52 protein-coding genes, 1 tRNA gene and 1 rRNA gene are annotated in these 57,671 nt (G+C 45.3%); 40 read left to right on the forward strand and 14 right to left on the reverse strand.

Annotated features, from left to right (window positions below):
* The 3 genes from CRO25_RS25795 to gyrA form a co-directional block, all read right to left on the reverse strand.
* Nucleotides 1–96 (reverse strand): 16S ribosomal RNA (locus CRO25_RS25795); the annotation flags it as partial.
* A gap of 442 nt (nt 97–538) precedes the next feature.
* Entirely contained in the window at nt 539–1,657 is a 1,119-nt protein-coding gene (locus CRO25_RS25805) for an HD-GYP domain-containing protein (protein WP_079696974.1), read from the reverse strand.
* A gap of 217 nt (nt 1,658–1,874) precedes the next feature.
* Nucleotides 1,875–4,430, reverse strand: a complete 2,556-nt coding sequence (gene gyrA, locus CRO25_RS25810; protein ID WP_079696975.1) for a DNA gyrase subunit A — start codon at nt 4,428–4,430, stop codon at nt 1,875–1,877.
* A 426-nt stretch (nt 4,431–4,856) separates the two neighbouring features.
* Here gyrA and CRO25_RS25815 point away from each other — a divergent pair, with 426 nt between their 5' ends.
* Nucleotides 4,857–5,783: a YheC/YheD family protein gene (locus CRO25_RS25815; protein WP_063567396.1), complete on the forward strand. Its 927-nt coding sequence runs from the start codon at nt 4,857–4,859 to the stop codon at nt 5,781–5,783.
* Nucleotides 5,784–5,871: 88 nt separating this feature from the next.
* Here CRO25_RS25815 and gyrB read toward each other — a convergent pair whose 3' ends face one another.
* From gyrB to dnaA, 6 genes are all read right to left on the reverse strand, one after another.
* On the reverse strand, nt 5,872–7,782 hold the full coding sequence (gyrB, locus tag CRO25_RS25820) for a DNA topoisomerase (ATP-hydrolyzing) subunit B (protein ID WP_063567395.1): 1,911 nt from the start codon (nt 7,780–7,782) through the stop codon (nt 5,872–5,874).
* Nucleotides 7,783–7,928: 146 nt separating this feature from the next.
* Nucleotides 7,929–8,177 carry an extracellular matrix regulator RemB gene (gene remB, locus CRO25_RS25825; protein ID WP_017691405.1) on the reverse strand — a complete coding sequence of 83 codons (249 nt, stop codon included), beginning with the start codon at nt 8,175–8,177 and terminating at the stop codon, nt 7,929–7,931.
* A gap of 13 nt (nt 8,178–8,190) precedes the next feature.
* Nucleotides 8,191–9,303: a DNA replication/repair protein RecF gene (gene recF / locus CRO25_RS25830; protein WP_079696976.1), complete on the reverse strand. Its 1,113-nt coding sequence runs from the start codon at nt 9,301–9,303 to the stop codon at nt 8,191–8,193.
* A 57-nt stretch (nt 9,304–9,360) separates the two neighbouring features.
* Nucleotides 9,361–9,576, reverse strand: a complete 216-nt coding sequence (gene yaaA, locus CRO25_RS25835; protein WP_024629511.1) for a S4 domain-containing protein YaaA — start codon at nt 9,574–9,576, stop codon at nt 9,361–9,363.
* Nucleotides 9,577–9,592: 16 nt separating this feature from the next.
* Complete coding sequence (dnaN, locus tag CRO25_RS25840) at nt 9,593–10,735, reverse strand: DNA polymerase III subunit beta (protein WP_079696977.1); 1,143 nt, start codon at nt 10,733–10,735, stop codon at nt 9,593–9,595.
* Nucleotides 10,736–10,956: 221 nt separating this feature from the next.
* Nucleotides 10,957–12,303 carry a chromosomal replication initiator protein DnaA gene (gene dnaA / locus CRO25_RS25845; protein WP_024629513.1) on the reverse strand — a complete coding sequence of 449 codons (1,347 nt, stop codon included), beginning with the start codon at nt 12,301–12,303 and terminating at the stop codon, nt 10,957–10,959.
* Nucleotides 12,304–12,902: 599 nt separating this feature from the next.
* Here dnaA and CRO25_RS25850 point away from each other — a divergent pair.
* The gene (locus tag CRO25_RS25850) at nt 12,903–13,091 is read left to right on the forward strand and encodes a hypothetical protein (RefSeq protein ID WP_143806600.1); all 189 of its coding nucleotides are present in this window, start codon (nt 12,903–12,905) and stop codon (nt 13,089–13,091) included.
* Here CRO25_RS25850 and gntK read toward each other — a convergent pair.
* From gntK to CRO25_RS25865, 3 genes are all read right to left on the reverse strand, one after another.
* The gene (gene gntK, locus CRO25_RS25855) at nt 13,079–14,614 is read right to left on the reverse strand and encodes a gluconokinase (RefSeq protein WP_079697073.1); all 1,536 of its coding nucleotides are present in this window, start codon (nt 14,612–14,614) and stop codon (nt 13,079–13,081) included. The two genes, CRO25_RS25850 and gntK, sit on opposite strands and share 13 nt — an antisense overlap.
* A gap of 99 nt (nt 14,615–14,713) precedes the next feature.
* A complete protein-coding gene (locus tag CRO25_RS25860) occupies nt 14,714–16,075 on the reverse strand; it encodes a GntP family permease (RefSeq protein WP_064641435.1) in 1,362 nt (453 codons plus the stop codon).
* Between the two features lie 247 nt (nt 16,076–16,322).
* Nucleotides 16,323–16,997 (reverse strand): GntR family transcriptional regulator, encoded by a 675-nt coding sequence (locus tag CRO25_RS25865; protein ID WP_063567390.1) that lies wholly within the window; start codon nt 16,995–16,997, stop codon nt 16,323–16,325.
* Nucleotides 16,998–17,786: 789 nt separating this feature from the next.
* Here CRO25_RS25865 and rpmH point away from each other — a divergent pair.
* The 13 genes from rpmH (at nt 17,787) to CRO25_RS25925 (ending at nt 30,093) form a co-directional block, all read left to right on the forward strand.
* Nucleotides 17,787–17,921, forward strand: a complete 135-nt coding sequence (gene rpmH, locus CRO25_RS25870; protein ID WP_024629517.1) for a 50S ribosomal protein L34 — start codon at nt 17,787–17,789, stop codon at nt 17,919–17,921.
* A 316-nt stretch (nt 17,922–18,237) separates the two neighbouring features.
* A complete protein-coding gene (gene rnpA / locus CRO25_RS25875; protein WP_079696979.1) occupies nt 18,238–18,588 on the forward strand; it encodes a ribonuclease P protein component in 351 nt (116 codons plus the stop codon).
* 74 nt (nt 18,589–18,662) lie between these two features.
* The gene (locus tag CRO25_RS25880) at nt 18,663–19,547 is read left to right on the forward strand and encodes a YidC/Oxa1 family membrane protein insertase (RefSeq protein ID WP_079696980.1); all 885 of its coding nucleotides are present in this window, start codon (nt 18,663–18,665) and stop codon (nt 19,545–19,547) included.
* A complete protein-coding gene (jag, locus tag CRO25_RS25885) occupies nt 19,544–20,245 on the forward strand; it encodes an RNA-binding cell elongation regulator Jag/EloR (RefSeq protein ID WP_079696981.1) in 702 nt (233 codons plus the stop codon). Before CRO25_RS25880 ends, jag begins: the two co-directional genes overlap by 4 nt.
* Before the next feature lie 223 nt (nt 20,246–20,468).
* On the forward strand, nt 20,469–21,845 hold the full coding sequence (mnmE, locus tag CRO25_RS25890) for a tRNA uridine-5-carboxymethylaminomethyl(34) synthesis GTPase MnmE (protein WP_063567387.1): 1,377 nt from the start codon (nt 20,469–20,471) through the stop codon (nt 21,843–21,845).
* Nucleotides 21,846–22,069: 224 nt separating this feature from the next.
* Nucleotides 22,070–23,959, forward strand: coding sequence for a tRNA uridine-5-carboxymethylaminomethyl(34) synthesis enzyme MnmG (gene mnmG / locus CRO25_RS25895; protein ID WP_063567386.1), 1,890 nt, complete (start codon nt 22,070–22,072; stop codon nt 23,957–23,959).
* Nucleotides 23,959–24,681 (forward strand): 16S rRNA (guanine(527)-N(7))-methyltransferase RsmG, encoded by a 723-nt coding sequence (gene rsmG / locus CRO25_RS25900; protein WP_063567385.1) that lies wholly within the window; start codon nt 23,959–23,961, stop codon nt 24,679–24,681. Before mnmG ends, rsmG begins: the two co-directional genes overlap by 1 nt.
* A 759-nt stretch (nt 24,682–25,440) precedes the next feature.
* Nucleotides 25,441–26,259, forward strand: a complete 819-nt coding sequence (gene noc / locus CRO25_RS25905) for a nucleoid occlusion protein (protein WP_064641439.1) — start codon at nt 25,441–25,443, stop codon at nt 26,257–26,259.
* 185 nt (nt 26,260–26,444) lie between these two features.
* Nucleotides 26,445–27,206 carry a ParA family protein gene (locus CRO25_RS25910; protein ID WP_024629525.1) on the forward strand — a complete coding sequence of 254 codons (762 nt, stop codon included), beginning with the start codon at nt 26,445–26,447 and terminating at the stop codon, nt 27,204–27,206.
* On the forward strand, nt 27,199–28,044 hold the full coding sequence (locus tag CRO25_RS25915; protein ID WP_024629526.1) for a ParB/RepB/Spo0J family partition protein: 846 nt from the start codon (nt 27,199–27,201) through the stop codon (nt 28,042–28,044). The genes CRO25_RS25910 and CRO25_RS25915 overlap by 8 nt, the downstream gene beginning before the upstream one ends.
* A 152-nt stretch (nt 28,045–28,196) precedes the next feature.
* Nucleotides 28,197–29,357 carry an aminotransferase class V-fold PLP-dependent enzyme gene (locus CRO25_RS25920; RefSeq protein WP_079697074.1) on the forward strand — a complete coding sequence of 387 codons (1,161 nt, stop codon included), beginning with the start codon at nt 28,197–28,199 and terminating at the stop codon, nt 29,355–29,357.
* A 73-nt stretch (nt 29,358–29,430) separates the two neighbouring features.
* Nucleotides 29,431–29,583: a hypothetical protein gene (locus tag CRO25_RS33575; RefSeq protein WP_179132272.1), complete on the forward strand. Its 153-nt coding sequence runs from the start codon at nt 29,431–29,433 to the stop codon at nt 29,581–29,583.
* 9 nt (nt 29,584–29,592) lie between these two features.
* Nucleotides 29,593–30,093, forward strand: coding sequence for a DUF4446 family protein (locus CRO25_RS25925; protein ID WP_063567383.1), 501 nt, complete (start codon nt 29,593–29,595; stop codon nt 30,091–30,093).
* Here the strand turns inward: CRO25_RS25925 and yyaC are convergent.
* Nucleotides 30,068–30,673 (reverse strand): spore protease YyaC, encoded by a 606-nt coding sequence (yyaC, locus tag CRO25_RS25930; protein ID WP_079696982.1) that lies wholly within the window; start codon nt 30,671–30,673, stop codon nt 30,068–30,070. The two genes, CRO25_RS25925 and yyaC, sit on opposite strands and share 26 nt — an antisense overlap.
* A 116-nt stretch (nt 30,674–30,789) precedes the next feature.
* Between yyaC and CRO25_RS25935 the strand changes: the two genes are divergently transcribed.
* From CRO25_RS25935 to CRO25_RS25950, 4 genes are all read left to right on the forward strand, one after another.
* Nucleotides 30,790–31,053: a DUF3343 domain-containing protein gene (locus CRO25_RS25935; RefSeq protein WP_029880815.1), complete on the forward strand. Its 264-nt coding sequence runs from the start codon at nt 30,790–30,792 to the stop codon at nt 31,051–31,053.
* A 14-nt stretch (nt 31,054–31,067) separates the two neighbouring features.
* Nucleotides 31,068–32,006 (forward strand): mechanosensitive ion channel family protein, encoded by a 939-nt coding sequence (locus CRO25_RS25940; RefSeq protein ID WP_079696983.1) that lies wholly within the window; start codon nt 31,068–31,070, stop codon nt 32,004–32,006.
* Entirely contained in the window at nt 31,996–32,205 is a 210-nt protein-coding gene (locus tag CRO25_RS25945) for a DUF951 domain-containing protein (RefSeq protein WP_063567381.1), read from the forward strand. Before CRO25_RS25940 ends, CRO25_RS25945 begins: the two co-directional genes overlap by 11 nt.
* Nucleotides 32,206–32,317: 112 nt before the next feature.
* Nucleotides 32,318–32,408: transfer RNA gene (locus CRO25_RS25950), tRNA-Ser, on the forward strand.
* 417 nt (nt 32,409–32,825) lie between these two features.
* Here the strand turns inward: CRO25_RS25950 and CRO25_RS25955 are convergent.
* The gene (locus CRO25_RS25955; protein WP_063567380.1) at nt 32,826–33,020 is read right to left on the reverse strand and encodes a YjzC family protein; all 195 of its coding nucleotides are present in this window, start codon (nt 33,018–33,020) and stop codon (nt 32,826–32,828) included.
* A 201-nt stretch (nt 33,021–33,221) separates the two neighbouring features.
* Between CRO25_RS25955 and rpsF the strand changes: the two genes are divergently transcribed.
* The 21 genes from rpsF (at nt 33,222) to CRO25_RS26060 (ending at nt 57,120) form a co-directional block, all read left to right on the forward strand.
* Entirely contained in the window at nt 33,222–33,515 is a 294-nt protein-coding gene (rpsF, locus tag CRO25_RS25960; protein WP_024629534.1) for a 30S ribosomal protein S6, read from the forward strand.
* Between the two features lie 48 nt (nt 33,516–33,563).
* The gene (ssb, locus tag CRO25_RS25965) at nt 33,564–34,052 is read left to right on the forward strand and encodes a single-stranded DNA-binding protein (protein ID WP_063567379.1); all 489 of its coding nucleotides are present in this window, start codon (nt 33,564–33,566) and stop codon (nt 34,050–34,052) included.
* A gap of 56 nt (nt 34,053–34,108) precedes the next feature.
* Nucleotides 34,109–34,381 (forward strand): 30S ribosomal protein S18, encoded by a 273-nt coding sequence (rpsR, locus tag CRO25_RS25970; RefSeq protein ID WP_017691433.1) that lies wholly within the window; start codon nt 34,109–34,111, stop codon nt 34,379–34,381.
* Nucleotides 34,382–34,600: 219 nt separating this feature from the next.
* Nucleotides 34,601–35,194: a M15 family metallopeptidase gene (locus CRO25_RS25975; protein ID WP_079696984.1), complete on the forward strand. Its 594-nt coding sequence runs from the start codon at nt 34,601–34,603 to the stop codon at nt 35,192–35,194.
* Nucleotides 35,195–35,925: 731 nt separating this feature from the next.
* On the forward strand, nt 35,926–36,924 hold the full coding sequence (locus CRO25_RS25980) for an ABC transporter ATP-binding protein (protein WP_064641983.1): 999 nt from the start codon (nt 35,926–35,928) through the stop codon (nt 36,922–36,924).
* Between the two features lie 4 nt (nt 36,925–36,928).
* Nucleotides 36,929–37,861 carry an ABC transporter ATP-binding protein gene (locus CRO25_RS25985; protein ID WP_063567377.1) on the forward strand — a complete coding sequence of 311 codons (933 nt, stop codon included), beginning with the start codon at nt 36,929–36,931 and terminating at the stop codon, nt 37,859–37,861.
* A 7-nt stretch (nt 37,862–37,868) separates the two neighbouring features.
* Nucleotides 37,869–38,831, forward strand: a complete 963-nt coding sequence (gene opp4B / locus CRO25_RS25990; protein WP_063567376.1) for an oligopeptide ABC transporter permease — start codon at nt 37,869–37,871, stop codon at nt 38,829–38,831.
* Nucleotides 38,832–38,860: 29 nt separating this feature from the next.
* Nucleotides 38,861–39,766: an ABC transporter permease gene (locus CRO25_RS25995; RefSeq protein WP_063567375.1), complete on the forward strand. Its 906-nt coding sequence runs from the start codon at nt 38,861–38,863 to the stop codon at nt 39,764–39,766.
* Nucleotides 39,767–39,785: 19 nt separating this feature from the next.
* The gene (locus CRO25_RS26000) at nt 39,786–41,612 is read left to right on the forward strand and encodes an oligopeptide ABC transporter substrate-binding protein (protein ID WP_063567374.1); all 1,827 of its coding nucleotides are present in this window, start codon (nt 39,786–39,788) and stop codon (nt 41,610–41,612) included.
* 252 nt (nt 41,613–41,864) lie between these two features.
* Nucleotides 41,865–42,755 carry a D-alanyl-D-alanine carboxypeptidase family protein gene (locus CRO25_RS26005; protein WP_063567373.1) on the forward strand — a complete coding sequence of 297 codons (891 nt, stop codon included), beginning with the start codon at nt 41,865–41,867 and terminating at the stop codon, nt 42,753–42,755.
* Between the two features lie 121 nt (nt 42,756–42,876).
* Complete coding sequence (locus tag CRO25_RS26010) at nt 42,877–45,297, forward strand: alpha/beta fold hydrolase (protein ID WP_256863754.1); 2,421 nt, start codon at nt 42,877–42,879, stop codon at nt 45,295–45,297.
* 234 nt (nt 45,298–45,531) lie between these two features.
* Complete coding sequence (locus CRO25_RS26015; RefSeq protein WP_079696986.1) at nt 45,532–47,124, forward strand: MFS transporter; 1,593 nt, start codon at nt 45,532–45,534, stop codon at nt 47,122–47,124.
* A 320-nt stretch (nt 47,125–47,444) separates the two neighbouring features.
* Nucleotides 47,445–48,479 (forward strand): LCP family protein, encoded by a 1,035-nt coding sequence (locus tag CRO25_RS26020; RefSeq protein ID WP_063567370.1) that lies wholly within the window; start codon nt 47,445–47,447, stop codon nt 48,477–48,479.
* Nucleotides 48,480–48,664: 185 nt separating this feature from the next.
* Nucleotides 48,665–49,090: a CBS domain-containing protein gene (locus tag CRO25_RS26025; RefSeq protein WP_063567369.1), complete on the forward strand. Its 426-nt coding sequence runs from the start codon at nt 48,665–48,667 to the stop codon at nt 49,088–49,090.
* A gap of 264 nt (nt 49,091–49,354) precedes the next feature.
* Complete coding sequence (locus tag CRO25_RS26030; protein ID WP_024629547.1) at nt 49,355–49,657, forward strand: MazG-like family protein; 303 nt, start codon at nt 49,355–49,357, stop codon at nt 49,655–49,657.
* Nucleotides 49,654–50,574: a DUF2232 domain-containing protein gene (locus tag CRO25_RS26035; RefSeq protein WP_231952824.1), complete on the forward strand. Its 921-nt coding sequence runs from the start codon at nt 49,654–49,656 to the stop codon at nt 50,572–50,574. The genes CRO25_RS26030 and CRO25_RS26035 overlap by 4 nt, the downstream gene beginning before the upstream one ends.
* A gap of 11 nt (nt 50,575–50,585) precedes the next feature.
* The gene (locus tag CRO25_RS26040; RefSeq protein ID WP_063567368.1) at nt 50,586–52,574 is read left to right on the forward strand and encodes a DHH family phosphoesterase; all 1,989 of its coding nucleotides are present in this window, start codon (nt 50,586–50,588) and stop codon (nt 52,572–52,574) included.
* A complete protein-coding gene (rplI, locus tag CRO25_RS26045; protein ID WP_024629550.1) occupies nt 52,571–53,014 on the forward strand; it encodes a 50S ribosomal protein L9 in 444 nt (147 codons plus the stop codon). The genes CRO25_RS26040 and rplI overlap by 4 nt, the downstream gene beginning before the upstream one ends.
* Nucleotide 53,015: 1 nt before the next feature.
* Nucleotides 53,016–54,377 carry a replicative DNA helicase gene (gene dnaB, locus CRO25_RS26050; protein WP_024629551.1) on the forward strand — a complete coding sequence of 454 codons (1,362 nt, stop codon included), beginning with the start codon at nt 53,016–53,018 and terminating at the stop codon, nt 54,375–54,377.
* A gap of 444 nt (nt 54,378–54,821) precedes the next feature.
* Nucleotides 54,822–56,108 (forward strand): adenylosuccinate synthase, encoded by a 1,287-nt coding sequence (locus tag CRO25_RS26055; RefSeq protein ID WP_079696987.1) that lies wholly within the window; start codon nt 54,822–54,824, stop codon nt 56,106–56,108.
* Nucleotides 56,109–56,334: 226 nt separating this feature from the next.
* A complete protein-coding gene (locus CRO25_RS26060) occupies nt 56,335–57,120 on the forward strand; it encodes a hypothetical protein (protein ID WP_072733924.1) in 786 nt (261 codons plus the stop codon).
* The last annotated feature ends 551 nt before the right edge of the window (nt 57,121–57,671 follow it).

Here is a 57,671-nt window from a genome sequence, read left to right on the forward strand (position 1 = left end):
ATCAGAGAAGCAAGCTTCTCTTCAAGTCCGCTCGACTTGCATGTATTAGGCATGCCGCCAGCGTTCGTCCTGAGCCAGGATCAAACTCTCCAATAAAGTATTGAAAAGAGCGATAAGCTCATTTTGAAACTGACGAGATTAAAAATCTCATTGTTTTGCTTTGAAATCATACAGTCCGAAGACGTGTACCGATTTCTCAGCGTCGATCTTGCAAGCAAGATCGTTACTCACTCGTTGTTCAGTTTTCAAAGATCAAACTTGTTTCATTGCCGTGTGTTGTTCACCTCAGCAACTTTTATATCTTATCACATCCGAACCAACTTTGCAAGCTCTTTTTTTAAGTTTCTTTCGAAGCTTATTTCATTTGCTTGCGGCACCGTGTTTCTCGTGTTTTCTTGGCCGGAATTAGAATATACCATGTACAGATTCGGAACGCAAGCTTTATTTTCAATAAAGTTATCTTTTACTTTAAGTTCTATAAAAAAGAGCCTCTCCATATTGGAAAGGCCCTGTTCTTCTATATGAATTGAAGATTGAACTAGCCAATGACTTCCTGAATATGTAGCTGCCTTTGCTGCATCAGATTGATGATTGTTCCTTCTACCGATACCATCGGCCGTGTAGGATGATCCCGATCAGAGAATATGATCTCACCAATTTGATTATTGCTAAGCTTCACTCGGATACCGTTATGGATCTGTGTGGAACGCTGAACGAATACATTTACGATGGCAGGATCCAATTTGCCAAAAGCCTCGCTCTGAATTTGTTCAAGTACCAGGTACGGTGACTGTGCCTTACGATAGATCTTCTCCAGAGTCATGGCGTGGAAGATATCAGCGATAGCTACAATCTTGGCATAGATATGAATCTGCGTGCCGCTGAGCTGTAGCGGGTAACCCGACCCATCCACTTTTTCATGATGCTGCAATGCTGCAAGTCTAGCTCCCTCATTGATGGCCTTCGCCTGTTTCAGTACCTGATAGCCATATTTCGTATGCTGTCGGATCTCTGCCTGCTCTGACGCAGTTAACGTAGAGGGTTTATGGAGGATCTGTGGGTCCACTTTGTTATTACCAATATCATGGAACAACCCTGCAAAAGCTACCTGCATCCAGTCTTTGGATGGAAGATCCATCCACTGGGCCAACTGATAAGATGTAATGGCACTCAAGACGGCATGATGATACACATAATCATGTTCTTGCATCACTCGTGGACTGAAGGTAAGCACATTATACTGTTTAAGATGAACAAACAATGCTTCCAGCTGTGTACGCAACTCATATACAGGTAATTCAGCCGCCAGGGAGGATAGAAAAGCATTTTTGGTCAGTCCTACCATCTTTTCATACTCTTCATGCAGAGACGGTAAGACAGGTGCTGAGACTGCGCTGCTGCCTTTCCCTGTCCGCTCTCCGTTCTTTTCATTAGCTACATGGACTGAAGAGGCCGACGAAGCCTTAGAACCTGAAGTGCTTGTCCCTGTTCTTTCTTGCTCGATGTCCACTTGATGAATCATAAAGGCTCTGAGTACTTCCACATCTTTGGGCAGAATGACTTTGCCCTTCTGAAACAGAACATTGCCACGAAGCGTTTGCACGTCATTTCCCAGTTTAAGTCCTGGTTTGACTTCAGACAGGGTGATTAATCCCATGTTTATTCCCCTCACTCATCGTTCTTCTATAATGATATCAAGACCATAGTCCCGGTTTTTCAAGTTAATTCCCATTATATTACTCAAAAATCAGGCTGTACATCCCAGATTTCGAGGAGAATGGTCCTGGAGCTGTGAAAATAACAAAGGGCCCCCATATGGGAGCCCTCCAATTTCATTGTAATCATGAAATGATTTTCGTTATAGAAAATTGATTCTATGCTTCAGAACCTGAATCATCGCCCTCAACTTCAGCATCGGAAACCGCGCCCTCATCAAGAGTTGACTCTAAACCTTCAGAATCAGCAGCTTCTGCACCTTCAAGCAATTCTTCGTCATCTGGTTCTTCCTCATTCTTGTCAATTCGGCTGACTGTAGCTACGGAATCTTCATCACGAATATGAATCAGCTTCACGCCTTGCGTGTATCGACCCATAGTGGATATGCCTTCCATACTCATCCGAATTAACGTACCGCTGGAAGTGATGATCATCAGATCTTCTTCCGTCTTAACCATTTTCAGGCTGACTACCGCACCGTTCTTATCTGTGACGTTAATAGTTTTAATCCCTTTACCGCCACGAGTTTGCATCCGATAATCGCTGACAGGGGTACGTTTACCATAACCTTTGGCTGTAACAATCAGAACATCCAGTTCCTGGTCAACAACGTCCATACCGATTACGACATCCTGCTCATCCAGTGTAATCCCTTTAACCCCGGTTGCACTCCGTCCCATGGAACGAACATTTCCTTCCGAGAATCGGATGGACATCCCGTGAGCTGTACCCATAATGATCTCTTGCTGTCCGTCTGTCAGCTTAACATCAATAAGGGCATCATCATCACGCAGGGAGATCCCGATCAGACCGCCTTTACGAATATTGGTGTAATCCTCAAGTGGTGTCTTCTTCACAACCCCTTGACGGGTAGCAAAGAACAGATACTTGTCACTTTCGAATTCCTGAACTGGAATCACGGCATTGACCGATTCACCCTGCTCGATCTGAATCAGATTGATAATCGGCGTTCCCCGTGCTGTACGTCCAAGCTCTGGAATCTCATAAGCTTTGAGACGGTACACTTTACCTTTGTCGGTAAAGAACATGAGGTAATTGTGAGAATTGGTCACAAACAGATGCTCAACAAAGTCGGTATCTTTGGTGTCCATTCCCACAACCCCACGTCCGCCACGCTTCTGACTGCGGTATGTAGATACCGGCAGACGTTTCACATAGCCTGTATGGGTAATGGTGATGATAACCTCTTCACGCGGAATCAGATCCTCGTCCAGAATGCTCTCTTCACCTACAGTGATTTCGGTACGGCGATCATCGTTGAAGCGATCACGGATTTCTTGCAGCTCCGTGCTGATAATTTCGAGCACCAGGTGCTCGTTGGCCAAAATTTCACGATATTCCTTAATTTTGACCATCAGTTCGTTGTACTCATTTTCGATGCGCTCGCGTTCCAGACCTGTCAGGCGTTGCAGACGCATATCGAGGATAGCTTGAGCCTGATCATGACTGAGTGAGAAACGCTCGATCAGACCTTCTCTGGCTGCATCTGTATTGCTGGATGAACGAATCAACGCAATAATTTCGTCGATATGATCCAGCGCGATACGCAAGCCTTCCAGAATGTGCGCGCGTGCTTCCGCTTTTTTCAGTTCGAACTGTGTACGTCTACGTATAACCTCAATCTGATGCTGCAAGTAGTGATACAACACTTCACGCAGATTCAGAATCTTAGGTTCTTTATTTACAATCGCGAGCATGTTAATCCCAAAGGTGGACTGCATCGCTGTATGCTTGTACAGGTTGTTCAGCACTACACCGGGGTTCACGTCTCTGCGAAGCTCAATCACAATCCGCATACCGTTACGGTCAGACTCATCACGGAGATCCGTAATACCATCAATCTTTTTATCACGTACCAACTCAGCAATTTTCTCAACGAGTCTTGCCTTGTTCACCTGATAAGGAAGTTCCGTAACAATAATCCGTGCTTTGTTGTTGTTTTCTTCGATGTTGGTTTTGGCCCGCATCGTTACTGAACCACGTCCGGTTTGATACGCCTGGCGAATTCCGGAGCGTCCCAAAATATAACCGGAAGTTGGGAAGTCTGGCCCTTGAATATAATCCATCAATTCCATGGAAGTGATATCCGGATTTTTGATCATGGCCTGTACGCCGTCGATTACCTCTCCCAGGTTATGAGGAGGAATGTTGGTCGCCATACCTACCGCAATCCCGCCAACACCATTGACAAGCAAGTTAGGGAAACGAGCTGGCAGAACGACAGGTTCACTTTCTTCACCGTCATAGTTCGGCTGGAAGTCAATCGTATCCTTGTTGATGTCTCTGAGCATTTCCATCGCAATCTTGGACAACCGGGCTTCCGTATAACGCATGGCTGCTGCCATATCGCCATCCACCGATCCAAAGTTACCATGTCCATCTACGTGCATGTAGCGCAGGGAGAAGTCCTGTGCCATCCGTACCATCGTTTCATATACGGCAGAGTCACCGTGTGGGTGATACTTACCGATAACTTCGCCGACGATTCTGGCTGATTTTTTATGTGGTTTATCGGGTGTCATGCCTAGCTCGGACATTGCGTACAGAATACGCCGGTGAACCGGCTTCAATCCGTCACGCACGTCAGGTAAGGCACGGCTCACAATAATGCTCATCGCATAATCCATAAACGATTCACGCATCTCGACGCCAATATCCCGATCTTTAACCTGCGAGTTCATTTCTTCCGCCATGCTGGACCTCCTTCTTGTCCTTCAACAAACATTCCATTCAATCATTCAAAAATTAATTATATGTGAAGAGCCTAACAAGGCTAAAACCGCACAAGGACGCTACTCTTTATTATATTACTTTCACAAAAGGTAAACAATTAAACGTCCGCTGGGCAATAGCCTTTCTTCCGGGAACTTTAGAGAGTCTGGGGGTTCGCCCTGCCTTCCTCCCCATTTACACATACAATGCTAGAAAAAGCGGCAATTGTACTGTGTATATTCAGGCTTAGACCGTTCCCGTTCTACGATCAAACTACATCTGTGCAACAAAACCGCACAAAACGCCATATTTCTCTATTATACCACTGAAATCATCTCTTGTCCTTTGATTTCTCCGCGTCTGCCACTCTTATAAACCCCATTAAAACACGAAAGGACTGATGGTTCTTGGGCATCCAGCGTGTCTCCAGCAAATGGACCAAGACAGCTGTGTTACAACGCAGCCGTAATGTGAATGGATATATACCGGTTACACGACAATATAATCGCCAGACCCTGGAACGGATGACTGAATTATTCGAGTCAAACTATATCAAACCGGATCGGGGAACCTACGGCAATGGCGTCATGCGGGTAAAAACCATCCGTATGAATCCACACCCGATTACCGATGCAAACACATCAGAAATCTCTGCTGATCCACTCTTCCCTTCCACAGCTGAAGTCGGTGCCGAGATCTCTGCTGAAGTCCCCCTGACAACGTATGAACTTCGATATGGGACGGAGGAGAAACACTTCCATTCCCTCGATGAGCTGGATCTGGCGCTCACTGAACGTATCCAGAAGCGCGACTACATCATTCAGCAAGGCATTCCGCTGATGAAACATGATGGGTTGCCTTTTGACCTGCGGGTACTGACGCAGAAAAATCTACAACGCAATTGGGAAACGACAGGTATCCTGGGGAGAGTTGCTGCACCGGGCAAGATCATTACCAACATTCATGGCGGCGGACGATTGGCCACCTTTAATGAGTTGGTACGCCCTCATTTTGACCAGGAGCGGTTCCAGCAACTACGCAGTGAGCTATATCGTTTAGGCATTCATACAGCGGTACAGCTACAGAAGTCATTTCCAAGACTCAAAGAGATTGGTATCGACATCGCACTAGACGAAGATGGACGGCCATGGATTATTGAAGTCAACACATTGCCGGGTATCTATGCTTTTGGCCTATTGCCTGATAAGGAAACGTACCGAAAGATCAAGCGTTATGCGAGAGCGTACGGCAGATTACCCTCCAAAAAAGGGAAAACATCTCGTACCTCTCCCAAAGCCCAGGCCTCCTCTACCAAAAGCCGCACACATCGGTAACAGGCACTCCAGAGTCCAACCTAAAATCTCTATGCTATAATCCCATAATGTAAAAGAGGCGCCCTCGCAGGCGCCTCTTCGAATATCGTTAGATGTCGAGGTTTTTCACGTATTTTGCATTTTCCTGAATAAAGTCACGACGAGGTTCAACATTATCCCCCATCAGGGTGTCGAACATGGCATCGGCCAGCATTGCATCGCCGATCGATACTTGAAGCATGGTCCGGCTCTCAGGGTCCATCGTCGTTTCCCATAATTGTCCGGCATTCATCTCACCGAGACCTTTATAACGCTGGACATTGAATTTCGCATTTTCACCGAGAGTTGCGATAATTTCATCGCGTTCCTTCTCGGAACCAGCATAACGAATCACTTTATTGCGCTCAATCTTGAACAATGGCGGTTGGGCAATGTATACATAACCAGCCTCAATGATTTTGCGCATATAGCGATAAAGGAATGTCAGAAGCAATGTCCGAATGTGAGCGCCATCGACGTCGGCATCCGTCATCAAAATGATTTTGTGATAACGTGCTTTGGCAATATCGAAATCATCACCAATTCCTGTACCCATTGCGGTAATGATCGCTCTGATCTCCGCATTACCCAAAATCCGGTCAAGACGTGCTTTTTCCACGTTCAGAATCTTACCACGCAGTGGCAAAATCGCTTGGAAATGACGATCTCGTCCTTGCTTCGCTGATCCACCGGCGGAGTCACCTTCGACGATGTACAATTCGCTGATTGAAGCATCCTTGGATGAACAGTCGGCCAATTTACCTGGCAAAGAGCTGACTTCGAGTGCACCTTTACGACGCGTCAGTTCACGTGCTTTACGAGCTGCTTCACGTGCACGGGCAGCTTGCAGTCCTTTTTCCAAAATGCGACGGGATACGGAAGGATTCTCTTCCAGGAACTCCTGCAGCTTCTCAGCAAACAGGGATTCGACAATTCCGCGCACTTCACTGTTACCCAGCTTCGTCTTGGTCTGTCCCTCAAATTGCGGTTCAGGGATCTTGACCGAGATGATCGCTGTCAGACCTTCACGTACATCATCCCCGGACAGATTACCTGTGCTGTCTTTGATTACGCCCGCTTTACGCGCATAATCATTGATAATCCGGGTAAGGGCACTCTTGAATCCGGATTCGTGCGTTCCGCCCTCATGTGTGTTGATGTTGTTGGCAAACGAGTAAATATTCTCGGTGTAGCTGTCATTGTATTGCAATGCAACTTCAACCTGAATGTTGTCTCTTGATCCTTCTACATAAATCGGGTTTTCATGCAGTGCTTCACGCTTCTGGTTCAGGAAGGAGACATACTCGATAATACCGCCCTCATACAGGAAAGAGTTGGTTACACCTGTACGTTCATCGGTTAAAGTCATACCAATTCCCTTGTTCAGGAACGCGAGCTCACGAATACGAGTCAGCAAAGTTTCATAGTCATAAACTCTTGTTTCCGTGAAAATCTCCGGATCCGGATGGAACGTAACCGTTGTTCCCGTTTCCTCCGTTGTACCGATCGTTTTCAGATCATACTGCGGAACACCCCGACGGTATTCCTGTTGATACACATGGCCGTCAACCTTAACTGTAACAACAACTTTCTCTGATAGAGCATTGACGACAGATACACCTACACCATGAAGACCACCGGATACTTTGTACCCGCCACCGCCAAATTTACCGCCTGCATGCAGAACAGTCATTACAACCTCAAGTGCAGGACGTTTCATTTTGGCATGTTCGCCGACAGGAATCCCCCGCCCGTTATCGACTACAGTGACGCTGTTATCTTCATGAATAGTAACTTCGATATGATCACAATAACCTGCGAGTGCTTCGTCAATACTATTGTCCACTACTTCCCAAACGAGATGATGCAGACCTTTGGCACTGGTGGAACCAATATACATCCCCGGTCGTTTACGTACGGCTTCCAGCCCTTCAAGTACCTGAATTTCATCTGCACCATATGACGGTTGATTCATAGACATGCCTTTCACCTACTTCTATAGATTCAATATCGTAAATATGCGTTAACTAAGAATGCATGCTGAAATGAACATATTCCCTTAATTCCAGTAAGCAATCTAAATAAAGACAAGCAGCAAAAGGTACAATAACTCGTACCGCCGATAGGCTAGAGATCAGGAAAAATGTGAGCTCGCTTCTTGAGCGTAGCTGAGGAAATAGGCGAGTAGTACACAATGTTTTTGGTCACAACAATGGACTTGGCTTCCTCTTCACCAATATGCTCCACTGTTTTTTCCTGCTCGGCATGCGTGACATACTGCTTGGAAATTTTTGAGGATTTTTCAATCGATATATCAAAAATAGCGACCAATTCGGAAGATCGGATAATCTTCTCACCGCCCAGATGAATGTACATAAGCCCTCACTCCTTAGCGTTCAACCTGTCCGGCATGAACGTGATAAATACTGGCATCTTTGAGCTTGTCAACGTTTAAGCTCTCGATTCCGGTAGCCGTAATAAAGGTTTGCACCTTGCTCTGGAACGTTTCGATCAGCTGCGTCTGACGAAAAGGATCCAGTTCAGACAGTACATCGTCCAGCAGCAGGACCGGATATTCTCCGATTTCTTCATGAATCAGTTCAATTTCCGCAAGTTTAAGGGACAACGCCGTTGTGCGCTGCTGCCCCTGCGAGCCATACGTTTGTACTTCCCGATCGTTAATGAAAAAGGACAGGTCATCCCGATGCGGCCCACTAAGCGTTGTGCCTCGGCGAATCTCCTGCTCTTTCATTTGTGATAATTTTATCATAAATTGGTCCATTAAGACAGCTTCATCTTCCTCAGCGGCTTCGCTGAAGGAAGGAAGATAGGCCAGACGCAGGACTTCTCCGCCTCCGGTGATGCCCTGATGAATTGTTTCAGCCCACTTTTGCAGTTTCTTTATGAATTGTTTCCTTTTTTTGACGATTTTAACACCATGCTCCACCAGTTGTTCATTCCACACCTCAAGCATGGTCTGGGCTGAAGCGCTCTGCCCCCATAATTGCTTGAGCAAATTGTTACGCTGGACGAGCACTTTTTGATATTGCTGCAGATGATACAGGTAGCCTGGAGCCACCTGTCCAATCTCCATGTCAAGAAACCGGCGGCGGACCCCCGGTGTGCCTTTGACAATCTCAAGATCTTCCGGTGCAAACATCACCACATTAAGCGCTCCGACAAAATCACTCAGCTTTCGCTGTTCCAGTCCGTTGATCTTTGCTTTTTTGCCTTGTTGCGACAAAGATAGCTCGAGCTTGACCGATCCGTACTTTTTGTCGACCTCTGCTGTAAGCCTGGCACGTTCTTCACCGAAACGAATCAGTTCCTTGTCGCGGGATGTACGGTGGCTCTTAGTGAGTGCAAGCACAAAAATGGCTTCTGCAAGATTGGTCTTGCCTTGGGCATTTTGCCCGATCAAAAGATTCACAGGACCAAAAGAATCTAGTCTCAGGTGTTCATAATTGCGGAATTGCTGCAGATCTATGCTGTTTACAAACACGCGGTATCCTCCCTTTTATCCCGTCCGTCAGGAGGCAGCAGGATCTAACTGGTCTTCTTATTGTGCGACAACTTCGAACGAACCTTCTCCATCCACCTCAACGATATCCCCAGGGTATAACTTGCGTCCCCGGCGTTCCTCAGGCTCTTTATTCACACGTACAAGCCCATCCTGAAGCAATGCTTTGGCCATACCTCCGGTTGGGATGCAGTCGGCCAGTTTCAAAAATTGATCAAGCTTAATATATTCCGTACGAATCGCTACTTGGTTCACTATGATCTTCCTCTCGTTAGTTGGTCGTCCGGTAAGGCAATATGACGTACAAGCTGTGACTGTCGTCCAGCGGTTTCAGGATGATAGGGCTCATGACACCAGTGAAAGCGATCATCAGCTGCTCACTCTCCACCACTTTCAGCACATCCAGCATATATTTGGAGTTGAACGAGATTTTCAGTGGTTCGCCGTTAAAGTCGGCCGGTTCGATTTCTTCTCTTACTTTCCCCAGCTCGGAAGAGCTTGAAGAAATTTCGATTGATCCGGAATCCATCGTTTGCATCCGCACAATGTTTGTTTTTTCTTCACGCGACAGCAAATAAGCCCGGTCGATAGATTCACTTAATTTTTTTGTATCCAAAACGAGTTCTGTTTTGTACGAAGTCGGAATAATTCTAGAAGTATCCGGATAAGTTCCGTCCAAAATACGCGAATAGAACAGAACACGGTCGATTTTGAACAAAACCTGGTTGTCAGCGACAACGATATCCACAAGTGTATTTTGATCGGGCACGATTTTGCTGAGTTCGTTCAGCGTTTTACCCGAGATCACCACATTGTTGAATCTCACACCTTCTGCATTATCCAGCATTGCTGAACGAGTAGCAAGACGATGACGGTCAGTTGCCACAAATTTCAGTTCATTGTCACCCAAACTCCAGAGTACACCTGTCAAAATCGGCGTAGTTTCATGTGTGGAAATGGAGAACACGGTTTGTTTAATCATATTTTTGAGCAAATCTCCTGGAATGGAGACGGTTTGGTTCTCTTCGATGCTTGGCAATACTGGGAATTCTTCTGGATCAAGACCAACCAGTTGAATTTCGGTAGCTCCTGCGGAGATAAAGGTGTTGAAGTTCTCTTTTACCTCCATGTGCACTTCTTGGGAAGGCAGCTTTTTGATGATCTCGACAAAAAACTTGGCTGGCAGTACAACACTACCAGGTTGTTCCACCTGAACAACACTTTTATCACCATCTTCAAGCGGGATGAAGGATTGAATTGAAATATCGGTGTCGCTTGCTGTCAACGTCACACCTTGATGATTAACGTCGAATTTGATACCGCTCAGAATTGGGATCGTCGTACGGCTTGAGATGGCTTTGGATACTTGCTGGATGGATTCGTTCAAGTAGCTTTTCATTATGCTGATTTTCATGGTTTCACTCCTAGCGGGTTTTTTGGGTGTAGAGGTGTTGAAATGTGTTTTTCAAAAGGCCGAAGGCTGAGCTTCGAAATCGCTTATTTGGAGATGATATCTTTTAGATCTTTATAGTAATAATAGTAATAGGGGCACTGAATATGTGGATAAGTGGGTATAAACCCATAAGCCCAAGCCTATCCACATGTGTATACGTTGTGCACAGGCTTGGGACTTATTCAGGTTGGATTCTTAATTTTTTCGGTTAAGTTGTTGATAACTTTATAGAGATCCTGATCGACTTTAATCGCCTGGGAGATCTTTTCGTGCGCATGGATGACGGTGGTATGATCTCGCCCTCCAAATGCTTCACCGATTTTGGGCAGAGAAAAGTCTGTAAGTTCACGAGAGAGATACATAGCAATCTGTCTTGGGAACGCAACGGCCTTGGTCCGTTTCCGTGCTTTGAAATCTTCAAGCTTAAGGCTGTAATACTCGCCGACCTTTTGTTGGATGTCGTGAATAGTGATCATTTTCGGACGACTGGAAGGAATAATATCCTTCAGTGCTTCAGCTGCTAGATGAGTGGTTACATCTTGATTAGTCAGCGAAGAATAGGCAACAACCCGAATCAGGGCCCCTTCCAGTTCACGAATATTGGTATCAATCTGGTTGGCGATGTACATCATCGCCTCATTCGGAATATCGAGGTTTTCCGCACGAGCTTTTTTACGCAAAATAGCAATCCGTGTCTCCAGATCAGGAGGCTGGATATCCGTAATTAACCCCCATTCAAAACGGGAACGAAGCCGTTCTTCTAGGGTCGGAATTTCCTTCGGCGGTCTGTCGCTGGAGATGATGATCTGTTTCCGTTCCTCATGCAGCGCATTAAACGTATGGAAAAATTCCTCTTGCGTCGATTCTTTTCCAGCCAAGAACTGAATATCATCAATGAGCAGAATATCGACACTACGGTATTTGTTACGGAAGCTCTCCCCGCGGTTGTCACGGATCGAGTTAATGAATTCGTTCGTGAATTTCTCAGATGACAAATAAACAACTTTGCTGCCCGGATCATGCTCCAGGACGTAATGTCCGATCGCATGCATCAAGTGAGTTTTGCCGAGACCTACCCCTCCATAAAGAAACAGAGGATTGTATGCTTTGGCGGGCGCTTCAGCGACCGCCAGCGATGCGGCGTGGGCAAAACGGTTGCCCGGCCCAATGACAAATGTATCAAATGTATATTTCGGATTGAGCATGCTGAGTACCGCTTCTTCCTGAACAACTGTAGGCGTTGGCGCTGGCAGTTGAGGGTCCGGTTCAGCAGGCTTGTTCTCCTCGATGACAAATTTCACATCGACCTGTTTGCCAAGCAGCTCATATACCGTCGATCCGACCAGTTTGGTGTAACGGCTCTCCAGCCATTCGACGGCAAACGTGGTTGGTGCGGATATGACGATCGAACGATCATTCAGCTTGGTAGCTTTGGTTGCTTTGAACCAAGTGTCAAAGCTGGGTTTGCTGAGCTTGTTTTGTATGATTGATAAAATTTGCTGCCATAAATCAGAAGTATGGCTGTCCACAGACTGTCACTCCTTTTACATGTTCCAAGTGTGGCTTAAGCCATGATGCAGTGTCGAAATACGAGATATATTGTTGAATTTATCCCCAAACCCCCGCAGGTCGAAAACAAAAAAAGAATGAACAACGGAAAATTGTTCACAACTTTATCCACAGGCTGTTGATAATATTATGGGTCAGATCACATATTCACATCCAAAAGTAATACAATCATAGCAAAAGAAGCCCGGCATTTCAATGTATCACGTGATTTTATCCACAAATTCAATAACTTGTGTATAATTTTTAATCACAACACAATATATTGTTTATAAATTGTTTAACTTTCGACAAGATGACCCAAAAACCCAAATTATTTTATACACAGGTTATTCGTCAAATGATGCTGAATTGTGTGTAAAAGTATTCTCTGTTTGTGAATAACCTCTCTGTGGATAACCGTAAAGTGAAAATGACCGTTTTGGGGATTTTCAGGAGAGTGACTCTTCATGCCCGTTTTCCTTTTTCGAAGAGAGGAATTGAGGAAACGACAAAATCAAAGGCAGAGGAGATCAAGAAGAGGGCCTGTTGAACGGAAGGAGCGTTTACTGATTTGTATGAAATGAACGTAGAATTTATTCCTAAAAGAGGTAGGATGGATATGCGCGCAAACCTTGGAGATGGATGTGACTTCATTGCAGCAGATTTGTTTTATGCCAAAAAGAGGTTGTTCTTTAAGGCCGGAATGGTGGTCAAAGAGAACAACCTCTTTTTGGTTGGTGGTTATAAAGGGATGATTTACTCGTTATGAGCGGAAAATTTACGTTGGAATTCCGCGATATCTGCATATTCTTCTTCCAATTTTCGCGAAATGCGAATAAAGATGGGGAGCAGCTCCTGGTAGATCGATGCATGTTCTTTGATAGGGGTATGCTTGTGCGTTGTACCTACCATAGATGAAACAGCATGAAGCGACTGAATTCGCCCTGTAGCATAAAGACCGAGCACGACGGCCCCCAGACAGGAACTTTCGAAGCTCTCGGGCACAATGACTTCCTGGTTGAATATATCGGACATCATCTGACGCCAGAGCGGGGAACGAGCGAAACCACCCGTTGCCTGAATGGAGGTAGGTTGTCCGATCTGTTCTTCCATGGCCAGCAGTACCGTATATAGATTGAAAATAACCCCTTCCAAAACGGAACGGATCATATGCTCTTTCTGGTGGTGGAGGGTCAAACCAAAGAAGGAACCTCGGGCGTCCGGATTCCATAAAGGGGCGCGTTCCCCTGAAAGGTACGGATGGAATAGAAGCCCTTCCGAACCGGGGCTGACGCGTTCAGCAATCTTGGTGAGTACATCATAGGAATTGATGCCGAGCCGTTTGGCTGTTTCCACTTCGGAGGCAGCGAATTCGTCCCGTACCCAGCGAAAAAGCATGCCACCGTTATTCACAGGTCCACCGATCACCCAAAGATTCTCGGTGAGGGCATAACAGAACGTTCTACCTTTTGGATCGGTAACAGGACGGTCAACGACGGTGCGAATCGCGCCGCTGGTGCCGATCGTTGCTGCAACAACGCCAGGCTCAATGGCGTTCACACCGAGATTGGACAATACCCCGTCACTTGCACCGATGACGAAGGGAGTAGAGGGGGAGAGAGCCATTTTTTCAGCCCATGTACGATCCATTCCCTCTATAGTATGTGTGGTCGGTACGAGCTGCGATAGATGGTCAGGTGTAATGCCTGCAACCTCAAGTGCTTCGGCATCCCAATCCAGTTGTTCCAGATTGAGCATACCGGTACAGGATGCGATGGAGTGATCCACGACATATTGACCGAACAGACGGAAGAACAAATATTCTTTGATAGAGATAAATTTGGCGGTACGTTGAAAAAGTTCAGGTTCATCATGGCGCAGCCACATTAATTTGGTCAGTGGCGACATGGGGTGAATCGGTGTACCTGTTCGCAAATAGATACGATGCCCGATTCCGTTCTCTTGCAGTTTGGCGGCCCAGGCGGCGCTCCGGTTGTCAGCCCAAGTGATGCAGCGAGTGAGGGGCATACCATCTTGTCCCATCGCAATAACACTGTGCATGGCAGAGCTGCAGGACACGAACATAATTTGTTCCGCAGCTACGCCACTTTGCTCCATCACGCCGCGTACGGAGCGAAGGGCAGCTTGAACAATTTGTTCTGGATCCTGCTCAGCGACATCCGGAGCTGGGGTGTATAAAGGATATTCCTGAGTCGAAGTGCTTACAACTTCACCCTGTTCCGTAAAGAGTACGGATTTGGTACTGGTTGTACCGATATCCATCCCAATCATATAGTTGTTCACTTTACATAAACCTTCTTTCTTTTGAACCCATAAAATTAAAGCTCTAATGGTGTGGATTTATTTTCTTCTTCTATATAGGTAGTCAATTTATACGACTGTACTCAGCAGCAAAATAAAGATCAGTCCAACTACAGATAATAGTGTTTCCATAACGGTCCACGTCTTCAGCGTCTGCGAGACACTCATATTGAAGAATTCTTTAATCATCCAGAAGCCTGCGTCGTTCACATGAGAAAGTACAAGTGAACCTGCACCGGTAGCGAGTACGACAAGTTCAATATTAGCACCTGGCGTTAGTGCAAGGACCGGAGCTACAATACCAGCTGCTGTCGTCATGGCCACAGTTGCTGAACCGGTAGCAACCCGAATGAGTGCGGCTACAAGCCAGGCGAACAGGATCACGTTAATGTTGGCATGTGTGGCGACCTCAGCAATGGCATTACCTACGCCACTATTGATCAACACCTGTTTGAACGCACCGCCACCGCCAATGATGAGAATGATGGTCGCCGTAGGCGCCAGACATTCACTGGTGAAGCGGGAGATGTCATGTTTGTTGAACCCGCGTGAGAATCCGAGTGAAAAGAGGGCGAACACAACGGAGATCAGCAGAGCTATAATTTCATGGCCGATAAATTCACAGAATACGGTAAATCCGCTTGTGGCGTCAGGATCTACGATATTGGCGATGGAGCCAATGAGCATCAAAATGACCGGCAGCAAAATGGTAAACAAGGTTATGCCGAAACCGGGCAAGTTGTTACTTTTTTTCGTAGCGAATTGTTCAGCCAGCTCTGCAGGTGGTTCGGTATGTATTCTTTTACCGATAAATTTACCAAACAGAGGTCCAGCGATAATAGCAGTCGGAATACCTACAATAAGGGAATACAAGATCGTCTTACCCAAATCGGCGCTGTACGCTTCGATGGCAATCATGGGAGCCGGGTGAGGTGGAACCAGACCATGTACAGTAGAGAGACCTGCCAAAATCGGAATACCGATCTGCAGCAGCGACATATTGGTTTTACGTGCAACGGTGAAAATGATCGGAATCAGTAGAATAACGCCGACTTCGAAGAAAACTGGAATACCGACAATAAATCCAACAATCATCATCGCCCAGTGCACACGTTTCACACCGAAACGATCTACCAGTGTGGTAGCAATACGCTCGGCTCCGCCGGATTCAGCCATCATCTTACCAAGCATGGTACCAAGGCCGATGACGATGGCAATCGTTCCGAGTGTGCCGCCAAGTCCTCCCGTAATGGAAGTAATTACGTCCGCGGGTTTCATGCCTGTAAGTAAACCAAGCATTAATGCAGATATTAAAAGGGTAATGAAAGGATTCCATTTATATTTGGAGATCAACACGATCAGGAATACAATCGCAATCAATGTCCAGACCAATAACGTTGCATTATGGGATAGCCCAAAAAGAGTGCTCATGAGGTATGCTCCTTTTTTTCTGATATATAACGCTTACAACTGATCCATGATTAGGGGGAGGGAAGACACTTTACAATTCATGTAGCGCGGGCGGCTTAATCCCTCTTAATATGCCCCAAAAAATTGAAACAAATCGCATTTTGTATACTTGTCGACAAGTTGGGGGGCAATCATTCACAACGGATATGATTGCGAACCCCTGCACAGATATTCCATGAAGTGATGAATAAAATTTCATTACATGTCATTAGGAATCAAAGCTTTCGTGCAGCGTCTTGCCTGAATCCTGAAAATACGTGCGCACTCCAGATTGAATGCGTGTTTTATCACCCGATTCAAGTGCCTCAATCAGCAAGCGGTGTTTACCTATTACAGCGCTTACTTTCTGCTCGCCCTGAATAAAAACCCTGCGGGTGGTGAGCAGCATAACCGTCATGACAACATAACGAATGCTTTTCCATAGATGTAAAATACGCGAATGCTGGGCGGCTTCGATAATAGTCTCGTGAAAGGTAAGATCCTGATACGCAAATTCAACCGCATCTTGGTGACGTCCAGCCAAGTCCATTTTGTCTATCACATTACTTAACTGGGTAATCAATTGTTCTGGTACATCCCCTGCAAGTCGCTGCTGCACAAAACTTTCAATCAGGAAACGCACGTCATATAATTCCTCGACATCTTTAATTTTCAATCCAATGACAACCACGCCCATACGCTCCAACCGAATGAGCCCTTCATTCGACAGTGTTCTTAACGCTTCACGTACAGGTGATCGACTGCTGTCAAAATCAGCGGCAATCCGATTTTCTGACAAAATTTCGCCAGGACGAAGGGTTCCGCTAATGATCCGTAGTCTTAATTCGCAGGCAATGGCTTCCCCGCGGGAAGCTCCCTGAAGCCAGGATGAAGGAAACAGCATAATGGCTAACGCTCCTATTATAAGTAATCAGTTCAATACTGATCATAGCACAACTATTTTGCTGATTGAGCGTTTTATACCAATCCTTATAACGAGAATAAATGGCTGTATGCTCTGTGCTCTGTGCGTATGCTGAATTTAGGAACGTCATATTGCTTCAAATGGATTTTTCAAAGAGCTAGAGGAATAATTATCTTCCTTATAAATGAGTTTGGATCGGTACTGTGCTTCCCATAAGTATACTTGTATACAAGATGTGATTTTTTTATCCTACACCTTTCTCGAAAACTTGTAAACCATAGAATAAAGCGGATACATTAAATTTAAAGTATGTCATTTTAAAAGCCAAAAAATATTGGTTATCTAATGGATTGCTGCTCCACTGAAGTTCTTCAGAAACGTAGGAATATTAACCAAAAGCAGAGCTAATGAAACAGTCTGTCATCGATAAATATTCCTTATCCACATGTGAATAACTTGAAATGGTAATTAAAGAAGGAATTAAGGGGTTTGAGGGGTGTGGATAACCGTAAAAACTGATTTTTGATGAATGAATCGGAACTGGGGATAACTTTTTGAGCTTCTAAATGATGCTTTAAAAAGGTAGTAAACAGGAGTACGAATCCATGGCCGTTTAGGTAGGGTGGAATAGGCATTAAAAGGAGAAAGGAGGCAAGAGGCACGCAGTTGACTTTTCCAGGTGTTCATGGTTAAATATATAAAGGTGTTTTCTGTGAAGATGAAAGTGATTCATCACATAAGTATTTCCTTGTGAGGAGGTGCAATACATTGAGACCTACATTCAAACCGAACGTTAGCAAACGTAAAAAAGTTCATGGTTTCCGGAAAAGAATGAGCACGAGCAACGGCCGTAAAGTTCTGGCTGCACGTCGCCTTAAAGGCCGTAAAGTCCTGAGTGCTTAAATGCATGTGAAGACCACCGAGGTGGTCTTTTTTTTCTTAAATAGGTCATTTCAGACTGGATGCTGGTAAAGGTCAGGTCTGAATTGGCTGCGCAAAAGCATAAGTACACATTTATGTTCAATGAATGAGATGTCCGTTTTTTCGAAAACGTTCCTTATATAAGGATGAATGTTTGCTCAGTTGAAATGACTGATCAACAATCATCCCAAATGAAGTTGCCGCCAAGACGGTTTATCGTTATTCAAGAAAGCCTATACTAAATCAGTAATGAGGCCTTCGTCAATAATGTTGGTGGAAAACAGCAAGGAGAAGCGCCGTGTATAAAAGACTGCGTTTACGAAACCGGGCGGACTTTAGCCGCGTATACCGGTATGGGAAATCGTTTGCCAATCATCAGTTTGTAGTGTATGGCTGTCGTCGTAAAGATACAGAACAATTCCGAGTAGGTGTATCCTGCAGCAAGAAAATCGGAAACGCTGTCGTACGCAACCGGATGAGACGCATGATTAAGGAAATTATACGTCATCATGAGAAAGAGATTGTCACGCAGATGGATTTGATCTTTATCGTCAGAAAAGGTGCTTTGGACATGTCCTATAAGGATATGGAAAAAAGCCTGCTGCATGCGATGCGCAAGGGCTCTCTTTTGAAGTCGGGCAAGCGGTAAGCTTCGGTTTATTTGTCCTCCTAATTATGGTATGATTTACGGTGGAATGGAATGGTTAAGAGAGGGGTTATGAAGTGTCGCGATTGAAGACATCAAAGGGGAAGTGGATTCTCCTCATTGCAGTCATTGCAATGGTCACTGTACTCGCCGGATGTACTCCACAAGGAGCCGGGGTTACTACGGAAGATCTGAGGAATAGTGATTCTTTTTGGCAAGCCAATGTTATTTATTGGTTCTCACTGGCGCTCGATACATTCGCCAACTGGTTTAACGGTGAATATGGACTGGCCGTCCTTGTGATGGTGTTAATTGTACGGACGTTAATCTTGCCGCTGACAATGAAGCAGGTTCGCAGCTCCAAGGCGATGCAAGCTATTCAGCCGCAGTTGAAAGAAATTCAAGCCAAGTATAAAGATACACCTGAGAAAGTTCAGCAAGAAACAATGAAGTTGTTTCAGGAGAACAAAGTTAATCCGATGGCCGGTTGTCTGCCACTTATCATTCAGATGCCGATTTACATCGCACTTTATAACTCAATTTACGGAAACTCCAGTCTGAGAACACATGATTTCTTGTGGCTACAACTCGGATCACCCGATCACCTGTTTATTTTGCCAGTGCTGGCAGCCATCACAACATTTGTCCAAACGTGGATGATGATGCGTATGAATCCTGCACAGCAAGTCGGACCGATGCAGTTTATGCTTTGGGTTTATCCGATATTGATCTTTGTTATGTCTTATCAGTTCCCGGCTGCATTGCCGCTTTACTGGTTCTACAGTAACATCTACACGATCGTGCAAAACTATTTCCTTTACCGGAATAATGATAAAATCGTGGCTGAGGTCAACGTGAAGCAGAACAGCTCTTCCAAAAATGGAAATGGAGCTAAACGCAAAAACGGTGGCAAGGCAACTGTCTCTGGAAAAGGTTCGAAAGGGGCCAAAAAATCGAAATGACCAAAGTCATTGCGTCAGGAAAAACCGTTGAAGATGCTGTAAACCAAGGATTGGCTGAGCTTGGCGTGAGCCGGGACAAGGTCGAGATACAAGTGTTAGAGCAGCCGTCAAAAGGATTCCTGGGTTTGATCGGGGTTAAGGCCGCTAAAGTGGAAGTGAAACTTCTGCCTGTGCCTGAACCTGTTTTACAACCGATCAAGCTGGCCGCACATATACCTCAAGTTGAAGCAACACTTGAGGGTGTGGCTGCTAAAAATCCCTATGAGGAAGCGGCTGCTTTCTTAAAAGAAGTGGCAGCAGGTATGGGACTGGAGGTTGAAGTGCATATCAAAAAACAGCGTGATGGACATATCTTCAATATTGCCGGTGAAGACCTGGGCATGATTATTGGCAGACGTGGACAGACGCTGGATGCCCTTCAATATTTGACGAACATTGTAGCAAATCGTTATTCGGAAAGCTTCGTTCGCATCGTACTCGATGCAGAGAATTTCCGTCAACGTCGACGCAAGACGCTGGAGGATCTGGCTGAACGTTTGGCTGGACAGGCCATTCGCACTGGCAAGGAAGTTGTGCTGGAGCCAATGCCGCCACTCGAACGCAAAGTCATTCATGCGAAATTGCAAAATCACTCGCAGATTAAGACATACAGCAAGGGCGAGGAGCCCAATCGGCGCGTAGTCATTACGACGAAATAACACGAAATTGAAGACGCAATGGCTTCCTGCCCGGTGCAGAAGCCATTGCTTTTTTCGTACAGAAGTACTTTTCCAAAACGGAAGAGCGACTTCATTAAGAGCCATATCAAGATATGAATGATGCGAAAAGAAGCGTTTTGCAACTGAACAACTGAACTATATATTGAAATTAATATAGCGTCCTGAGGGGCGCAATTTTAAAATAGAGCAAGGAGAGATAACGATGATTAGTGATACGATTACAGCGATATCAACAGCGGTCGGAGAAGCGGGTATCGCTGTAATCCGGGTGAGCGGCCCGGATGCGGTGTCGGAGACGGAGAAGATTTTTCGCAGCAAAACCCCACTAACACAGGCAGCATCCCACACGGTTCATTACGGTCATATTATAGATCCGGGGACTGGTGAGAAGATCGAGGAAGTATTGGTTACGGTGATGCGTGCGCCACGTTCTTTCACAACAGAGGATGTCGTGGAGATTAGCGCTCATGGCGGAGTGGTTTCGGTTAAGCGCGTAATGGATCTGTTGTTGCAGCTCGATATTCGTCTCGCTGAACCCGGCGAGTTCACAAAGCGTGCTTTTCTCAATGGACGGATTGATCTATCCCAGGCGGAAGGGGTTATGGATCTCATTCGTTCCAAATCCGATCGGGCGTTCTCCGTTGCACTCAAGCAAGTAGAGGGCAAATTGTCGTCCAAGCTGCGCGAACTAAGATACACGCTGGTGGAGACACTTGCTCACATCGAAGTAAATATCGATTATCCTGAGCATGATGTAGAGTCACTAACCTCTGAATTTATTAAAGAAAAATCCAGTCAGGTGATGACTGAAATCGATAAATTGCTGGTAACAGCAGAGCAAGGAAAGATACTGCGTGAAGGAATCACAACAGCTATCGTAGGCCGGCCAAACGTAGGGAAATCTTCATTGCTCAATACGTTGGCCCAGGACAACCGGGCAATTGTAACGGACATTCCAGGTACAACGCGTGACGTCATTGAGGAGTTTGTTACGATTAACAATATACCGCTCAAGCTGCTCGATACGGCAGGTATTCGGGAAACGATGGATGTCGTGGAAAGAATCGGGGTGGAGCGTTCTCGCTCTGCTGTGAATGAGGCGGATCTGTTATTGATGGTTATCAATGCTGCCGAGCCACTACATCAGGACGAGATTGAATTATTGGAACAAATCCGCGGTAGACAATCAATTATTATTATGAATAAAATGGACTTAGCGCCGCAGGCGGACCGCGAAGTGCTGCTTCGTTATATCCCTGAGGAACGGCTTGTTCCGATGTCGGTGAAAGATGATCTGGGCGTGGACCGATTGGAAGATGCCATCTCGACGTTGTTCTTCAGTGGCAAGCTGGAGTCGGCCGACTTGACCTATGTCAGCAATGTGCGTCATATTGCTTTGCTCAAAAAAGCGAAGCAGTCGCTCATTGATGCCTATGAAGCAGCAGAGCAGCTGATTCCTATTGATATGATCCAGATTGATGTTCGTCTGGCATGGGAGCAACTGGGTGAGATCGTGGGCGATACAGCGCATGATGCGTTGATTGATCAAATTTTCTCTCAATTCTGCCTCGGAAAATAACACCTGACAAACATACCGGCTCTGAAAAGTAGTATGATAATAAAGTCCATCTGTGGGTGGTCAAAGAATCCGCGAATATGTCTGAAGTACCTATAGACTTGATGGCTTAATATAGATCGAAATGCATTCCGTAGAGTGCGGAGCGTGTTTCATCATGATTTTTACAGAAAATAGATCGTTTGCATGAATTTAGGCGTGCAGCGGCAAAAAGGAGGTAAACTGGAATGGCTTTTGATGGCGGCAGTTATGATGTAATCGTCGTTGGGGCAGGACATGCTGGTGTGGAATCGGCACTGGCTGCAGCCCGTATGGGTTCGAAAACACTGATGATTACCATCAATCTGGATATGGTGGCCTTCATGCCTTGTAACCCATCTATTGGGGGACCGGCAAAAGGACATGTGGTACGTGAGATTGATGCACTTGGTGGTGAGATGGGACGGAACATCGATAAGACCTTTATTCAGATGCGAATGCTCAACACTGGTAAAGGACCTGCTGTGCATGCGCTTCGTGCTCAGGCCGATAAGTTCTCTTATCAGCATACGATGAAAGAAACGATGGAGAATGAACGCAACCTGACGATGCGACAAGGTATGGTTGATCGCCTGATCGTTGAAGACGGACAGTGTGTAGGTGTGGTTACTCAGACTGGTACAGAGTACCGGGCCAAAGCTGTTGTTTTGACAACAGGTACGTATCTGCGCGGTAAAGTAATTATGGGTGAGTTGATGTACGAGAGTGGCCCGAATAATCAACAGCCTTCCCTTAAGTTATCCGAACATCTGCGTGAGCTTGGTTTTGACCTGGTTCGTTTTAAAACAGGTACACCACCGCGTGTGCATAAGGATACGATTGATTTTAGCAAAACGGAAATTCAGCCAGGTGATGATAAACCGAAGTTCTTTTCTTATGAAACGGAATCTTCCGATAATGAGCAGCTGCCTTGCTGGTTGACGTATACATCTGTGGAGACACACCAGATTATTAATGATAATCTCCACCGTGCACCTATGTTCTCAGGTGTTATTGAAGGTACCGGACCGCGTTATTGCCCATCAATCGAGGATAAAATTGTGCGTTTCAGCGACAAGCCGAAGCATCAGATTTTCCTGGAGCCAGAAGGCAAAAACACATCGGAATACTATGTACAAGGTCTATCTACCAGTCTGCCAGAAGATGTTCAATTGGCGGTCCTTCGCTCAATTCCGGGCATGGAAAAAGTAGAAATGATGCGTAACGGCTACGCTATTGAATATGATGCGATGGTGCCTACACAACTGTGGCCTTCACTTGAAACGAAACGTCTGCCAGGTCTGTTCACAGCAGGGCAGATTAATGGTACCTCCGGGTACGAAGAAGCGGCAGGACAAGGCGTAATGGCCGGTATCAACGCTGCACGTAAAGTACAGGATAAAGAGCCTGTCGTACTGGATCGCTCCCAAGGGTACATTGGTGTACTGATTGATGATCTCGTAACAAAAGGTACGAATGAACCTTATCGTCTGCTGACTTCCCGTGCAGAATACCGTTTGTTGCTTCGTCATGATAATGCCGATATGCGTTTGACGGAAATTGGCCACGATATTGGGTTGATTCCTGATGAGCGTTACGCTAAATTCCTGGACAAAAAGGCAAAAGTTGAGCAGGAAGTGGCTCGTCTGAAGGCAGCTAAAGTTCGTCCTGTCGAAGTAAATTCGAAGCTGGAAGAGATCGGTTCCACACCGATTCAGGATGGCAGCACACTTCTTACATTGATGCGCCGCCCAGAGATCGGGTATGACTGGATTGAGCAGATCTCACCTTCTGAGGTGGAACTGACTGCTGATATGAAAGAGCAAGTTGAAATTCAAATTAAATATGCGGGTTATATTGAGAAACAATTGATCCACGTGGAACGTTTGCAAAAAATGGAGAAGAAAAAAATTCCGGACACGATTATATATGACGAAATTCATGGCCTTGCTATGGAAGCAAAGCAGAAGCTCGCTAAGATTCGTCCAATCTCGATAGGACAGGCGTCCCGTATTGCCGGGGTTACTCCTGCGGATATCTCCATTCTGCTGGTTTACCTGGAGCATTATAACCGTGTAACCGCAGCAAGGGGACAATAATGGACGATATTCAACAGCAGCTACAACGGCGCCTGAAGAAACATGGACTGGAGCTAGATGAACGCCAGTTGGAGCAATTCGAGTTGTATTTTCAGGAGCTGGTAGCTTGGAATGAAAAGATGAATCTAACCGGGATCACCGAACGTGAACAAGTATATACAAAGCATTTCTATGATTCGGTATCGCTGGCGTTTTATACAGATATGTCTAAGGTAAACAAACTCGCAGATATTGGTTCAGGGGCAGGGTTCCCAGGACTACCTCTTAAAATTTGTTTCCCGCATATTAAGCTGACGATCATTGACTCGCTAAATAAACGTATTGGCTTTCTGCAGCATCTTGTAGATACGCTCGGCTTGACCGATGTAGAATTGATTCATGGTCGTGCGGAGGAACTTGGACGCAAAGAAGGATATCGTGACAGCTATGACCTTGTTACTGCGCGTGCAGTTGCTAAGCTAGCAGTGCTTAACGAATTCTGTCTGCCATTTGTTCGCAAAAGTGGATTATTCGCTGCAATGAAGGGTGGAGACCCGCGCGAAGAAATGAAGGAAGCTGAATTCAGCTTTAATCAGCTGAAAGGACGGGTAAAAGCAGTTCATCCGTTCCAGCTACCGGTTGAAGAGTCGGCACGTCATATCATTCTGATTCAGAAGTTTGATAAGACACCTTTTAAATATCCACGTAAACCAGGGACACCATTAAAAACACCTTTGGTATAGTTCTTGGCGCAACATCGTATATATTAAAATGGTAAGAGGATCATTCTTCGTTTATTTAATGAAGAACTTTGAATAAGAGTAAAGAGGATGTTTCACGTGAAACATCCTCTTTTTGTTTTTTTGATTTTTATCTAGGTATAGATAGCATCCGCATTCCGATTACATAGAGCAGAGAAAAATGAAATCGATAATATTTATTTAGGCATAGAAGTTTTCTTGATGAAATACTTATTGTTCTTGTTCAAGCTATTCTTGGAGGATGGTCATTGACCTATGGATAGAGGAAGGGCATTGGCAATAGTAGTAGCTATAGAATAGGGAGATACGTAAGAAAGAGGTTTTCCTGCCACCGAGTTATTCTTTTGAAAAACCATTTTCACATGGTATCAAACGAGTACATAATGTAGCTACTATGAGCAGGTCCTGTCTACATAGATTCTCTATATCTTATTGTGTACAAGCAGTCATATAGCTAATGTTCATGAAGTAAAAGCAGGAAAATTAGGAGAGTTTAAAGAATAGGTAAACATAGGATTATGGAAGAAAAGATGATAGAATAGAAGTATCCGGTCCTGGATTACAGAGATCATAGATTATATGTATAGATAGATTTTTTGAGCATTAATGTATAGGTTACAGAAAGCGTCATGGAAGGCAAAACTTATTCGAAGAACGACAGCATTTGAACAGGTCGCATATTGAATAAGAAGCACCTGCACCTTGCGGGAGCTATTACGAAACTAGGTGGTAATATACGGAATGAAAGAACAATTTTCGAAGTTGTTTGGTTTGGCGGAGCGCAATAACGGAGATGAGATTAAACAAATTCCGGTCAATGAAATTGTGAGCAGCCCATATCAACCCCGTACTATTTTTGATGATGATAAAATTGATGAGTTGTTGCAGACGATCAAGACACATGGAGTTATACAACCGATTGTCGTCCGCGTACGAAATGGATCATATGAGATTATCGCCGGGGAACGTCGCTGGCGTGCAGTTCGAAAACTTGGTTTGGATCATATCCCGGCCATTGTACGTGAATTCAACGACTCTCAGGCAGCGTCCATCGCATTGATCGAGAACTTGCAGCGTGAGGGACTCACTTCCATTGAAGAGGCTGTTGCTTATCAGAAATTGATTGACCTGCACCAACTTACACAGGAAAGTCTTGCGCAGCGATTAGGCAAAAGCCAGTCGACAATCGCCAACAAAATCCGGTTGTTACAGCTTCCAGATGGCATTAAGACAGCGCTGATGGAACGTAAGATTTCGGAGCGTCATGCCAGAGCTTTGCTTTCATTAGATACGGAAGAGTTGCAAATGAAATTGCTCGGCGAAATTATTGATAAAGAGTTGAATGTAAAACAAACGGAAGCGCGGGTTGCCTTTTACAAGGAATCCTCGAAGATCAAAAAATCCAAACGTGTCTCATTCACCAAGGACGTTAGACTTGCACTTAATACGATTCGTCAATCCATTGATATGGTATCGGGCTCCGGTCTAGACATCAAAACCAAGGAAGCGGACCATGAGGACCATTACGAGATCGTTATCCATATCCCTAAACGCAAATAATTGAAGCTTAAGGCGGCAATGGGCCGCTTTTTCTGTCTATAAAGTTGAGAGTGGCATGAACAGCGTAGAATAGCACCATGAAGAAACGGTAGCTGATGTTTGCGTGGATAATAGCCACCTGCTTTTTGTTAACTGTAGCTCACAACCTACAAGAAAAGACTCCTATTTTATTTGAGGTGAAGTAATTGTCTAAGATTATGGCCGTAGCAAATCAAAAGGGCGGTGTGGGGAAAACGACGACATCTGTTAACTTGGGTGCAGGACTGGCTTCGCTCGGGAAAAGGGTATTGCTTGTCGATATTGACCCCCAGGGGAATACAACCAGTGGAGTCGGAATCAACAAAGCAGATGTGGCCAATTGTATATATGATGTCATCATTAATGAAGTTCCCCCTCAGGAAGCGATTGTGGAAACTCAGATTGAAGGCCTTCATATCATACCTGCAACGATTCAGCTTGCCGGAGCCGAGATTGAACTGGTATCCACGATATCACGGGAAGTTCGCCTGAAAAAATCACTCGCCATGGTGAAAAAAAACTATGATTACATACTGATCGATTGTCCACCTTCTCTAGGCATGTTAACGATCAACTCGTTGACAGCTTCAGATTCGGTGATTATTCCGATTCAGTGTGAGTATTATGCGCTCGAAGGGTTGAGCCAATTGCTCAACACGGTACGTTTGGTGCAGAAACATCTGAATACATCCCTGCAGATTGAAGGGGTATTGCTGACGATGTTCGACGCTCGTACGAATCTGGGCATTCAAGTGATTGAAGAAGTGAAGAAGTATTTTCAACAAAAGGTGTATCAGACCATTATTCCGCGCAATGTGCGGCTTAGTGAGGCACCTTCTCATGGTCAGTCTATCATTACGTATGATCCTCGATCCCGAGGGGCTGAAGTTTATTTAGAGCTCGCAAAGGAAGTGATTTCTTATGAGTAAGCGGCTTGGAAAAGGTCTTGATGCCCTCATTCCTTCGCTTTCAATTAATGACGATGATAAAGTCGTAGAAATCCCGATTAGTCAACTGCGGGCAAACCCTTACCAACCTCGTAAAGTATTTGATGAGGATGCGATACATGAACTCGCTGAATCAATCCGTCAACATGGTGTTATACAACCTATTATTGTAAGACCTGTTTTGAGAGGTTATGAGATCATTGCTGGTGAACGTCGTTTCAGAGCTTCCCAATATTGCGGTAATGCCACTGTGCCTGCCGTAGTTCGTAATTTCAGTGATCAGCAGGTTATGGAGATTGCTTTAATCGAGAACTTGCAGCGGGAAAATTTGAATGCGATGGAAGTTGCAGTTGCTTATCAGGGGTTGATGGACCAATTTGGATTAACCCAAGAAGAGCTCTCCGTAAAAGTGGGTAAGTCACGTTCTCACATCGCTAACTTCCTACGTTTGTTATCATTGCCGGAAGAAGTGAAGGATCATGTTTCACGTGGAACATTGTCAATGGGGCATGCACGTGCTATCGTCGGTGTTAAGGATGAAAGCCTTGTGAAGCAGCTGGCAAAACAAACTATTGATCAGCAGTGGAGTGTACGTGAACTGGAAGAGGCTGTTCAACAATTGGATCGTTCCAAAACGGGTGAAGCGAAAGCCAAATCCAAGTTGAAGAAAAAAGATCCATTTATTGATACATTGGAAGAGTCTTTACGTGAACGGTTCAAAACAACGGTGAAAATTAAGCATAACAAAGATAAAGGCAAAATTGAGCTCAACTACTACAGCAAACAAGATCTGGAGCGACTGTTGGAACTGTTGCAATAATAGTCGTGATTCCATGATCGATGAACAACATGCGGGGCTTTTTCATGTGATGACATATCGCCTCTGTACCATGGAGAAACGATATGTCATTGTTTGTTTATAGGGAATTCATCCAAACAGAACGATCAATTAGGGACAGAGGTGGTCATGAGGTGGAGGGAGTTATCTATCTGGATCATGCAGCGACATCTTGGCCTAAGCCACCTGCTGTCGGGGAAGCCATGATGCAGGCTCTGGATGTGGCAGGGGCCAACCCAGGCAGAGGAAGTCATCAGATGGCTGTACAGGCGAGCCGAGTTGTATTTGGTGCCAGAAAAGCGTTATCCACTCTTTTGGGTGTTCGTAATGCCAATGATATTGCACTGGGTTCTAATACCACAGAAGCTTTGAATCTAGCTATTCAAGGGTGGTTAAGAGAAGGCGATCACGCCATTGCTACGATGGCTGAACATAATTCAGTAAGACGGCCCTTGGAGTACATGCGCAGATCTCGTAATGTAGAGGTTGATTATGTGCCTGTTAATGCAGCCGGGGAGATCGATCTGGTCGAATTCGCACGGTTGTTTCGTTCCAATACAAGATTGGTTGTCTGCACGCATAGTTCGAACCTGCTGGGGAATATTCTGCCCATTGGTGAAATTGCACTGATGTGTCAAAAACACCAGGTGACTTTGCTTGTTGACGCTGCTCAAAGTGCTGGAATTATCCCTGTGGATGTGAAGCAGCTTGGCATCGATATGCTTGCCTTTCCCGGGCATAAAGGACTGTTGGGACCGCAGGGAACGGGTGGGCTGTACATCGCTCCTGAGCTGGATGTGCAACCATTGCTTCACGGAGGGACAGGAAGCCAATCCGAGGCGATTGAGCAGCCACTTGTTCGTCCTGATCGCTATGAGGCGGGTACGCCGAATACCGTGGGTATAGCAGGTCTGGCAGCCGGAGTGCAGCATGTGCTTGAACTGACGCCTGAATTCATATATAAACAGGAGTGGGATTTGACTCAGCATATGATGAATGGGTTATCATCAGTTCATGGGATTCGAATGCTCGGTCCTGAAATTGGACAGCCGCGTACCGGATTGTTATCCTTTACTGTTGAAGGATATGATTCGGCCCAACTCGCTTTTCAATTAGACCGAAATTATGGCATCGCTGTGCGTTCAGGTTTTCATTGCACACCACTTGCCCATGAGTCGGCTGGCACAACGGCAAGTGGGGCTGTCAGAGCGAGCGTGGGATATAGTACATCAAGAGAAGATGTCGATGCGTTGATCGAAGCAGTTATCGAATTAACAGCATCCAAATCTGTATGAAGCAACCCTAATGAAATGTGAATTTCAATCGCTTGAATAAGCAAAAAGCAAAAGAGGCAAGAAGCCAAAACGAGTGATTAACCGTAGGGGTTATCTGGTGAATAATAAGGGTAAGCTTGAGGGTTATATTAGTGCGTTGGATGGCTTTACTTGGCTGAATGGATCGATGATGTGGAGTACGTTTGAAGCTACAAACGTTAACCTGAACAAACCAACAGAGGGGTAGTTGCACTACATGGCTGAATTAAATGAGCTGATTCTGGAACAGCTGATATGGATTATTGGCGGCATGGCATTACTTTTGGTGATTTTGCTTATCATAAGTATTGCTCAAGGCGCAAAGCTACGGAAGTTTAAACGGAAATATGAGGCCATGATGGCTGGCAGTGGAGTGGAAGATCTGGAGTCGCTGTTAATTAATCTGAAAATTCAGATGGATAGCATTGAGGATGAGCATACACTGCAAACGGATCAGTTAAAGACTGTCATGCAGAAGCTGACCCGCATCCAGGGTAAAGTGGGCGTGAAACGGTACAACGCTTATGGGGAGCTTGGTAGTGATCTGAGTTTCTCCATGGCGATGGTTAACGATAGCCAGGACGGTATGGTACTCACTGGTATCTATAATCGAGACGGTTCCTATGTATATGCTAAACCTCTTAAAGGGGGAGAGTCCACGTATACTCTTTCCCCTGAGGAAAAGGAAGCCATTACTCTGGCACAGCAAGCAGAGTAGAACGGGTATGCCATTCGCGAATGGCGGAGTAGAGACTGCTGGATATAATCTCGGACATGCGCATGACGAGACTGAGACGTGTGTTCTGCAAAACAAAGTATTCCATAAAGCCGCCGACGTTAACGATACCTGTAAGATGGATATCGCCGACCGGCGGTAATTCTTTATTTACACCCGCTCCTGGTTTGAGCGATCCATTCACGACCTGGATACATCCAACACTCGAAGACTGTCCGAGACAGGCATCAATACCGATCACATAAGGGTTGTGATGTGTTGTGTGTATTTTGTGAAGGGTGTCCTGCAGGTTCATTGCATGTACGGGTTCATCCAATGTGCCATAGAGATGGAATAGAGGGCTGTCCCACTTGGCAAGTGACGAGCCGACGAGCGGGCCAAGGCAGTCCCCAGTAGAGCGATCTGTACCGATACAGACGACAACTACATTTTGTAAAGAATGGGCTTTATAGAGATGAAACATTAAACGATGAATGATGGCTGAGTGAATGCCTGGATCTGTATGTGGGATTTTCAAACTGGCCATGTCTTGAGATGAGAAGGAATGCGAAATGGGATTCATAGGATCTATCCTTTCCCTTGGAATAGTAGTAACAGTATATGGAAGGATAGAACGTTTTATACTTCGTGGGGACAAGCTTTTTCAAAGGGATGAATGTATCACGAAAGGAGCCGGACATGGACGAGTGGATAGATGATTGGATGCTGATTGCTTTTGATTCCACCCAGCAGGCGCTGCGGGCAGAAATGCTGCTGGAGTTTGCCGAGATTGAGATCGACTTATTTCCTACCCCAAAAGAGATCACAGCGGGCTGTGCTCTATGTATTCAGTTTCCAAAAGAAGATCTGGAGAGAGTGAAACAAATCATTCGTAACGAATTTGTGGAGATCCGTGGCCTCTATTTCAAAACCGCTGACAGCTATGATAACATACCCATGTAGAGGAGGTTTGATCTATGTTGCCATTTAAGTTTGCTACTGGAGGAGATGGGCCAGCGGAGACCGCTGTAAAAAGTGCTATAAGCTGGACAGATAAATTATGGGATAAAGTCGCTGATGCAGATATGTGGTTTAATATTCTGCTCAGCTCAATCCGCATCGTTATTATTTTCATTATTACGCGTATTGTGATCAAGATTGTATCACGTATTATAGATCGCACGATGGCACGCAAGCAGGAAGGCAAGATTCGCGTCAATCCGCGGAGATTTATTACCGTGGGAGAGTTGATGAAAAATGCGACCTCCATAACATGTAATTTCATTATGATTCTGTTACTGTTATCTGAGATCAACGTGAAAGTCGGACCATTGTTAGCGAGTGCGGGAGTACTTGGACTGGCTATCGGTTTTGGTGCCCAAGGATTGGTGAAGGATGTTATTACCGGTTTCTTCATTATATTGGAGGATCAATTCGCAGTGGGCGATGTTATTCAAACAGGAACCTATAAAGGAACGGTTGAGGTCATTGGTCTGAGAACAACCAAGCTGGTTAGCTGGCAGGGTGAGGTGCACATCATTCCAAATGGTACGATTGCAAGTGTAACCAATTTCTCGATGTCGAACTCCCTTGCAGTTGTGGACATTCCGATGAAGGGTGAACAGACCCTGGACGAATCAGTGCACTTGGTGAAACGAGCTTTGACTGGGATTGAGGATCGAGATCTGAACATCGTTAAAGTACCTGACGTGCTTGGTATCCAGTCGATGTCTACCTCGGAATATGTGGTTCGCATTGTTGCTGAGTGCTTGCCGAACTCCAGGGCATCTGTAGAGCGTCAAATTCAGAGTGATGTGAAGAAAACACTGGAGTATCATGAGATGAGCAATCAGGCAGCATTAGAGCAAGCAGCAGCTCAGGAGAAGGATGAGGGGGATGGCATAGGTGGAGCGTAAAAGTTTCCAGCTTGGGGACATTGTGCAGATGAAGAAGCAACATCCATGTGGCAGTAATGAGATGGAGATTATTCGGATGGGCATGGATATTCGCATCAAGTGTGTAGGATGTAAACACAGCGTATTAATTCCCAGAGCGAAATTCGAGAAAAACATGAAAAAAGTACTTCGTTCGACAGAGGATTCTTCTGAATCCTAATGAAAAAATGCGGTAATGTTTACTCTATTTGCACTCCATAATAACGTTTACATGAAGGCATAGCTTAAGTATTGCGTTCTGTAAATGATCATGCTATAATCATTATTGCTGCGGAAAGGTACCCAAGAGGCCCAAGGGGGCTGACTCGAAATCAGTTAGGCGTGTCACAGCGTGCGTGGGTTCGAATCCCACCCTTTCCGCCACTAATAGATATTGCTTTTTAATTGTAATTGAACAACTTACTCAACGTGTGTTGAGTTCTATACATGCAAGAAGACCTTCCAGCTGGAAGGTCTTCTTATTTTTTTTGTTGTCTAATAACTCTTCTTAATTAAAAAACAAAGAGCCCCTAAGGGCCCTTCATTCGGCGATGCATTCGGTTTGTTAGGAAACAATCGGTCGTAACAATCAGAAACTTGGTGTACTGCAAGTAGCAATACTCGTGCTTCAGACAAAGGCCTTACACACAACCATCTTGCTTCTTAAATTACGTGATGAATCTCCAACAGTGAATGTTCGGCTTCGTTGTCCAACGGAACCACACCTCTCTCGTGCATCGCCTGATTATATTATGTGCATTAGTACGTTTTATATACAGCAGTCTGAAAAAATCTTTACGCTTAGTGGACGCGGGCTTTGGTAAGCTTTTTCCACTTGCGATTCTGATTGCTTGTTTCAGGGAAAGCTTCACCCTTTTGGAGGGTTATCCGTTTCGGATTGTTAATCTCCGTATGAAAGCTCTTCTCACCAACCTCGGTGTACTCACCATCGTTTGGAGCTTTGTCTCCTGGTTCAAACTCGGTTCTTTCACCCATGATAAAACCTCCTCGGCGTAATGGATTCCAATGTTGCTTCTGTAGTGTGCTCCATTGGAGTTATGATCATGTGTTTTAAGAAGAGGGAACGTTTGCTTGCATTGAGACATCATATTTGTTATATTAATATAGTTCGAGTTTGTGCTCGTTCCTTGCTCTCAACATAGATTGAGGGCCAGAGTCCATAAGGAGGTGAAAATTATGCGCAAATATGAAGTGATGTACATTATTCGTCCTGATGTTGAGCAAGAAGTTGTTCAAGCTACAGTCGATAAATTCCAAGGCATCATCTCCAACGGCGGTGGTGAAGTTACAGCTCACGACGTTATGGGTAAACGCCGTCTTGCGTATGAGATCAAGAAATTCCGTGATGGTGTTTATGTTTTGGTACACTTCACTGCTGAACCAGCAGTAGTTACTGAACTTGAGCGTCTCATGAAGATTTCTGACGAAGTAATTCGTTATCTCATTACAAACGACGTTAAGTCTGCTTAAGACAACTCGTGATCAATGCACCAATACGCTCTGAAGGAGGGGATTACATTGTTGAACCGTGTCATTCTGATCGGCCGGTTAACCCGGGATCCTGAGTTGCGTTATACTCCAGCTGGAGTAGCAGTTACGCAATTTACTTTGGCAGTGGACAGACCGTTTACAAGCCAAGGTGGAGAAAAGGAAGCGGATTTCATTCCGGTCGTAACCTGGAGACAGCTTGCTGAGACTTGTGCAAACTATTTGCGCAAAGGACGCCTAGCTGCAGTCGAAGGACGCATTCAAGTACGGAATTACGAGAATAACGAAGGAAAACGTGTATACGTGACCGAAGTCATTGCCGATAACGTCCGTTTCTTGGAGTCAGCTAACCGTGATAATAACGGTGGCGGCGGTGGTGGTCAACCGATGCGTGAAGAGCCTTCTTATGGAGGCGGCGGGCGCGCGAACAATAACAATAATTCGCGTAGCAACAATCAGGATCCTTTTTCCGATGACGGAAAACCGATTGATATATCGGATGATGATTTGCCATTTTAACGTGAGCCGATACTCTAATGAGATATGGGTTACATGATAGGAAAGGACTGAAAAGCATGGGCTTCAAGCAAAGAGAAGGCGGAGACAACGATAAAAGACCGGCACGTCGTGGCGGCCGTAATAAACGTCGTAAAGTGTGCTTCTTCACAGCTAACAAAATTACTCACATCGATTATAAAGATACGGACTTGCTTCGTAAATTTATCAGCGAGCGCGGAAAAATTTTGCCACGCCGTGTAACAGGTACTAGCGCTAAATATCAACGCATGCTGACGATTGCCATCAAACGCTCCCGTCAAATCGCATTGCTACCATACACAACTGAGTAGTCTTACTCAGCATGGATACAAAGCAGTCGGCTTATAGCCGACTGCTTTTTTGCATCTAAAAATAATTAAGGTTGGTTCTCTCCTGGTAATTGGATTTGGCAAAGAGCTGCGGCGATAGAAGCAATTAAGGCGTAAATGATTTATAATAGAGTCTATTATATTGCTGATATCAGATAGCGTGAGTATAAACGAATAAAGATTTCACCATCAGGAGAGAGCATGAATACATCCAAACGTAAAGTAAAACAGAGACGCAAGAGTAGTCTGCGATTTTGGCTCGTAGCTACGTTTTTGCTTTCCATTATATATGTATGGTTACAGCAAAAAGGAGATACCTACGATATTTGGCCACGGACCAATGTACAAGAAGCAGTGCCGATCACTGGACTTCACCCGGTAGTCGCGGAAAGTGAGAAGTTGTTGGTTCGAAAGGCAGCTAGACGAGGAATTGAAATCGTGATTACACATGATTTTCGCAGCATTGATGAACAAGATGCTCTTTATAATCAAGGACGCAACATTGCCGGAAATATCGTTACCAACGCCAAAGGGGGAGAGTCCTATCACAACTATGGTTTAGCCATTGATTTTGCGTTGCAGACTCCTGAAGGAGATGTGGTGTGGGATATGGAACGTGATGATAACGGCAATGGAAAGCCAGATTGGCTGGAAGTTGTGGAACTTGCCAAAGAACTAGGGTTTACGTGGGGAGGAGATTGGGATAACTTTCCGGATTATCCTCACTTGCAGATGGACTTTGGATTAAGTATCAACGATTTGAAGCGTGGGATAAGACCTCCGGTTACGCAGTAATTACAATATTATATATACATCTATATGTATAAATATTAGAAAAGCCTTGCATTTTGCAGGGCTTTTTTCTTGCTTTTGTAAAATAAATGATAAAAGATGACAATTTGTTCTTTACATAAGCGATTAAATGAAACTATACTATAATAACTAGAAATTTAACTTCAATCCTTTAGTAATATCAAAATCACACCTCTAAAAGCACAAAATTTGGCTAGAAACCAATTTCACTTCCAAACAAAATATTTCCTCTACAATTCCCTCATACCTAACATAATAGTTTGTTATATCTATATTTATAACATTTAACTACACATACTGTGTAATGCTAATGTCATGTATTTAGATAATCGGTATATTTAAGATTCAAACTCTACCATTGAAAGTATCTGACTGGCTCTGAAATTCCTTGATTTATTCCCTTTAAAATATAACTAATACCCAGAACTGTGCTATAAAAAACATTTATACCATAAATCTCAAAATAAGCATTGACGTCACCTAAATTTACACGTATGATTACATTAATTATTTTGCTTTATTATCCCGCTAGGAATTGTCAGTATTAATTGACCAACGGTCTAAATAGCAGTGTGAAAAATGGATTCTCCTAATGATTTGGTATTTTGTATACACTTTCGTTCGTTATCTTCAAGAACATGGAAATATACAGTGGATGCATTCTTCTACACATGAATACAGTCCGCAGAAATTATGGGGTTAGGGTGATTGATTTGAATACAGAGCTATTGGAAGTCAGAAATCTAACTACATCATTCAGAATTGAAGATGACTATTATGCAGCAGTTGATCACGTTAATCTTACGGTTAAAAAGAATGAAGTATTGGCTATTGTGGGAGAATCAGGATCAGGCAAAAGTGCCTTTGCTTTTTCAATTATGGGCCTGCATAACAAAGCCAAAATTGATGGTGAAATTCTTTACAAAGGGCAGGATATAGCGAATATATCTCCCAACAAGTTAAACAAACTTCGCGGTAAAGAGATGGGGATGATCTTTCAGGACCCACTTTCCGCATTAAATCCTCTGATGCTGATCGGTGAACAGATCGAAGAGATTCTGACACTGCATCAACCCAAGCTATCTTCGAAAGAAAAGAAAGACAAAGTAATTGATTTACTCAATCAAGTAGGGATTCCGCGTCCCGAACAATTATACAAGCAGTATCCTCACGAACTATCGGGTGGTATGAGACAGAGAGTTGTTATCGCGATTGCGATTGCCAATAAACCTGAATTGCTGATTGCCGATGAACCAACGACAGCGCTTGACGTTACAATCCAACTACAAATTCTGGAGCTTATCCGCGAATTGAAGAACGAGATTAACGCAGGAATCATCCTGATCACGCATGATCTGGGAGTCGTTGCCGAGATGGCTGATCGCGTGGCAGTTATGTATGCAGGTGAAATTGTTGAGATTGCCGATATCTATACTCTAATGACGGATGCCAAACATCCATATACACGGTCTCTACTAAACTCTATTCCTACCATTTCTGAAGAAAAATCGAAGCTTCATGTCATTCAAGGCATTGTTCCTTCACTGAAAAACCTTCCTCGCCAAGGCTGCCGATTCAAGGCCCGAATTCCATGGATAAGTGATTCGGCTCATGAAGAAAACCCACAGATGCATGAAATTGCGCCAGGTCACTTTGTACGGTGTACCTGTTATCAGCACTTTCATTTCCCTGATCAAGCTGAGGAGGAATAACATAATGGCATTACTCGAAGTAGAAGGACTAAAAATTCACTTTCCGATTCGCGGAGGGTTGATCAAGCGTGAAATTGGTAACATCAAAGCGGTTGATGATGTGAGTTTCTCCATTGAGCAGGGTCAAACGTACGGCCTTGTAGGTGAGTCAGGCTCAGGCAAAACGACTACGGGTAGAGCCGTTATTGGCTTAAACCATGTGACGGCCGGGAAAATTCTTTTCGATGGAAGAGATCTGGCTACAGAGCGGCGGAAAGATAGACAACTGCAGCGTGATGTGCAGATGATCTTTCAAGATCCGTACTCTTCGTTAAATCCCAAGAAGCGTGTTATCGACATCATTGCTGAGCCACTCCGTAATTATGAACGGCTGACAGCTACGGAAGAGAAACGCCAGGTCCGAGACCTTCTGGAGAAGGTTGGATTGAGTCCCGAATCGATCTATAAGTATCCTCATGAGTTTTCCGGGGGGCAGCGGCAACGGATTGGCATCGCTCGTGCGATTGCATTGAAGCCGAAGCTAATCATCGCAGATGAGCCAGTATCTGCGCTCGATGTATCTGTACAAGCCCAGGTGCTCAACTTCATGCAGGAAATTCAAAAAGAGCTGAATCTGACCTACCTGTTCATCAGTCACGATCTCGGCATTATCCGTCATATGTGTGATCAGATCGGAATTATGTATAAAGGTCGATATGTGGAGCAAGGCACAACGGATGATATTTTTGAGAATCCACAACATATCTATACCAAGCGTTTAATTGCAGCCATTCCGGATATGGACCCAACCAAACGTGAAGAAATGGTAGCCTTCCGTCAGCAGGTCAAATCCGAGTATGAAAATTCATACCGAAATTTCTTTGATGAGGAAGGGCTGGCATACTCGCTCCAATCCATTTCCGATACTCACCGAGTAGCTCTACCTCAGAAAGGTTGAAGACCATATGTGGAAAACGATAGTACGCAGAATTATCATTATGATCCCTCAGATCTTTTTGCTTAGCCTGTTGGTCTTTCTGATGGCCAAGGCGATGCCTGGGGATGCACTTACCGGATTACTCGATCCGAGTATTGATCCAAAAGCGCTGGATGAACAGCGGGAACGACTGGGATTAAACAATCCATGGTATGTACAGTATTGGGATTGGATCAAAAATGCTGTACAAGGCGATTTCGGACAATCTTTCCGGTTCAAAATGCCAGTATCTGATTTGATTGGTCAGCGTGTAGCCAATACGTTCTGGCTTGCACTGGCGACACTGGTGTTTACTTATCTGATTGCCATTCCACTTGGCATTATCAGTGGTCGTTACAACGATACCTGGTCTGATCGGTTGATCACAGGTTACACCTACTTGGGCTTTGCAGCCCCGTTGTTTATCTTCGCACTGGTGATGTTATGGATTTTTGGATTCCATTTTGGCTGGTTCCCAACCGGGGGAAGCGTGGAACCTGGACTTACACCAGGTACATTCAGCTATATAACAAGCAAATTCTATCATTTGTTATTACCGTCACTATCCATGGCATTAATTGCAACGGTATCTACCGTCCAATACTTGCGTAGTGAAATTATCGATATCAAGCATAAGGAATTCGTTCTTACTGCGAGAGCCAAGGGCGCCTCGGAATCTCGGATCTACAACAGACATATTTTAAGAAACTCCCTGTTGCCGATTGCCGCATTTTTCGGTTATGAGATTACGGGACTTATCGGAGGTACCATCTTCATTGAGAGCATATTCAGTTATCCAGGTATGGGACAGTTGTTCCTGAATTCTATTTCTCTTCGGGATTTCAGTGTAGTAACTGCACTCGTCTTGTTATATGGCATAGCTACAATCCTAGGATCGTTGCTGTCTGACATTATTCTGGGTATTGTTGATCCGCGTATACGGATCAAGTAAGAACTTGAAGATTTCGGGGTGAAAATAAGATGAGCAAGGCCAATGATGTCGTTATAACTTCACAGAAGATTGATAAGAGCCCCTCCAGCTTGAGTATCTTGTGGCGGGAGCTTGTCAGAGATAAGGTGGCACTAATCTCGCTCATATTTTTGGGACTGGTCATACTGCTGGTCTATGGTACTTCTTTGATCCTGGATCAAGCTGAAATTGTTAAGGTAGATTTATTTGCTTTGTATGAGCCGCCTTCCGCGCAGTATTGGCTGGGAACTGATTACGGTGGTCGTGATGTTTTCGGACAACTGATCATCGGTACACGTAACTCTCTAACCATTGGTATTATCGTCACCTTAATGACTGGTTGTATAGGTATCCTGGTTGGTCTGTTATCCGGTTACTTCGGTGGAATGATCGATAACTTGTTTATGCGCGTTGTTGATTTCTTCATGATTCTTCCGATGCTGATGATTGTAATCGCGTTTGTTACTGCAGTACCCAAATATAATATTGTATCTTTCTCATTAATCATGACAGCTTTTCTCTGGATGGGGATTGCCAGGTTGATCCGCTCCAAAGCATTACAGGAACGGGAACTGGACTATGTAAAAGCTTCAAAAACATTAGGTTCGTCCCATCTGAAGATTATGCTCTCACAGGTACTTCCTAATCTTAGCTCCATCATCATCGTAACGATGACGTTGAATCTCGCTGCCAACATTGGCCTCGAATCGGGTCTGTCCTTCTTGGGATTTGGATTCCCGGAAAGTACACCAAGTCTTGGAACACTCGTAAGCTATGCTCGTAATCCGCAAACACTGGAATACAGATGGTGGATATGGCTACCTGCGTCAGTACTTATTCTGGTATTGATGTTGAGTATAAATAATGTCGGACAGGCCCTGAAGCGTGCGACTGATGCAAGACAAAGAAGAGGTTAAAAAAAGGGAGGAAAGGTTCATGAAAAAGGGATTATTTTCACGGGGACTATTTTTCACGATGATGTTGGTCTTCGTACTTGCGCTTGCGGCGTGCTCGGAGAAAGAGGCGGCAACACCAACGCCTTCTACGAACACAGGGGAAAAGAAAACAGAGGAGAAGCCTACTAAAGAAGAGGGCGTTTACTCTATCGAAGATTTCAACAACGTCAAAACGAATGAAGGCACTGCAATTGAGGGTGGGTCCATCACATATGGACTGGTATCCGATACTGCGTTTGAAGGAACGTTGAATTTTAACTTCTACTCCGGTAATCCGGATGCAATGGTTCTGCAATGGTTTGACGAAGGTTTGCTGACTTGGGACAAAGACTATGTATATACCAACGATGGTGCAGCAACGTATGAAACATCGGAAGATGGCAAAACGTTCACACTGACCATTCGTGATAATGTAAACTGGCATGACGGCAAGCCTGTAACGGCTGAAGATTTGCAGTTTGCTTATGAAGTTATCGGTAACAAGGCTTATGATGGTCCACGTTACGATTCCAACTTTACAAGTGTAGTAGGTATGGATGATTATCACGCTGGAAAAGCAAAAACGATCTCTGGGATCAAGGTTCTTAGCGAAAAACAAATCAGCATTACGTACAAGGAATCTACACCTTCCTTGCTGACAGGTGGCGTATGGACATATCCACTGGCTAAACATATCTTCGGTGATATGGATGTAGCGAAAATGTCTTCTTCCAAAGAAGTACGTGAAAAACCAATCGGTTTTGGTGCATTTAAAGTGGAAACAATCACTCCAGGTGAGTCTGTAACTTTCGTTAAAAACGATGACTACTGGCGTGGAGCTCCAAAACTGGACAAAGTGACTTTGAAAGTAATCAACCCAACAACGGTTGTTCAAGAATTGAAATCTGGCGGGGTAGACCTCGTGGATTCATTCCCGACAGATCAATATAAAGACAATGCCAATATGTCCAACGTTGAATTCCTGGGTGCAATCGATCGTGCTTACACCTATATCGGTTTCAAACTGGGCACATGGGATGCTGACAACGGCAAAGTTGTAACAAATGCTGAAGCAAAAATGGGAGATAAGAATCTGCGTAAAGCCATGTGGATGGCTGTAGATAACGATCAAGTGGGCAAACGTTTCTATAACGGTCTGCGTTGGAATGCAACAACATTGATTCCGCCGTCTCACCCAGAATTCCATGATTCTAACAATCCGGGTGTTGCATATGACCCAGAAGCAGCGAAAAAATTGCTGGATGAAGCAGGTTACAAACTGGATGGTGAATTCCGTACGAAACCGGACGGTTCCCCACTTGAAATTAACTTTGTATCGATGACCGGTGGCGACACAGCTGAACCACTGGCACGTTACTATGTTCAATCGTGGGCAGCAATCGGTCTGAAAGTAAACCTGGAAATGGTTGAGTTCAACAATTTCTATGACCGTGTAGGTAACACAGGTAAAGATGATCCAAATATTGATGTATATCAAGCTGCTTGGGGCGTAGGTATTGACGTAGATCCAGCAGGTCTGTATGGCCGTGATGCACTGTATAACTTCTCGAGATTCTCTAGCGAAGAAAATGACAAATTGCTCGCACAAGGTGTATCTGCTGAAGCGTTTGATGTAGACAAGCGTAAAGAGATCTACAACCAATGGCAGCAGTACATGGTTGATGAAGTTCCTGTATTCCCGACATTGTACCGTGCTGTTGTAGCACCGGTTAACAAACGTGTAATGAACTATGCGATTGGTGACGGAACAGGTTTATATCTGAATGACATTCAAGTTAATGCAGATAAAGCGGTTGTAGCAGAGTAATAAAAAAGCATTAGCAACAATAAGGATTGGGGTCCTTTTAAGAATTCGGTTGCTAGATCTAATTGAAAAGATTCTTCTAGGTATGAATAGAAAAAGTCTTGTAAAGCATGGATTCCGTACACTCTGGCATGGGGGTATGGGGTCCATGTTTTTTTTGGTAACAAAAAAATAAAAAAAATTTAACTTTTTTTATAAAAATTGCAGACAAAATGCCTCTTCACTTCGTCTATATCTGTAAGAGGTGATTTTCCGATGAAAAAATGGTGGATACGGGCAGGAATGCTGCTGGCTCTACTGGTTATTATATATTTGGGTGTTAAACCGGACATGCTGGTGGGCAAACCGGGGATTAAAGCTGAATCTGCTGTATTAATGGATATGAACTCTGAGCAGATTCTAATCAACTTTAACGGTTCCGAAGAAATTGCAACGGCAGGGATTAGCAAATTGATGACAGAACTACTTGTAATGGAGGCTGTGATCAACGGAGAGTTGCGTTGGGACGACCCTGTTAATATAAGCTTGTATGCAAGCTCAGTAGGTGGCAGCCACCTGGGTTTGAAACAAGGGGAGCAATTCACTGTGCAGGAGCTATTCCAGATTGTAGCCGTCTATTCCGCGAATGATGCCGCTATTGCTCTGGCTGAACATATCAGTGGGACAGAGCAGACTTTTGCACAAAAGATGAATCAGAAGGCAACAGAGATCGGATTGTCTGACAAGACGGTGTTTACGAATGCAACAGGTTTAAGTGAAAAACTACTTGGTCCGAGTCATCCGAAGGAAATACAAGGGCAGACCGTAATGACCGCCGTAGATGCATGCAAGCTTGCACGTTATCTGCTGAATAACTACCCCGAAATATTGAGAGTTTCCAGCCAAATGCAGGTGTCGATGCACCAAAAAGGAATGTACATGAGCAACACCAACTGGATGCTGTCCTCTATTGGCGGACCCTATGCTTACGATGGAAACGATGGATTGAAGACCGGATATGATGAGGATTCTGGCTATCACTTCGTTGGAACGGCTGAGCGAAATGGCAAGCGACTGATCTCCGTTGTACTGGGTTCGGATAGTCGTGAGGGACGTTTTATCGAGACACGAAAGCTATTCAATTATGGATTTTCCGGTTCAAAGTAAGGGGTAATGGAACTTGAGTGTTCTACGCTGTTAACCTATGGTGGATCATGGTAAAATAATTTACGTATAATTCCAAATTATTGTGTAATTCACTTTAAAGGGGGAAAATAACTTGAACGTAGTGAGTAAAAAAGTATATGCTCTCACGCTTACCATGGCGATGTCAATCGCTCTGATTCAACCAGCGGTCCAGGCAGCAGAATCGGTGAAGCCTACGGCGACAGTCGCTGAATCCATTGCTTCGAAGGCAACACAGACACTACAGAAACTGGGATACATAGATGGCACAACAGATGGAATGAAAGAGTCACAAACGCCAATTACTCGTGCTCAGGCCGCAATCATCCTGCAGCGTGTACTTAAACTGGATGCTCCAGCGTCTCTTACAGGTTTTGCAGATGTATTAGCTAAGGATGAAGCTGCTCCTGCCATTTACGCACTGAAGCAAAGTGGTCTTATTCAAGGGCAAGCCAAAGGATATGCACCAGATGCACCTCTCACAAGAGCACAGATGGCATCGTTGTTTACTCGGGCATTTGAACTGAAGGATAATGGCATTCAGGTTGTATACAGTGATATGGCGCAGATTCCAAAGGTACATACGGAGGATGCAATTCGTCTGAAGCAGCATTTTATTATTGAAGGCAGTGCGTTTAACGCCAAAAATTCAGTGACCCATGGTGAGTTTGCTGATGCGCTGTACCTCGCTCTTGGACTTGATGTGCAGTCAGAAGGTCTAACACCTCTGGAAGACTTCTTCAAACAGCCGGCTCAAGCAGGATTCCAGATGTCTCCGGATGGTAAACATCTGGCTTACATGGAGCCTTGGAACAACCGAATGAATATCGTGGTGAAACAGAATGGTCAGGACAAGTCGGTACGTATCACGAGTGAGACAGAACGCAGTATAGCGGGATTTGTATGGGCGACAAAGGATAAGCTGTTGTATGTAAATGATGAAGCAGGGGACGAGAACTATCATATTTATGTAACGGATATTGATGGTAAGAACAGCAAGGATCTGACGCCATATCCGAATACAAGAGCGATCCTGGTAGACTCCCTGGAGAATATTGCGGATGAAATTCTAGTAGGTATGAACAAACGTGATCCACGGATCTTTGACGTGTACCGGATTAACATCAAGACAGGTGAGGCTGTACTTGCTGCAGAGAACCCGGGCAATATTACTGGATGGCTTACGGACCATGAGGGTAAAATTCGTGTGGCCATATCGAGTGATGGTAATGTCTCTTCGTTAATGTATCGTGAATCAGAAGATAAACGATTTGAGAATTTGATGACCACCAAGCTCGGAGAAACTTTTGCGCCGGTGATGTTCACGTATGATAACAAAAACATCTACGCTGTATCTAATCTGGAGCGGGATAAAACAGCGATTGTCGAATACAGCCCAAGCAGCAAAAAAGTAACGAAAACCATCTATGAAAACAAGGATGTGGATGTATCCAGTTTCGTTCCTTCTAAAGAAAAAGGCACAATCCTTGCAGCTGTCTATGAGACGGACAAGGTTAACTATGAATACTTCGACAATGATTTCAAAAAATTGATGCAGGATATTCAGGCAAAAGTTCCGGGTAAAGAAGTAAGCATTTCAAACATAAGTGAAGAAGGTCAGGTTCTGTTCATTGCGTATAGCGACAAATCCATGGGTACGTATTACTTCTACGATTCCAAGACAGGTAAGCTGGATAAATTAGCTGACGCCGCACCTTGGATTGATGAGAGTAAAATGTCGGATGTAAAACCCATTACGTACAAGTCACGTGATGGTTTAACCCTTCATGGTTATCTGACGCTCCCACAAGGAGCCGAGGCTTCCAAATTGCCACTGGTTGTTGTTCCGCATGGTGGACCATGGGCCCGAGACTCATGGGGCTTCAATCCCGAAATTCAATTTCTCGCAAGCCGTGGTTATGCCGTACTACAGGTGAATTTCCGTGGCTCTACTGGATACGGTAAGGAATTCCTGGATGCGGGCAACAAAGAGTGGGGTAAAGCGATGCAGGACGATCTCACAGACGGCGTAAATTGGCTGGTTGAAGAGGGAACGGTTGATGCGAAGCGTGTAGCTATCTACGGTGGATCTTATGGTGGATATGCAGCTCTGGCAGGACTGGCATTCACACCAGAAGTCTATGCAGCAGGAATTAGCTATGTTGGACCATCCAATCTGTTCACGCTGCTGGATTCACTGCCACCTTACTGGGAGTCGGAGCGCAACATGTTCTATGAACGTATGGGTGATCCGGAGAAAGACAAGGAGCTGCTGACAGCTGTCTCACCACTGTTCCATATCGACCAGATGAAAGCCCCATTGTTCGTGGTCCAGGGCGCAAATGATCCGCGTGTGAAACAGGCTGAGTCTGATCAGATCGTGGAGGCTCTGCGCAAACGTGGAGTAGATGTGCCATATATGTTAAAAGCCAATGAGGGACATGGCTTCGGCAATGTTGAAAATCAATTGGATTTGTATCGTGCAATTGAGAAATTCCTGAATCGCCACTTGATGCAGCAATAGTAGTTAAGTTCAACAATAAAACCGTCCCACGGGTTCCATCGAACCTGAGGGACGGTTTTATTTGGTGGAGCAGGGAATTGAATGAGGTATCCAAGCATATAAACAAATTGACATATGTAATCATTTTGTTTTAAAATGACCAGTGAGTCATTATTGTTCGGTTCGGTTTAATATATATGTATCATTACAGCCTTACGCTACTGGATTGCAATCTGATCGAGGAGGAAACGTGTAATGCAAAAACAAATGAAATGGCCGCTTATCCTATTTGCTATCGGGGTGTTTATGGCTGCGCTGGATAACGGGATTATTACGTCGTCCCTGACGACTTTAAATGCGTCATTTGGCGTGTCGCCGACGTGGGGAGCATGGACAATCACGCTTTATACGCTCGGACTTGCGGTGAGTGTGCCGATTGCGGGTAAGCTCTCCGACCGTTATGGACGCAAGAAGCTGTTTCTGATTGAAGTGGCTTTGTTCGGAATTGGGTCTTTACTCGTTGCACTAAGCACATCGTTTACGTTTTTCCTGATTGCTCGTGTCGTCCAGGCGTTGGGTGGTGGCGGGATCTTTATCATTGCGAGCTCTTATGTATTAAGCAAGTTCCCAGCGGAGCGTCAGGGCACAGCCTTGGGTCTTCTGGGAGGTATGAACGGGGTTGCGGCGATTCTAGGGCCGAATATCGGTGCTTTTATCCTCGACATTACGGGGAATTGGCATTGGTTGTTCTTAATCAATGTACCGATCGCCATTTTGCTGTTTATTGCAGGCATCCGTTATATTCATGAAGAACAGGAGCTGAGCCGTAAGGCGGTGGACTGGAGTGGTATCGCGGTCATGACGCTGGGTGTGCTCAGTCTGATGTACAGCTTTAGCAATCTGGATGGCGTAAATATGCTGCAAAGTCTTGGCTCACCGATGTTCTATGGCTTCTTCCTGGCAGGTGTGGTCATTCTGGTTCTCTTCTACTTTCTTGAAAAAAGGCTGGAAGGATCACAACGTGAACCTGTTGTATCTACACAGCTTCTGGGCATTGCGTCCTTTCGTTGGACGCTGCTGATTGCCTTTTTCTCAGGAGCCATTCTGGCATCCGTGATCTTCATTCCAGGTTTTGTTGAGCAATATCTCGGGGTATCCAACACAGCCTCCGGCTACTGGTTTACACCGCTTGCTCTGGCTTCAGGCATTGGTGCAGGTGGTGGCGGTTATCTGGTTGACCGCAAAGGGCCAATCTGGACGTTATCTGTAGCCGGATTGCTGTCGGCTATCGGCTTCCTGCTCTTCCCGCTGTGGGTAGAGCATATCTGGCAATTCGTGATTGCGAGTGTACTTGTGGGGATTGGCTTCGGTATGATGCTGGGAGCTCCAGTGAACGTGCTCGTTACTGAGCAAGCGGGTGAGAACAACAAGGGCATTGCGGTAGCGACCAGTTCCTTGTTCCGTCAGATGGCTATGGCGATCGCGCCAACCATTTTTGCCGGTTTCCTGGCTCGTGCCTTCTCCAACCTGGGCTCCAATATTCAGCAGGGTCTCACAGATCAGGGCATTCAGGTGCCGCCCGAAGCGCTTCAACAATATGCGTCTGGCGGCGGTGCAGCTTCAGGAAGCGATATTTCCAGCTTAACCGAAGGACTATCCCAAATTCCTGATCCGGGCATTCGAGATGTGTTGCTACAGGCTCTTCATCAGACAATCGGCGAGGGTTATAGTGGACTGTTCTGGTCTGCGGTTATTTTCAGTGTACTCACGCTGGTCGCTGCGTTTATTACAGGGCGACAGCGTCATAAAGAGAAGAGGAATCGGGTGGAGACAGCATCAACAAATTGAATGGATGGACATTCCACATGAAGAGAACAGTGCACCTTTTGCCAGTAAAAAAGGAGCACTGTTCTTTTCAATTTAACCGTATTGTAACTTTTCATCATCCAGCAATGATTACAATAGAACGAGCGTGAGCGGCGTTTTCTTTTGAGATAGAGAAAACTTCAGAGAACACCGTGTCACAAGCCATTGCGCACGTTTAATGGTAATTATATAAGTTGAACGGATCATTAACACTGTACCGTTGCGGGGTCAGGATAAGTTAAATTCAACTTATATAGTAGTAGTATCGAATTTCATTTTGACAGTGAAGAAGGAATCGATGGATGACAAGCAGAACTAAAGATAAGAAGAAGAAGAGAAGAAAAGGTCTATATATAACGCTCGTATCGCTCGTTGTTTTGTTAATCGGGGGCTATTTGTTTCGTCAGCAGCTTGCTGTAGCGGCCTTCGATCTGTTTCTCGCTGGTTCAGTTGAAGACCAATTGTCTCGTTCCTATGTCCCTCAGGAGGGCAACAATACGCCTGACCCAACAGTATATCGCAAAGAACCGTTCTCGGTATTGCTGCTAGGCTCAGACAAACGTGCCTATGAGAAAACACGTGGGCGCTCAGACACGGTTATCTATGCCGTTGTTCGTCCGAAAGAATCCCGCGTACTCCTGGTATCCATTCCTCGTGACACCTATGTGCAGATTGTTGGACGTGATGCCAACAAGGATGGTGAGGATGATTATGACAAGCTCGCGCATGCCTACGCCTTCGGTGGGGAGAATATGTCTATCAATACGGTGGAGAAATTTCTCGATGCGGATGTAGGTTATTATGCAACGATTAACTTTGATGGGATCAAGAAAGTCGTTGATGCACTTGGTGGCGTGAAGCTGCCGATTGATGAGGACATAGTGAACAAGAACCCGGAACATGTGCAGTTCACAATAGAAGGCGGTAAGCCGATCTATGACGGGCAGGAAGCACTTTACTATGTAAGATACCGTGAGGATAGCGATTTTAATCGCACCAAGCGGCAGCAGATTTTCCTGAATGCCATGGCGAATGAGATGCTTAATCTGAACGCCATCAGCAAAATTCCAGAATTGATTCAGATTATGGGAGACAGCTTCCAGACGGATATGCAGCCTTCATTCATTATTGATCTGGCCAAACAGGTACTGACTCAGGAAAAACCGCAAATCTCAAGCTTCACTATTTTGGGCGAAGGAATGCGGAAAAACGGAATTTATTATGGCAAGGCAGATGAGAAAGACGTCCAATATGCCAAAGAGCTGATTAACAACTGGATGGATGAGTCGACCCCAGCCGGTGAAGTGATGATTCCTGACCGGCAGAAGATCGAGTAACCAATTCCATACAGACGTTATGTTTTAGACAACGATCAGCAGTGCGTTTATTGGCGGGCTGCTGTTTTTTTTACTTTGTAGAAGGAATCATGTCCTTTTGGAACATCTTGCGTTCTAATGCGTACTATGTAAGTTGAATGTAATAAGCTGACTGATGAAATTTCACAAGGAGGATACGTAAGGGTATGAACATCGCATTTTTTTTGCTGCCCAAACAAGAAGTTACGTGCGTAACGTCGGATTCTACTCTGCGGCAAACGTTGGAACGGATGGAATATCATCGGTTCACGGCGGTGCCCATTTTGAATAAGGAAGGCAAGTATATCGGCACGGTTACCGAAGGTGATCTGCTGTGGTATATGAAAAACGCCGAGGGAAAGATTACATTTGAAAACGCTTCAAAATTCCTGCTTAAGGACGTTCCACTTCGGCTGGATATCAAACCGGTATCCATTGAAGCCAACATGGAGGATTTGATTAATCTGGCGAAAGTGCAGAACTTTGTGCCGGTTGTCGATGATATGGAGCGCTTCATCGGGATCGTAAGACGGAGTCAGATTATTGAGTATTGCGAGGGTATTGTAGCCAAGGAATCCATGAAAGTGAAGTAAGTCGAAACAAATTTCGATATTGATGCAACTGCGTGGATAATCACAGCCGTCCGGTATCATGTTAAACTTAAGAAGAGCTGAACAAGAGCGAACTTAAATGAATTTTCGACAAGATAAAATACGAATTCGTTGTACGGGGTCCCCGCAAAGTACCTGAGATAAGTTTCGGAGGACTTCTCCGCTTTTTGGGGTAATTTTGCGGCCCCCCTTTTTATGCTATAATGGAGAATAAAGCTTTTTCGGGGGAGAGTGACTTTCGCCAATATGCCTAAAGAACTGGATGTAGCCAAACGCGCTAAAGTGATTGAATGGCTTAAAACCGAAGTGCTTGATCAGGTATCCCGATTATTCAAAGCGTTATGGGAAGGCAGTACAACCCGAATCGGGGACAGTCTCGCCAGTTTGATGATGAGTAGTTACATATTGGGCCGCAGGCTCGGTATTCCTTTCAAGGATCTGGATGCACTGCTTGTTGAGAAATTGAAAAAGCATAAACAGGAAGGTCACCAGTTGGAAGATTGGTACCAAGATATTTCCGCGCTAGAAGATCACATGCGTAAGAGGTGAATTTGTTGAAATTTAGCTTTAAATCAGCTGTCTGGAGCGTAGTTTATCTGCTCTTGCTACTTTCGCTGTTAACTCCTTTATCGGTTTTGGCCATATTTTTCATGATGATACCTGGAGTTATTTTGTTTGCTTCATTACCGGTAAAATCATTTATATGGCATCTCGTCCCAGTGGCGATCATTTTGGTCATATTTAGTCCGATTTATTTGTTATTACTGCTTTTGTTCACCCTGCCCGCCATTGTTATGGGCAATGCTTACAAGAAAAAGAAATCGGCCCTGTTCGCCCTAATGGCAGGAAGTGGAGCCATGCTGGCCGAGTATCTGTTGCTCCTGTTGATTGGAAGTGTAATCTTCCAATTTGATTTGTCGAGTTATATTGATGATGTGGTCAGATTGACGATTGAACCCCTGACGAATACATCCAGTCAGATGGTAAATGGGTTTGTATGGACACCTGAAATGACTCAGGATGTCGCAAGACAGACGCAGCTTATGATTCCATTCGCCTTGGTGGTCACGTCTCTGGTCATGGCTCTAATCACACATCTCATTGCACGTCCGATTCTAAACGTAATGGGCGTGGTTGTACCGAAATTTCCACCTGCGCGTGAATGGCGTATGCCGCGTGCCCTGATCTGGTATTACTTCCTGGCATTGTTGTTCGAAGTGATATCCAGGCAGAGTGACGGAACGTACTGGACCATGATCGCCATGAACTTGTCGCCTCTAATCAATTTGGGCTTCATGATTCAAGCCATCGGATTCTTCTTCTTTCTCTCACATGCAAAGAAATGGAATCCGGTTGTACCGTATTTGCTGGCGGCAGCAGTCTTCTTCATTGGACCGCTGCGGATTATCGGGATTATCGATCTGGCGTTCCCGCTTCGCGAGGCAATATCGAAACCAAAACGATAGGGTGATGAGTCATGCCTAAATTTCTGAAGAAACGCTGGCACGGCTACTATACCGTATGGGCGTTCATACTGCTGCTTCTGCTTGTTATGTTCGTGACCATCTACAACTGGACGCTTGGTTTGATTAGTCTGATACTGGCTTCGGCGCTGGGAATCGTCATGATTAAGGCGGAGCTCGCATTCCGTCGTGAGCTTAACGACTACATTAATGGCCTTTCCATTCGGATCAAACGAATGGAGGGGGAAGCGGTCAGCATGCTCCCATTCGGTATTGTGCTGTACAGCGAAGATCGTACCGTAGAGTGGCATAATCGCTTCGTCGCGGATATGTTCCAAGAGAAGACGATGGTAGGTAATCCGCTGCAAAATTTGTTTCCCAAACTTCCTCAACCGAAGGAAAAAAAGGATGGGACCAAGGAGCCGTCTAAGGAGCTTCACGACGAATTCCAATTGGATGATCGATATTATGGAGTTATTCATAATCCGCAAGAGCGGTATGTATATGTTTACGAGATTACGGAGCTAGCCATTCTTCGTGATAAATATGAGAATGAACGCATGGCACTGGGCATTCTGGTTCTCGATAACCTGGACGAAGCAGCCCAGGGCATGGACGACCAGCAGCGGACTGCGCTGATTGCCCGTGTAACAAGCGAGATTACGTCTTGGGCGAAACGGTATGAGGTATACCTGCGCCGCCTCTCTTCTGATCGTTATCTCATGATGTTGAATTATAAGTCTTTGCAGGAACTGGAGCAGAGCAGATTTGTCATCCTGGATGAAGTCCGGGAGATGACGGCTGATCTTAAGGTGCCGATGACACTAAGTGTTGGACTGGCATTTGGCTCGGATACCATCAGTGAGATGGGAGAATTGGCTCAGTCCAGTTTGGATATGGCACTTGGCCGTGGTGGTGATCAGGCTGCCGTAAAATCTGGACAGCGGTTGTCCTTTTACGGTGGAAAGTCCAACGCGGTGGAGAAACGTACTCGGGTAAGAGCTCGGGTTATCGCACATGCATTGCGTGATCTGATGCAGGAGAGTGACCGAGTGATTATCATGGGTCACAAAATGCCTGATATGGATGCGATTGGCGCGTCTATTGGGGTATGGAAAGCGGCGAGTCTGTACAATGTGGAGGCACGAATTGTACTGGATGGACCCAACCCTTCCATTGAACGCATGATGGAACAGGTGAATAAGGATGAGAAGCTGTCCAAAGCCTTTGTGTCGCCGGAACAGGCAACCCAGATGATGACGGAGCATACGCTGCTTGTTGTTGTCGATACACATAAGGCATCCATGACAATGGAGCCGAAGCTGGTTCAATCCGCTACGCGTGTCGTGGTTGTGGATCACCACCGTCGGGGTGAAGAATTCATTAACGATGCAGTTCTGATCTATCTGGAACCATATGCTTCTTCGGCAGCAGAATTGGTGACTGAGCTTCTCCAATATATTCATGACAAGGTACAATTCACTCCACTGGAAGCGACGGCGTTATTAGCCGGGATTACGGTGGATACGAAGCATTTTGCACTCCATACGGGATCGAGAACGTTTGAAGCGGCAGGCTTCCTGCGTCGCAGTGGTGCAGACACCATTATGATCCAGCGGCTTATGAAAGAAGATCTGTCAGAATATATTGCTAAGGCAGAAATCATAAAGCATGCTAAAATGGTATACGGGAACATTGCGCTGGCGGTCACGGACCCTGGCAACAAGATTCCACAGATGATGATCGCCCAAGTGGCGGACACATTGCTTAATATGACCGACGTGGTCGCTTCATTTGTCATTAGTGAACGCCCGGATGGACTGATTGGCATCAGCGCGAGATCGCTAGGGCGCATGAATGTTCAGGTGGTCATGGAACGACTGGGCGGTGGCGGACATTTAACGAATGCTGCCGTGCAGCTTGAAGGAACGCTTGGAGAGGCGGAAAAACGGCTGACGAACGTACTGGCTGAAATCGAAAAGGAAGAGGGTTTGTTCGAATGAAAGTCATTTTTATAAAAGATATGAAGGGTCAAGGCAAAAAAGGACAAGTGAAGGAAGTGTCCGAGGGATACGCACAGAACTTTCTTCTGCCACGGGGAATCGCACGTCCAGCAACAGACGGAAACATGAAAACACTGGACAACCAGAAGGCAGCGGAAGACAGACGTAAGCAGGAAGAGAAAGCAGAAGCGGAAGCTCTGGCTAAAAAGCTTGAAGCTGAAGTGACTGAACTGAAAGCAAAATCCGGCGAAGGCGGCCGTCTGTTCGGTGCAATCACGAGCAAACAAATCGCAGAAGCTCTGGCAGCGAAAGGTCTGAAAGTCGACAAACGCAAAATTGAACTGGACGAGCCTATTCGCACACTCGGCGTAACGCAAGTCACCGTCAAGGTTCACCCTGAAGTGAAGGCTACCTTGAAGGTACAGGTAACGGAGGAGTAAGATGGGCGGCGAAATGTTATTCGACCGGATTCCCCCACAGAACCTGGAAGCCGAACAGGCCGTGCTGGGTGCAATCCTGTTGCAGGGCGAAGCCCTGATTACAGCGATGGAACGGGTGCAAACCGAGGATTTCTATGATAAACCCCATCAATTAATTTTTGAAGCGATGATCCAGCTTGGCGAGGGAAATCAACCGATTGACCTCGTGACACTGACTTCGCTACTGAAGGATAAAGGCGAGCTTGAGGACATCGGCGGCGTCAGTTATCTGGCGAAGCTGGCTCATGGTGTTCCGACTGCCGCGAACGTGGATTATTACGCTCAAATTATCGAAGAGAAATCCATGCTGCGTCGCCTGATTCGTACAGCTACGCAAATTGTGAGTGAAGGATACACGGGCGGTGAGGATGTCGCGGCTATGCTTGGAGAAGCAGAGCGGCGCATTCTGGAGATTTCCAACCGACGTTCCAGTAGCGGTTTTATAGCCATTCAGGATGTTCTGATGGAAGTATTCGACCGTGTGGAGACGTTGCATCAGAACAAGGGCACCACAACGGGCATTCCGTCCGGGTTCATCGATCTGGACAAGATGACCGCCGGATTCCAGCGGAGTGACTTGATTATTGTAGCGGCACGTCCATCTGTAGGTAAGACCGCCTTCGCCCTGAACATCGCTCAGAATGTAGCCATTCGGGCGCAGGAGACAGTTGCGATATTCAGTCTGGAGATGTCAGCCGCACAGCTCGTACAGCGTATGATCTGTGCAGAGGCCAATCTGGATGCGGGTGTCATGCGTATGGGTGACTTTAAAGGTGATGAAGATTGGCAAAAGCTGACGATGGGCATTGCAGCCTTGAATGAAGCTAATATCTACATTGACGATACACCAGGGATCACCGTAGCTGACATTCGTGCTAAATGCCGTCGTCTCAAGAAAGAGAAAGGCCTTGGCATGATTCTGATCGACTACCTTCAACTGATTAGTGGACGTGGTAAAGCCGGCGAGAACCGTCAACAAGAGGTATCCGAGATCTCACGTACCCTGAAACAGATTGGCCGGGAACTGGAAGTTCCGGTTATTGCCTTGTCTCAGCTGAGTCGGGGTGTTGAGCAACGTCAGGATAAACGTCCGATGATGAGTGACTTGCGGGAATCGGGTTCGATCGAGCAAGATGCCGACATCGTTGCGTTCCTGTACCGGGATGACTACTATAACCAGGAAACCGAGAAGAAAAACATTATCGAGATTATTATCGCCAAACAGCGTAATGGTCCGGTAGGTACGGTGGAACTGGTCTTCCTGAAAAACTTTAATAAATTCGTTAACTACGAGAGGGCACATAATGATGCCTTTGCCATGTAGGGGACAGGCACAGACTGCTTCGATAGGGAAGTGAAATCGTCTGTCCCCGACATCAACCATTAGATTATATGAACTCATAAATACGTTGTGAATACGACATATAGCGTTGGATTTAAACGCGTAGCGTAAAACCGGGGTTAGCCGTCAAGCAAGCTTTGACTGGCTTCGCCGGTTTTTTGCGTCGCAATATGGAGTCAATTCCGAACATTAGAGTTTGACTATATCTAATTGTTCGCCATTTGATTTGACTTTGAAAAAAGGGACTGGTACACTAGTACTGCTGCGTTAAAGCAGCGAAAACCTTCCCTTGGATGTAAACCGAGGGGGATTTTCACTGTCCGTTAGCACGCTTCTCCGCTGGTAATTTCACTTCAAATTCCTGCCGAGATAGAGGACGGACAGACCAATACAAAGGTGCGCAAGGCACCCACGGAGGTATGTACTATGTCAACGGTAGTTGTAGTGGGAACGCAATGGGGAGACGAAGGTAAAGGCAAGATTACGGATTATTTGGCGGAATCCGCAGACGTGGTTGCTCGTTACCAAGGTGGTAACAATGCAGGACACACGATTCTGATCGATAACAAAAAATATAAATTGACGATGATTCCATCGGGTATCTTCTACACAGACAAAGCATGTGTAATTGGTAACGGTATGGTTATCAACCCGAAGGCACTCATCGAAGAAATTAACTATATTCATGACAATGACTTTACGACCAAAAACCTGTCCATCAGCGAACGCGCACACATCATCCTGCCATATCACATGGTATTGGATGCATTGGAAGAAGAGAGCAAAGGCCCGAACAAAATCGGTACAACAGGCAAGGGAATTGGCCCATGTTACATGGACAAATCAGCTCGTATCGGTATTCGTATGGTTGATCTGCTTGATGCGGAAGAGTTCGAACTGAAACTGCGTCATTTGGTAAAAGAAAAAAACCGTATAATCGAGCAAGTCTATGGCGGCGAGCCTGTAGATGTAGAAGAAATTCTGAAAGATTACCTGGGATATGCAGAAATTCTGCGTCCTTATGTGCGTGATACATCAGTGGTGCTCAACGAATACATCGATGAGGACAAAAAAGTATTGTTCGAAGGTGCACAAGGCGTTATGTTGGATCTTGATCAAGGTACTTATCCATTCGTTACTTCATCCAATCCGTCTGCAGGCGGCGTATGTATCGGTTCTGGCGTTGGCCCAGCTCGTATTCAGCAGGTTATCGGTGTGGCTAAAGCCTATACAACACGTGTAGGAGATGGTCCTTTCCCGACAGAGCTGCATGATGCAGTTGGTGACCAAATTCGTGAGACTGGACATGAGTACGGTACTGTAACTGGACGTCCGCGTCGTGTCGGCTGGTTCGACAGTGTAGTTGTTCGTCACGCACGTCGTGTGAGCGGGATTACAGGTCTTTCCCTGAACTCCCTGGATGTAATGACAGGTCTGGAAACGGTGAAAATTTGCACAGGATACAAATTCCGCGGCGAGGTTATCACTCACTATCCGGCAAGCCTGAAAATGCTGGCAGAATGTGAAGCGGTATACGAAGAGCTTCCGGGCTGGAGCGAAGATATCACTGCGGCGAAGAAACTGGAAGATCTGCCTGTGAACACACAGAATTATGTGAAACGTGTTTCCGAACTGACAGGCATTCCAATTGCCATCTTCTCTGTAGGTCGTAACCGTGAGCAAACGAATCAGGTTCTTCCTATCTACGAATAAGCAGCTAGGTTAACTCGGCAATACGAAGTAAACGTTCATCCAAATGATATGCCTATATAGGCATCATAGAGCCCCAGTTATCGCTTAAATAGCGATGGCTGGGGTTTTTCGCACGCCTTCCTGATATAATCCCCGGATTTCCGTCAATACTGGTTAACAGTAGACTCATAGATCCTGAAACATCGAATGTGATATGGGGTCGGAATAACGGAGGGAGAGAACGGGAATGAAGTTGCTTCAATGGTTCATTAAAATATTGCTTACCGTGATGCTGGTCAGTTCACTGACCCTGCTGACAACCGGATTAATCGTTCAGTCATATGTAAAATCGCTGCTGGCGAGTTTTAATATTCAGTGGGAAGGCCAGCCCATGGGATTAACGGCCATGTTTCAGGGTGCATTAGGTGGTAAGTCCGGTGAAGAGAAGAAGCCGGGAACGGGCACGACAGATCAGCCGGCAGGAGCGGAGGAGGAACACGTTCCAGAAGATGCGATATCTGTCATGGGCAATGGAACAGAAAGTGGAGAAACAGGCGCGAATACAGGCAACAGCTCTGAACAGGGTACGGGAACAGACGATGGTCAAGGAGCAGGCTCAGGAACGGACTCTTCTGCTACGGGATCTAGCCCAGGGGGCAGCTCAGGCACGGGAACAGACGCAGATGCTGGCACAAATGCGGGTAGCGATTCTGGGACAACGCCTGGCAACAGTACAGCATCGGGCAACGGATCAGGTACGAATTCCAATGGCACGCCTTCTTCAGGGAATGATGAGATTGTAGTATCTCCGGATGACATCACAGGCAAGAAGGACAAGCTGCCGTTGGAGGAAAAAGAAAAGATTTTCAGTCTGCTGATGAACAAGCTGCCCCAGAAAGAGATGCAGCAAATCTCAGGCGCTATGGAAGGCGGCCTGACTGAGCAGGAGCTGCGCGATATTGAGCAGGTGATCTCCAAGTATCTGACGAGCGAAGAATACGATAATCTAATGGAAGTCCTTCAGGCGGAATAAACTAAGTTCATATAGGGAAATCCGTAAATCTGCGACCCTTTGCTGAATATTCATAAAGGAATCGAAAGATCGAATCCTGTGCGGTAAATAAGAGAAATTTAATTTATGAGGCCATTCGGGCAATGAAATAAAAGCAGAAATTGGTTAGCATATAATCCAGCCAATATGAGGCACTCTAAAGCAAGAGTTCAACGAAATCCCTCCCTAGAGATGATCTGGCGAGGGATTTCAGTTTGTATTTTTATGAAAAAGAAAACACATATCGGTGGGTCTTAGAACCTAGTCTTAAAAATGATCATAAGTACATAATATACCTGAAGTAGAAGCGATATGGGGAAGAATATCGATCTTCCATCTTATGGATAATACAGGAAAACCAAGCCTGGCGCGGCTTTGCGCTATGACGTGTACAGTTGAAATGAGTGTAAAACCTGTGTTAAAGTATACGGGTGTGATAAAAGGTTAAAATTTTGACACTTTTACGAGCGCAGCTAAAGTCCTGATTTGCGGACACCCGAATACAAATATCGACAAGCATGGGACAGACACAG

The organism is Paenibacillus sp. RU5M, assembly GCF_900221055.1.
Lineage (GTDB): Bacteria > Bacillota > Bacilli > Paenibacillales > Paenibacillaceae > Paenibacillus > Paenibacillus marchantiae.

Bases quoted from the DNA above. Each gene is read 5' to 3' on its own strand.
- CRO25_RS25805 (WP_079696974.1), bottom strand. From the start codon at position 1,657: ATGGGATTAATCACCCTGTCTGAAGTCAAACCAGGACTTAAACTGGGA.
- gyrA (WP_079696975.1), bottom strand. From the start codon at position 4,430: ATGGCGGAAGAAATGAACTCGCAGGTTAAAGATCGGGATATTGGCGTC.
- gyrB (WP_063567395.1), bottom strand. From the start codon at position 7,782: ATGTCTATGAATCAACCGTCATATGGTGCAGATGAAATTCAGGTACTT.
- remB (WP_017691405.1), bottom strand. From the start codon at position 8,177: ATGTACATTCATCTGGGCGGTGAGAAGATTATCCGATCTTCCGAATTG.
- dnaN (WP_079696977.1), bottom strand. From the start codon at position 10,735: ATGAAAATCAGCATAATGAAAAGCTACTTGAACGAATCCATCCAGCAA.
- CRO25_RS25850 (WP_143806600.1), top strand. From the start codon at position 12,903: ATGAACGTAGAATTTATTCCTAAAAGAGGTAGGATGGATATGCGCGCA.
- gntK (WP_079697073.1), bottom strand. From the start codon at position 14,614: ATGATTGGGATGGATATCGGTACAACCAGTACCAAATCCGTACTCTTT.
- CRO25_RS25860 (WP_064641435.1), bottom strand. From the start codon at position 16,075: ATGAGCACTCTTTTTGGGCTATCCCATAATGCAACGTTATTGGTCTGG.
- CRO25_RS25865 (WP_063567390.1), bottom strand. From the start codon at position 16,997: ATGCTGTTTCCTTCATCCTGGCTTCAGGGAGCTTCCCGCGGGGAAGCC.
- jag (WP_079696981.1), top strand. From the start codon at position 19,544: ATGACCAAAGTCATTGCGTCAGGAAAAACCGTTGAAGATGCTGTAAAC.
- mnmE (WP_063567387.1), top strand. From the start codon at position 20,469: ATGATTAGTGATACGATTACAGCGATATCAACAGCGGTCGGAGAAGCG.
- mnmG (WP_063567386.1), top strand. From the start codon at position 22,070: ATGGCTTTTGATGGCGGCAGTTATGATGTAATCGTCGTTGGGGCAGGA.
- rsmG (WP_063567385.1), top strand. From the start codon at position 23,959: ATGGACGATATTCAACAGCAGCTACAACGGCGCCTGAAGAAACATGGA.
- noc (WP_064641439.1), top strand. From the start codon at position 25,441: ATGAAAGAACAATTTTCGAAGTTGTTTGGTTTGGCGGAGCGCAATAAC.
- CRO25_RS25915 (WP_024629526.1), top strand. From the start codon at position 27,199: ATGAGTAAGCGGCTTGGAAAAGGTCTTGATGCCCTCATTCCTTCGCTT.
- CRO25_RS25925 (WP_063567383.1), top strand. From the start codon at position 29,593: ATGGCTGAATTAAATGAGCTGATTCTGGAACAGCTGATATGGATTATT.
- yyaC (WP_079696982.1), bottom strand. From the start codon at position 30,673: ATGAATCCCATTTCGCATTCCTTCTCATCTCAAGACATGGCCAGTTTG.
- CRO25_RS25935 (WP_029880815.1), top strand. From the start codon at position 30,790: ATGGACGAGTGGATAGATGATTGGATGCTGATTGCTTTTGATTCCACC.
- CRO25_RS25940 (WP_079696983.1), top strand. From the start codon at position 31,068: ATGTTGCCATTTAAGTTTGCTACTGGAGGAGATGGGCCAGCGGAGACC.
- CRO25_RS25955 (WP_063567380.1), bottom strand. From the start codon at position 33,020: ATGGGTGAAAGAACCGAGTTTGAACCAGGAGACAAAGCTCCAAACGAT.
- rpsF (WP_024629534.1), top strand. From the start codon at position 33,222: ATGCGCAAATATGAAGTGATGTACATTATTCGTCCTGATGTTGAGCAA.
- rpsR (WP_017691433.1), top strand. From the start codon at position 34,109: ATGGGCTTCAAGCAAAGAGAAGGCGGAGACAACGATAAAAGACCGGCA.
- CRO25_RS25975 (WP_079696984.1), top strand. From the start codon at position 34,601: ATGAATACATCCAAACGTAAAGTAAAACAGAGACGCAAGAGTAGTCTG.
- CRO25_RS25985 (WP_063567377.1), top strand. From the start codon at position 36,929: ATGGCATTACTCGAAGTAGAAGGACTAAAAATTCACTTTCCGATTCGC.
- opp4B (WP_063567376.1), top strand. From the start codon at position 37,869: ATGTGGAAAACGATAGTACGCAGAATTATCATTATGATCCCTCAGATC.
- CRO25_RS25995 (WP_063567375.1), top strand. From the start codon at position 38,861: ATGAGCAAGGCCAATGATGTCGTTATAACTTCACAGAAGATTGATAAG.
- CRO25_RS26000 (WP_063567374.1), top strand. From the start codon at position 39,786: ATGAAAAAGGGATTATTTTCACGGGGACTATTTTTCACGATGATGTTG.
- CRO25_RS26005 (WP_063567373.1), top strand. From the start codon at position 41,865: ATGAAAAAATGGTGGATACGGGCAGGAATGCTGCTGGCTCTACTGGTT.
- CRO25_RS26015 (WP_079696986.1), top strand. From the start codon at position 45,532: ATGCAAAAACAAATGAAATGGCCGCTTATCCTATTTGCTATCGGGGTG.
- CRO25_RS26020 (WP_063567370.1), top strand. From the start codon at position 47,445: ATGACAAGCAGAACTAAAGATAAGAAGAAGAAGAGAAGAAAAGGTCTA.
- CRO25_RS26025 (WP_063567369.1), top strand. From the start codon at position 48,665: ATGAACATCGCATTTTTTTTGCTGCCCAAACAAGAAGTTACGTGCGTA.
- CRO25_RS26030 (WP_024629547.1), top strand. From the start codon at position 49,355: ATGCCTAAAGAACTGGATGTAGCCAAACGCGCTAAAGTGATTGAATGG.
- CRO25_RS26040 (WP_063567368.1), top strand. From the start codon at position 50,586: ATGCCTAAATTTCTGAAGAAACGCTGGCACGGCTACTATACCGTATGG.
- rplI (WP_024629550.1), top strand. From the start codon at position 52,571: ATGAAAGTCATTTTTATAAAAGATATGAAGGGTCAAGGCAAAAAAGGA.
- dnaB (WP_024629551.1), top strand. From the start codon at position 53,016: ATGGGCGGCGAAATGTTATTCGACCGGATTCCCCCACAGAACCTGGAA.
- CRO25_RS26055 (WP_079696987.1), top strand. From the start codon at position 54,822: ATGTCAACGGTAGTTGTAGTGGGAACGCAATGGGGAGACGAAGGTAAA.
- CRO25_RS26060 (WP_072733924.1), top strand. From the start codon at position 56,335: ATGAAGTTGCTTCAATGGTTCATTAAAATATTGCTTACCGTGATGCTG.